The following is a 57,671-nucleotide window of genomic DNA, read 5'->3' as shown; positions in this document are numbered from 1 at the left end:
CGGGGAAATCGCGGCGGCGTCCGAGTCTCAGGGGCAGGGTATCGAGGAGGTAAATCTGGCCGTCAGCCAGATGGATCAGGTGACGCAACAGAACGCGGCGCTCGTGGAACAGGCGGCGGCAGCGGCGCATTCGCTCGAAGAACAGACGGCGAATCTTCGAAGCCTGGTCGCGGTGTTCAAACTTGAAGACCACCGCAATTTGGTGCTGCCCGGTTGAGGCACAACATTGAGGCGGCTACGCCGAGGCGTAGCCGCAGCGTTGCGTTTTAACGCATGACGAAGGGATCGTCGATCGGATCATCCGACGTGCGCAGCCACACGGTTCGCGTCGTCGTGTATTCCAGTGCGGCGCTCATTCCGCCTTCGCGGCCGTGTCCCGACAGGCCGAAGCCGCCGAACGGCGCGAGCGGCGAAACCACGCGATAGGTGTTGATCCACACGATGCCCGACTTGATTCGCTTCGACACGCGATGCGCGCGCGTCAGATTCGTCGTGAAGATGCCGGCAGCAAGACCATAAACCGTGCTGTTCGCCTTCTCGATCGCTTCTTCTTCGGAGGCGAACGTATCGACGGAAAGCACCGGCCCGAACAGTTCTTTGGTGATGCAGTCCGGCCGATCGAGGCCGCTGCAATCGAGAACCGTCGGCGCGTAATAGAAGCCTTCACGATCCAGCGCGCGGCCGCCCGTCAGCACCTTTGCGCCCTGACGCAACGAGGCATCGACGACCGTTTCGATATTCTTGCGCTGACGTTCCGTGCACAGCGGTCCGAACTCCGTGTCCATGTCGTTCGGCGAACCCACGCGAATGCGCTCGACGCGTTCCACCAGCAACGCAAGGAAGCGGTCTTTCACGGATTGCTCGACCAGCAGACGCGAACCCGCCACGCAGCTCTGGCCGCTCGCCGCGAAGATGGCCGCGACTTGCGCATTCACGGCGCTCTGGATGTCCGTATCGGCGAACACGATGAACGGCGATTTGCCGCCCAGCTCGAGCGACACCTTCGCGAGATTGTTCGACGTGTTCGAGACGATGTGCTTCGCCGTTTCCGGCCCGCCCGTGAAGGCGACTTTCGATACCTTCGGATGGCTGCTTAGCACCGCGCCGCATTCCGGCCCGAAGCCGGTGATGACGTTGACCACGCCCGCGGGAAAGCCCGCTTCGTGAATCAGCTTCGCGAATTCGAGCAACGGACCGGGCGCTTCTTCCGATGCCTTCAACACCACCGTGCAGCCCGCGGCGAGCGCCGGGCCGACCTTGACGGCGGATAGAAACAACTGGCTGTTCCACGGCACGATCGCCGCGACCACGCCTATGGGTTCGCGTTCGAGCCAGACCTGCATGTCCGGCTTGTCGACGGGAATGTGACTGCCTTCGAGCTTGTCGGCGATGCCCGCGTAATAGCGATAGAAATCGGCGACGTAAGCGATCTGGCTCGACGTCTCGCGGATGATCTTGCCGGTATCGTTTGTTTCGATTTCCGCCAGACGCGGCGCGGCTTTCTCGACGAGATCGGCGAGCTTGTGAAGCAGCTTGCCGCGCGCCGATGCGCTCAAGCCCGCCCATGCCCGGCCATTCAATGCGCGGCTCGCTGCATCGACGGAGCGGTTCACCTGTTCGGTGCGCGCTTCGGGCATGTCGGCCCAGACCGCGCCCGTCGCCGGGTTCACGCTGCCGAAACTCGCGGCGCCAGGCTCGAACTGGCCGTCGATATAAAGCTGGAATTGGGGATTCATGGAAACGTTACCTCACGCGAAGGCGGGCATCACGTCGCGGATCATGCGTTCGAGCGACGCCTTCTTGCGCTCGAAGCTCATGCCCGTGTCGATCCAGAACGAATACTCGTCGAAGCCGAGCGCTTCATAGGCCTTCAGACGCGCGATGACCTCTTCCGGCGTGCCGATGACGTTGTTCTTGCGCATCGCTTCCGGCGTATAGAACGGATGCGCGGCGATTTCTTCCGGGCTGAGCGTCTTGATCATGCCGCGGCTGACCGGGCGCTCGTTCTTGAACCACGCGCCGAAGTAGTTGTAGAAGACGTTCACTTCGTCGGCGGCGACTTGCGCGTCGTCTTCGCTGCTCGCGACGTAGGTGTGTCGGAGGAGCATGATCTGCGGGCGCCGCACATCGCTGAATTTTTCGCATGCGGCATTGAAGTGGCCGACGAGCTTTTCCACTTCTTCATCGCCCATATGCAGCGGCGTGACCTGCACGTTGCAGCCGTTCGACACGGCGAATTCGTGGCTGTTGGGATCGCGCGCGGCGACCCAGATCGGCGGATGAGGCTGTTGCAACGGCAGCGGCGACGAGGTGGTAGAAGGAAACGACCAGTACTCGCCTTTGTGCGCGTAGTCGCCTTCCCACAGCTTCCTGACCGCCGGAATCAACTCACGCATGCGCTGACCTGCGTTCCATGCGTCTAGGCCTGGCATGAGCCGTTCGTATTCGAACGAATACGCGCCGCGCGCGATGCCGAGTTCCAGCCGCCCGTCCGTGATGATGTCGGTCATGGCCGCTTCGCCCGCGAGCTTGATCGGATGCCAAAACGGCGCGATGACCGTGCCCGTGCCGAGCCTCACGTTCTTCGTCTTGTTGGCGAGATCGACGAGATTGAGGAATGGATTCGGCGCGATCGTGAAATCCATGCCGTGATGCTCGCCGGTCCAGACGGCGTGCATGCCGCCGCGATCGGCGATCTGGCACAACTCGACCATCTCATCGTAGAGCTGCTTCTGGGTGGTCTTGTCGGAGACGCGCTCCATGTGAACGAAAAGCGAAAAACGCATGGTGCAACCTTTTCAAGAGTGAAGCGGGCGTCCGACATATCGACGCCAAATCAGAACCAGCGGCTCGCCGGTTCTCTGCTCAAGGAGGTGAGCGCTGCGATCACTTCACAGCAGCAGGATTCGTGAGGTCATTGCCGAGTTCAGCGAGATCTTTATAACGATCGCCGATGCGGTGATGCGGACGGCCACCGGTCGCGCCGCCAATGGCGATCACGAGTTCGTCGGCGGCCGGCGCATCGGGGATGGCGAACTGGAGCGTCAGATAGTGCGAGCGACGGCCTTCGTCGTTCTTGTCCATCATCGGGATCAGGAGCGGTGAATTCGCCGGCCCGCGTGTGTTGTTAAACGCGAGATACGACTTCGCGCCGACCGCGCTGCGATACGTGTTGCCGAAGTGCAGCGTGTGGATCAGCGCGGACGCGTGTTCCAGTTCGCCGTCCACACCGACGATCGCGCTCTTGCCGAACGCTTCGACGGCTTCGCCGGAACCGGCTTCGTCGAGGATGAGCTTGGTCAGGTACGCGCTCAATTGCGGCGCGATTTCGCGAATCTCGGGCGAGAGATCCTCGACATACCCGCGGCCTGCCCACGGATTCTTGATGACGGCAGCGGCGCCGATCATTTTCAGCGGCTTGGAGGCGTCTTTGTCGCCGTCCACGTAAACGGTTTCGACGTGAAGAATCGATTTTCGGATGAGGCTCATGAGGATCTTCTCTAAAAGGTAAGAACGTGGTTGATTATGGGATTCCATACTATGGCAGGCCATGCGTGTATACCCTGCGCCGCGACAGTCCAGTTTTGACTGATCATTCGCCGGAGTGCCGTACTATGGAATACCATAATATATCTATCGTCGCGATATCCGTACTATCCATTCCATGCTCTTAACGCCGATGTCAGGCTTTTTTGGAGAACGAGATGAAATTGGAAGTGCGCAAGCTGGTGACGTTTAGCGAGGAAACGCGGATCGAGGGCGAGAAGGCCGCCGACCGTCCGTTGAAGATGTTCGGCGTCGCGGCGGTCCTGCGAAACCCTTGGGCGGGACGCGGCTTTGTCGAAGATCTCAAGCCCGAGATTCACGCGCTGGCTTCGCCTTTGGGCGAGATGCTGACGGCGGAAATCATCCGCGCCGCAGGTTCGGGCGAGGCCGTCGAAGGCTATGGCAAGGCGGCGATCGTCGGGACATCCGGCGAAGTCGAACATGCGTCCGCGCTGATCCACACACTCCGCTTCGGGAACCACTTCCGCAACGCGGTCGGCGCGAAAAGTTATCTGAGCTTCACCAATCTGCGCGGCGGCCCGAACTGCCCGATCACGATTCCGCTCATGCACAAGCACGACGAAGGCATGCGTTCGCACTACCTCACCATCCAGTTCTCGATCGTCGATGCCCCGGCGCCGGACGAACTCGTCATCGCACTGGGCGCGTCGATCGGCGGCCGGCCGCACCATCGCATCGGCGATCGCTATCAGGACCTCAAGGAGCTCGAATCTTGAAGCCGCAAGAAAGCCACCTTGTCTCGGGCGGGAATATCGCCGGCACGTGCTACAGCCTGTACGCCTCGCGCGCGGGCGCATCCAGTGAGACAGTCGTGCTGATTCATGGCGTCGGCATGAATCATCAGGTCTGGGCGCCGCAAATCGACTTTCTGACGCGGCATTTTCAGGTGTTGGCCTTTGACATGCTCGGTCACGGCGGCAGCGCGCTGCCGAGCGAGCAACCTGCGCTCGATGAATATGCGGCACAGGTCAAGGCACTGCTCGACGCGCTGAATATCGAACGCGCGCATATCGTCGGACACTCGATGGGCGCACTGGTCGCACTCGAATTCGCACTCTCGTATTCGGCGCGTACGCTCAGTGTCGCCGCGCTCAATGCGGTTTATGACCGCTCGCCCGAACAACGCGCCGCAATCGTTGGACGCGCGGATTCGCTCGATTCGGGCACGGCAATGGCAGGCGTCGATGACACGATCTCGCGCTGGTTCGGCGATCCGGTGCCGGCTTCGCTCGAGCAATCGGCGCATGATTTGCGTCACTTGCTTTTGACGGTTCAACCGGCGGGTTATGCGCGCACGTACCGGCTATTCGCCAATTCCGACGACGCGCATGTGCATCGTTTGCCTGAGCTGGCGGTTCCGGCGCTTTTCCTCACGGGAGAATGCGATCCCAATTCCAGCCCTGAAATGTCGCGGAAGATGGCGGCCGCAACGCCTGATGGACGAGCCGAGATCATCCCGGGCGCGCGACACATGATGTCCGTGACCGATCCCGACGAAGTGAACGAAAGGCTGGTCCGTTTTCTATTGAATTCGTCGGGAAAAGTCAAAGCCGACGCAGAAACCAAAGGAGCACGACATGAATGAGACGGTAGCCGAAAAGGCACTCGATCCGCTGGAGTTCCGTCGCGCGCTGGGCGCGTTCGTCACCGGCGTGACAGTCGTCACGACCATTCAGGAGGACGGTTCGCCGCGAGGCTTCACGGCTAACTCCTTCAGTTCGGTGTCGCTCGATCCCCCGCTCATTCTCGTCTGTATCGCGAAGACCGCATCGAGTCACGCAGTCTTTTCGAAGACGGATCACTTCGCCGTGAGCGTGCTCGCGGAAGATCAAAAGTCGGTATCGGGCGTGTTCGCTTCGAAGGCCGCCGACAAGTTCGCCCAGGTCGAATGGCATGCGCGAACGACCGGCGCACCGCTCATGACCGGGGCAGCAGCGAGCTTCGATTGCAGGACCCATCAAGTTGTCGACGCGGGCGATCACATCATCCTGATCGGTCGCGTGGTGGAGTTCACTCACACGTCGTCGTCGCCGCTTGGTTATTGCCGCGGCGCGTATGTCAACTTCGGCCTGACGCAGGAAGCACTCACCGCGGCCGGGTCGACCGCGAAAGTCGGTGCGATCCTCGAACACGACGAGCGCATTGCGCTTCTGGAAACACCTCGCGGACTGGAGTTGCCAGCGGGTGTGAAGCTCGAACCGGTCAGCAACGCGAATAGCCTGCGCGGTGTGCTTGCGAAGCTTGGGCTCGAAGCGAATCTGGATTTCCTTTTCGCCGTGTTCGAAGGACAAAGCGATCAACCTGGCGTGCATGTCTACTATCGCGGACGCGTGGCCGATAACAGCGGCGTCGCGGCAAACAGCTCGCTTCGCATGATTCCCTTGAACGAGATTCCCTGGGATCAAGTGCGCGACAGCGCCGTGAAATCGATGCTTCAACGTTACGTGCGCGAGCGAAGCGAAGACGCGTTCGGCATCTATGTAGGCGACGCGGAAACAGGAACGGTTCAATCGCTTGCGCGCCAGCATTGAACGACAAACAAAGCTATCGAGAAAAGAAAGTCGAGCGCGACACGAGATGAGTGATCGAGCACGACGCGAACAATCAGTGGAGAAGACGAGATGAAATTTTCTTTGTTTTTGCATATGGAGCGATACGACACCAAGACGTCGCATCGCGAATTGTTCGACCAGATGACCGAACTCGTGCAGCTCGCCGAGCGTGGCGGCTTTGAGACGGCCTGGATCGGCGAACACCACGCGATGGAATTCACGATCGCGCCGAATCCCTTCGTCAATCTGTCTTATCTCGCCGCGAAGACGGACAAGATCCGTCTTGGAACGGGCACGGTTATCGCGCCGTTCTGGCATCCGATCGCACTTGCCGGTGAAGCGGGAATGGTCGATGTCGCCAGCAATGGCCGGCTCGACATCGGCATTGCGCGGGGCGCTTACTCGTTCGAATACGAACGGCTCTTGCCGGGCCTCGACGCAATGAGCGCGGGCGCCCGCATGCGCGAACTCGTGCCGGCGCTGCGCAAGCTGTTCAAGGGCGACTACGCGCATCAGGGCGAATTCTGGTCGTGGCCTTCAACCACGCCGGTGCCGCGCCCGATTCAACAGCCGTATCCGCCGTTGTGGCTCGCCGCGCGCGATCCGAGTTCGCATGCCTTCGCGGTGGCCAACGGTTGCAATGTGCAAGTCACGTCGCTCGCCGCTGGCGACGCCGAAGTCGCGAGTCTCATGGAGCGATTTAACGCCGCTTGCGCCGCGCATCCCGACGTTCCGCGTCCGCAAGTGATGATGTTGATGCACACGTTCGTGGGCGAAGATGCGGCGGAAGTCGATGCAGGTGTGGAAGACCTTGCGCGGTTCTATCGCTACTTCAGCAAGTGGTTCAAGAACGAGCGTCCTGTCGAACAAGGTTTTATCGAGCCACTCACGGAAGCGGACATCGAGATGTTCCCGCAATACTCCGCCGAGTCGATTCGAAAGAATCTGGTGATTGGCGAAGCCGCCGATGTTATCGCGCGTTTGAAAAGCTATGAAGAACTTGGCTATGACCAGTACAGCTTCTGGCTCGACAGTCATATGAGTTTCGAGCGTAAGAAGAAGTCGCTGCAATTGTTCATCGACAAGGTTATGCCTGCCTTCCAGACGCGATAGGCGAACGCGAATCGTATTCTTCAAATCAGGAGCAGCCGACATGGTGCAGCGGTTTCAGCAATATATAGATGGTGCATTCGAAGACGCGAAGGAACAGTTCGATAGCATCGATCCGTCCACGGGCGAAGTCTGGGCGCACATGCCAACTGCAAGCGCGGACGATGTGGACCGTGCAGTGCAGGCGGCGCACCGAGCCTTCATCGACCCGGCGTGGGCAAATCTGACCGCGACCGCGCGCGGCAAGCTGTTATATAGGCTCGCAGATCTGGTGGCGCAACATGCGCCCCGGCTCGCGGAACTCGAAACGCGGGATACTGGCAAGCTAATCCGTGAGACGCAGGCGCAGATCGGCTACGTCGCGGAGTATTACCGCTATTACGCGGGCATTGCCGACAAGATGCAGGGCGCGTGGCTTCCCGTCGACAAGCCCGACATGGAAGTTACGGTGCGTCGTGAGCCGGTTGGCGTGGTGGCCGCGATCGTGCCGTGGAATTCGCAACTGTTTCTGTCCGCGGTGAAAGTGGGACCGGCGCTCGCCGCTGGCTGCACGATCGTCCTCAAGGCATCCGAAGACGGTCCCGCACCGTTGCTCGAATTCGCGCGGCTGGTCCACGAAGCGGGCTTCCCTAAAGGTGTCGTCAATGTCGTAACGGGCTTCGGCAACGAGTGCGGACGCACGCTGACAAGCCATCCGCTCGTGTCGAAGATTGCGTTCACTGGTGGCCCCGAAACGGCGCGTCATGTCGTGCGGAATTCGGCGGATAACCTTGCGGCAATGTCGCTCGAACTGGGTGGCAAATCGCCGGTACTGGTTTTCGACGATGCCGATATCGAAAGCGCGTGCAATGCCGTCGTCGCGGGTATTTTTGCGGCGACCGGGCAAAGCTGTGTCGCCGGATCGCGTCTTGTGATTCAACGCGGCATTCACGACGCTTTCGTCGCGAAGCTCGTCGAGAAGGCGGAAGCGATTCGAATCGGCGATCCTCAGGATATGGCCACGGAAATGGGTCCGTTGGCCACTCGCCGACAACTCGAACATATCCAGAAAGTTTTGAAGGATAGCGTCGAAGCGGGAGCTCGCGTGGCAACCGGCGGAAGCCAGCCTGCCGATAAAACTCGTGGCTTTTATTTCCAGCCCACGATCGTCGATTGCCCCAACACGCAAGTGCCGAGTGTTACGAACGAGTTGTTCGGGCCGGTGCTGAGTGTTGTGACATTCGATACCGAAGCGCAAGCCATCGCAATAGCCAACGACACGCGCTATGGACTTGCATCGGGCGTCTTCACGACGAATCTGACGCGTGCGCACCGACTCTCTCGTGCACTGCGCGCGGGCATCGTCTGGGTCAATACCTATCGCGTCGTTTCGCCCATCGTGCCGTTCGGCGGTTATGGATTGAGCGGGCTGGGACGTGAAGGCGGATTCGATGCGGCGATGGAATATACGCGAACGAAGTCCGTCTGGATTCGAACCTCCGATGAACCTATCGTCGATCCGTTCGTCATGCGATGAACGTGCTTGAGTCTCAGGCTCATCCATGCGCTCGTGACTATCTACTGGAACTAACAGAATGAAGATCAAAGCTGCTGTTTTGGAGGCTATGGGCGCGACGGCTCCCTATGCGGTTTCCCGTCCCTTGAAAATCGAAGACATCGATCTTGCTCCGCCGGGACCGGGTGAAGTGTCGATCAAGATCGCCGCGGCGGGGCTCTGCCACTCTGATCTATCGGTCATCAACGGCGACCGGCCGCGTCCGATGCCGATGGCGCTCGGTCATGAAGCGGCTGGCGTGGTGCAGGAACTCGGCGCGGGCGTCACCGACCTTCAGGTGGGCGATCATGTCGTTGTAGTGTTCGTGCCGAGTTGCGGTCACTGCGCGCCGTGCGCCGAAGGACGGCCCGCGCTGTGCGAGCCCGGTGCGGCTGCCAACGGTGCTGGCACCTTGCTTTCGGGTGCGCAGCGCCTTACCCGTGAAGGCGAAGTTGTCAATCATCATCTGGGATGCTCGGTGTTCGCCGAATTTGCGACCGTGTCGCGCCGCTCCGTGGTGAAGATCGATCCGAGCGTGCCGCTGGACGAAGCGGCGTTATTCGGCTGCGCGGTGCTGACGGGCGTAGGCGCCGTCGTGAACACGGCGCAGGTTCGAGTGGGCGCGTCTGTCGCGGTCATCGGGCTGGGCGGCGTGGGACTGGCGGCCCTGATTGGCGCGCATGCCGCGGGCGCGCGGCAGATCATCGCAGTCGACTTGTCGGACGAAAAACTGGAGCAGGCCAAGAGTCTCGGCGCTACGCACGTCGTTAATGCGGGCCGCGAAGATGCGCTCGCGCACATTCGCGAGTTGAGTTCGGGCGGTGTCGAATACGCCTTCGAGTTCGCCGGATCGATCCGCGCGCTGGACCTTGCCTACAACATCACGCGGCGTGGCGGATCTACCGTCACTGCGGGCTTGCCGCCTTCCACCGCGCGCTGGCCCATGCCCGCGGTGAGTCTCGTGGCTGAAGAGCGCACCGTGAAAGGCAGTTATATCGGCACGTGCGTTCCGTCGCGCGATATTCCGCATTTCATCGAGCTATACAAGCAAGGCCGTTTGCCCGTGGACAAACTGCTCACTGGCCGATTGAAGCTCGACGAGATCAATCACGGCTTTGACTTGCTGCACGAAGGCAAGGCGATCCGCCAAGTAGTGGTGTTCGAATGAGCGACGGCAACCCAAACTGGGCCGATGGATGGGTCGGGATGCAGCAGGCCTTCCTCAAGTCGATGAGTCCCCGTGGTGCGAAATCGGCGGCCACGGACACCGCGGAAGCCCAGGCAGACGCCGCAAAGCCGCCTCTGCAGGAGCAGTTCGCGGACCTGCAGGAAACGTGGAAGGAGTCGATCGAAAAATGGGCCTCTTTCGCTCAGAGCGGGGTCAGCGCGGATGCTTGGACGCCGAAGGCTCTGCGGGAGATGTTCTCGCCCGCGCGATGGAGCGGGCAGGGTGCGGGCGCCTTCGACGCCAATCTGCAACATGTGATCGAAGGCCCCAAGTACGCGACGCTCTATGACCTGGACCGGAAGGTCGCCGAGTTGCAGCAAAGCGCGATCGACCGGGACAAAGCCGTGCTGGCCTATCAGGCCATCGTGCAACGCGCGTGGAACACCACACTCGAGCGTTTTATGAAGTCGATGTCATCGGCCGCAGAAGGCGCGCCGACGACATGGCGTAGCCTGGCCGATCGTTGGCTGAAGGTCGCTAACGAAACGCTGATCGAAGCGCACCGGACGGAGGAATTTGTCGACGCTCAAACCCGGATGTTGCGCGCAGCATCGGACTATCGGTTAAAGGAGCGCGAAATCGCCGAGTCGTGGTGTGAGGCGTATCACATACCGACGCGTACCGAAGTCGATGAGATCCAGCGCACGGTCACCGACTTGCGCCGCCAGGTCCGCCTACTGCAGCGACAGAGCGCGGCTCAGCAGGAAGCGGCGACGAAGACGACTCCCACCCGACAGACGCGCGTGGCATCAAAAACCACTCGTTCGAACCCTTCCTGAGAGAACCGTATGGCTGCCGCCAAGAAATCGACCGCCGCACGGGCGCTCGCTGAATTCAGCGACTTCAACCTGAAGCTCGCCCGTGGGCAGCAGATGCTCGACCGGATCAAGGACGAGCACGTGGAGATCGCCACCGCCGACAAGGACGTGGTATTTCGCGAAGACAAAACGACGTTGTATCGCTACAAGCCGACAGCCGAGCGCGCGCTAGGCATACCGGTCCTTGTGGCGTATGGCCAGATCGGCCGCTACACGATGACTGATTTGCAGGAAGACCGCTCGATGCTGCGCAACCTCCTTGCGCTTGGCGTCGACGTCTATGCGGTGGACTGGGGTAGCCCAACGCGTAGCGATCGCTGGCTCACCTTCGAAGACTACATCGACGTGTATTTGAACGACTGCGTCGAGTTCATCTGTCGCGAACACGGCATCTCGGCGATCAATCTGCTCGGCATTTGCGAAGGCGGCGTCTTCTCGCTGTGTTATGCGGCGCTTTACCCGGAACGCATCAAGAACCTGATTCTGACGATCACACCGGTGGATTTTCATCAGGACCAGGCCGAGGGCCGTGTCAATCACGGATTACTCAACCTCTGGACGCGCGGTTTGGGCGAGGATGACATCGACCAGTTGATCGAGGCGAACGGTAACTTACCGGGCGAGTTGATGAGCCACGTCTTTTCCCAGATGACGCCGGGCGCGACCTTGTCGAAATACAACATGGGCTTGCTCGATACCTTCGACGACGAAAAGAAGCTGCTCAATTTCCTGCGCATGGAGAAGTGGCTGGCCGACCGGCCGCATCATCCAGGCGAGGCGGCCAAGCAGTTACTCGTCAATCTTTACAAGAACAATGAGCTGATACGCGGTGAATTCAAACTCGGCGGGCGCACTGTCGATCTCAAGGACATTCGCATGCCGGTTCTAAATATCTATGCAAAGGATGACCACATCATCCCGCCAAAGACGACTCAGGCGCTCGGCGGTGCAGTGGGCAGCGACGATTACCGCGAGATCGGGCTCGACGGCGGTCATGTCGGCGTGTTCGTGAGCGGCAAATCTCAGGGCGTCCTGGGCAAAGGCATCGTCGAGTGGTTGCGCGAGCGTGATGATGCGTGAGCTTGATGCACACCTACTTGCAATAAAACCGCAACTGAAGCACGTCGACGTCATTGGGCGAGGCGGCTTTCACAAGCTCGCCTATGCCGAATGGGGTCCGCCGAAGGCCGAGCGAACGGTTGTGTGTGTTCACGGGGTCTCGCGCAACGGACGCGACTTCGATGTGTTGGCCGCGTCGCTTGCGTCGCAGGGCGTGCGTGTCGTCGTGCCCGACCTTCCGGGACGTGGACGCAGCGAATGGCTCGCCTCACCTAACCACTATACCGACCGCGCGTACGTGCGGGCGATGTCGACGCTCATCGCGCGGCTCGAAGTGGAACAGCTGGATTGGGTGGGCACGTCGCTCGGCGGTCACATCGGCATGTTGGTGGCCTCAGAACGCGGCACGCCGGTGCGGCGGCTGGTGCTCAATGATTTCGGTGCGCGCGTGTCAGCTGCAGCGCTGCGCAGGATTGGCAGTTATCTGACGCGTTCGTGGCGTTTTGCCTCGGTCGACGAAGTCGAAGCGCATCTCCGTGAAGTGCACGCGCCGTTCGGCAAATTGAGCGACGCGCAGTGGCGTCATCTCGCGCGGCACAGCGCGGTCGAAGACGGCACGGGCAGGCTGCGCTTTCACTTCGATCCAGGCATCGGCATGCGCTTCGCCATACCGATTCTGCTCGACGTGATCCTGTGGCACATCTGGGACAAGATTGAATGCCCGGTGCTCGTTTTGCGCGGCGAAGACTCCGACTTGCTGGCGCGCAGCACGGTGGACGCGATGCTCAAACGCGGGCCGGCCGCCGCCGCGGGCTGGGTAGCCGCGGTCGAGTTTCCCGATTGCGGTCACGCACCGGCATTGATGGACGCCGCGCAGATCGATGTTATCCAGAACTACCTCTTAACCGACTAGCCGACGCCCGAGCGGCGCACCCGAGACTGCCATGATTCAAGACAAGGTCGTTACCGCCGATGAGGCTATCGCATTGATACGCGATGGTGATGTCGTGAGCTGCTCAGGGTTCGTCGGCATCGGCACGCCCGAAGAATTGATTGCGTCGCTTGAACGGCGTTTCATCGAAACCGAAGGACCGCGCGATCTCACGCTCGTCTTCGCAGCGGCGCCCGGCGACGGCAAAGAGCGCGGGCTCAATCGGCTCGCGCACGAGGGACTCGTGCAACGCGCGATCGGCGGTCACTGGTCGCTCGTGCCGAAGCTCGGGAAGCTCGCCACCGACAACCGCATCCAGGCATATAACCTTCCGCTCGGAACGATCTCCCATCTTTATCGGGATTCGGCCGCGCATCGTGCCGGTACGCTCACGAAGGTCGGACTCGGTACCTTCGTCGATCCGCGGCAGAACGGTGGGAAAATCAACGCACGCACCACCGAAGACCTGGTGCGTGTCATGGAGATCGACGGCGAGGAATGGCTCTTCTACAAGGCGTTTCCGATCAACGTCGCCTTGATCCGCGGCACGACGGCTGATGCCGAGGGCAACATTACGATGGAGCGCGAGGCGCTCATGCTCGACGCCCAGGCCGCCGCTATGGCCGCCCGAAATGCGAACGGACTCGTCATCGTGCAGGTGGAACGCATTGCATCGAGCGGTTCGCTCGATGCGCGCAGCGTGGTCGTTCCCGGCGTCTTGGTCGATTGCGTGGTACTGGCTCCGCCCTCGGCTCACAAGCAAACCTATGCCACCGATTACAACGCAGCATACTCGGGCGAGATCCGCGTTCCGGTGAACAAGATTCCGGCTTTGGCGCTCGATGAAAGAAAGCTGATCGCGCGACGCTGCGCCTTCGAGTTGCCACTGGGCGGCGTAATCAATCTGGGAATCGGCATGCCCGAGGCGGTGGCGGCCGTCGCTGCCGAAGAACGCGTGCTCGATCATCTGACCTTGACGGCCGAACCCGGCGTGATCGGCGGCATGCCGCAAGGCGGCCTCGACTTCGGAGCGGGCATCAATACGCAGGCGTTGCTGCATCAAAACCAGCAGTTCGATTTCTACGATGGAGGCGGACTCGATCTCGCGTGCCTCGGTATGGCGGAAATTGATCGCATGGGCAATGTGAATGTCAGCCGCTTCGGTTCGCGTCTTGCTGGCTCGGGCGGATTCATCAATATCAGTCAGAACGCTCGCCGGCTCGTATTTGCCGGGACATTTACCGCCGGCGGAATCGTCACCGCTGTCGAATCCGGTCAGATGCGAATCGTGACCGAAGGGCGGACCCGCAAGTTTGTCGAAGCGGTCGAGCAAGTCACGTTCAGCGGACCGCAGGCCGCCGCGAAGGGACAGTCGGTTTGTTACGTCACCGAGAGATGCGTATTCAAGCTTCGACCCGAAGGCTTGCAATTGATCGAAGTGGCGCCGGGCATCGATATCGAGCGTGACGTGCTGGCGCACATGGCGTTTCGGCCCATCATCGGCGACGTTGCGGTGATGGACCCCCGCATCTACAGCCCGAAACCGATGGGACTCGCCGCGGTTCTGCAGGATTTGCAACTGACGGACCGCTTGAGTTACGACGAGGAGCGCAACATCCTGTTCGCCAACTTCGAAGGCATGTCGATTCGCGCTGAGGGAGACATCGAATGCGTGCGTCGCGTCTTCGAAGGCATGTGCGCGCGCGTGGGGCGGCGAGTGGCGTTGATCGTCAACTACGATGGCTTCCGGCTCGAGGAGTCGCTCGCCGACGAGTACTTTGAAATGGTCGCCGGCTTACAGCGCAAATACTATTCGACGACTACGCGATACACCACGAGCACCTTCATGCGCATGAAATTAGGCGATGCACTGTCTTCTCGCCAGTCCGCCGCGCATATCTTCGAAACGCACGCCGAGGCCTCCGCGTACATCCATGCCAACTCGCACGTCGCGGGCGCAACGTAAGCGTCTGCGCGCCGATGAATTATTTAGGTATGCGGAATTAGCCGTGCAACGGCGGTTAGACGCTGACAATGCCGCGTTACCCGCTTTTAATCATAAGACAAAAAGTCAGCGGGTTAACGCCGATGGGACACCGTACTATGGTATGCCATCATACTTTCAACGTGCAGGGAGAAGCCTTTTTCGAATTTCGAGGCCTTTCCTGGCAAATTCTTATATGAATGGATGGAGACACCATGAAAGACTCATCGGATGACAACGCTGTTTTTTCGATCGAGAGCGACTCGATCGAGTATGTCGGCCCCGAACATCGACACGGTAAGCCGAGTGACCTGTTCACATTGTGGTTTTGCACGAATGTCGCGCCGTTGGCCGTGATTTCGGGCGCCACGTCCGTGCTGGTATTTCATTTGGATCTCAAGAGCGCGATTCTCGCGATCGTGCTCGGCCAGTTCTTCGGCGCGATTTTTCACGCGCTGACGTCCGCGCAAGGGCCGCTCGTCGGCGTCGCGCAGATGATTCAGAGCCGCGCGCAGTTCGGCCGATATGGGTCACTGCTGGTGGTCGGATTTACGACGCTGATTTATCTCGGGTTTTTTGTCTCGAACATTATTCTTTCGGGAAAAACGCTTCACGCCGCTATCCCCGTCGTGCCCGAATCGATTGCGCCGGTCGTTGGCGCGCTTCTCTCTACGCTGATCGGGGTCCTGGGCTATAACCTGATCCATCGCTTCAACAAGGTGGGCGCATGGTTTATGGGCGGCGCGCTCCTCATCGGCATGGCGCTGTTGATTCCGAACCTGACCGCTGCGGCCCTTCATCAAGGACACTTCGATCTTGCCAACTGGTTCGCAATGTTCGGACTGTGCGCGATCTGGCAGATCAGCTTTGCACCTTATACGTCGGATTACTCGCGCTACCTTCCGAAGTCGACCGGTTTCGGCAAAGTCTTCGCGTTCACTTACTTCGGCACCTCGCTCGGGACGATTTTCGCGTTCGTATTCGGCGCATTGGCGGTGAGCGCGGGGCAGGGCACGGACGCGATGCAGGCCATCCACACGCAAACCGGCGCGTTTGGTCATGTCCTCATCTTCCTGTTCCTGATTAACATCATCGGCCACAACGGGATGAATCTTTATGGCGCGGTGCTCTCCGTCATCACGGCCGCGCAAACATTCAGCCCGACATGGCTTCCGGGGCGCAACGTTCGAATCGTTGTATCGACGGTGCTGCTGATTGCTTCGACCGCGACGGCATTGTGGGCGTCGAGCAACTTCCTCTCGATCTTCCTGAACGCCATCTTTGCGCTACGTATCGTGCTGGCTCCCTGGATTGCGATCAACTTGGTCGACTTCTATTTGATTAACAAGAGAAGCTATCAAGTCGAAGAGATCATCAGCAGTACCGGCGGTGCTTATGGATCGTTCAACTTCAAGGCAATCGGCGTTTATGTCTTCGGAATCGCGATTCAGATTCCGTTCATGGAAGAGTATTTCCACGGCGTGTGGGCAAACATCGCGGGCGGAGCCGATGTCTCGTGGATGATCGGTCTGGCTGTCTCCGCGCTGGTCTATTACGCGCTCGCATCGAAACGAGGCGCTCACTTGCGACGTGGCGCTCCCTCGCATACTCGCGCCTGAAAGTGAACACGCTGCTTCAAACATCCAAATTCACGCTTCAAAGGAGCCAAAATGAGAGACGATGATGCGCTGTTCGAAAAGGGCATGCCGATCCGACGCGCGGTGTTGGGCGCCGAATATGTCGATGCATCGATGGCGAAAGCTGACGACTTTATGATGTCGTTCCAGCGAGCCACGACATCGTGGGCGTGGGGGTGGGCCTGGGGAGATCCCACGCTCGATAATCGGACGCGCAGCCTGATGAATCTGGCGATGCTGACCGTGACAGGACACACCGAAGAGCTGAAGCTGCATGTTAAAGGTGCGTTGAACAACGGTCTTACGGTCGATGAAATCAAGGCTGCTTTGCTTCATGCAACTGCCTACTCAGGCATTCCATGTGGACTTGGGGCATTCAAGGCAGCCCACGAAGTTCTCAAACGAGAAGGCGCTATTTAACGAACCGCAAGGGAGGCCGACCTTGCACGTCGAGCCGGTGCTCGGTCCGATTGCCGAGCTGCTCGGCAAGCCGAAGCGCAGCGAGATCGATGCGGAGCTGATGGGGTTGCCCGACGCCGAGCCGCGGATTGAATCCATTCCGCCTTTCGAAGACGACATTTCCTTCGCCGCGCCGACCGGTTCGCCGTACGCGAATCAGGAAGCGGTCGATCTGCGGGCTGCCGCAACGAAACGTTCGTTTCGCTCGGCGAGGAATTCGCGACGTATCACGGCGTCGTGGAAGCGTTTCGCGTCGCGGACTTCACGCCAGACGTCACGATGCGCACCGGTGACATTTTCTGGCTGATGAACCTCGTGGGCGGTGGCGTCGGCTACACGCTTTTGCCCGGACGCGTGCGCGGCGTGTTCGGCGACAAGGTTCAGTTATTCCGCTCAAGCCGCAATATCTGATGCGTCAGACGATCGGCGTCAGCTTTCTGCGGGCCCGCGAGCGCCATCCGAACCTGCTCGCGCTGATGGCCTTCTGCCGTCGCACGAGAAGCGCCGACTGACGCTGCACTACTCGCCGTGCGCTCGTTCCCTGTCGATAAGTGCGCCGATGTCCGCCAGCGAAGTCCCGCTGCAGCTCACCGCGATGCCTTCAGCGAAAATCGCGCTGCCGAGCCGTGTCAGGACTTTTCGCGGGCGGAATCTCGACCGCCACGCGCGTACCCCGCTCCCACGCGACGCGCCATGTTGCTGGCGAGATCGGCGGCGATGTACGCGCCGTCGAAGAGCGGCCGCGCGACGCTGCTGCTATAGATACACGATGCCCGGCGCACGCATCTTGACAACGCCGAAGGCTTCGGCAAGCGCGGCGCGGGCGCGTCAAGCAAGGCGCAGTGCGACGGGACAGCCACACCGAGACGCTCGCAGCGCTGTACGCCGTGTTTGCCCCCGATGGCCGCTAGACGATGCATCGCGGTATCGCTGCCAGCGACGATCATCTCCGTTTCCGCATTGATGTTTGCCAAGACGACGGGGTCGGCCTTGCTCGACAGTTGTGCGATCAGGTGAGGTGAACCCGAAGCATTCAACGACGATAGATTCCTCCGTCTCATAGGAAGACCCTGGATTTTGTGCCGCCTAGCATGGGGAATCCCATGACCCGCTGAAGCCTTAGGGCCAACACGCGAAACCAGGAGCTTTGATGAAAATGTTCAAGCGAGGCCTCGCGGCGGCAAGTGTTGCGATTATTGGCTTGATCGCGAGTGCGCACGCCCTCCCGGACACGATGCCCGGTAACGGAAAAGCGGTTCGGTACGTGCAGGCCGATAATCTCGGTGCGAATTACGTGTCCGACCAGATCGTCACCCGCGCAATGAAAGCACTTGGCTATGACGTGCGGGTCAGCACGATGAACATCACGCTCTTCTTCCCGGCGGTCGCGCAAGGCGACGTCGATATCTCGACCGGAATTAACCTTCCCCAACGTGAGCCACAATTCAAGGTTGTCGAGCAGCAGGCTGAGGTCATCGGCACTGGCATCATCGCCGGCGGCGGTGTGAATGGCTACTTGATCGACAAGAAGACGGCGCTCGCCCATAACATCACTCGGCTCGACCAACTGAAAGATCCGAAGATCGCCAGTCTGTTCGGGACGGATGGAAAGGCCGACCTGATCAGTTGTGGTCCGGGCTGGAGCTGCTCTGATGTCGTGAACTATCAGTTAAAGAAATTCGGCCTCACGCGGACGGTGCGCGTCGTCAACGGAAAATACGAAGCGCTGATGTCGGACGCCATCTCGCGCATCAGGTCTGGCGCCCCGGTGTTCTTTTATGCCTGGAGCCCGTCATGGGTCACCGCCGGTCTGGTGCCGGGCAGGGATGTCGTGTGGCTTCCCGCTTCCGAGGATGCCTTGCCGCCGGGTATGCCAAACACGGGATCGGCGCTTGTCAAAGGTGTCGTCGGTTGTGCGGGTAACGCCGATCCATGCCGTATGGCGATGGCATCGTGGAATGGCGGCACGGTCGCAAACAAGGGGTTCATTCGCGACAATCCGAGTATTCGAGCGCTGATTCAGCAGGTGAAATTTAGCCAGGCCGCATGGTCGGGCTGGGAACTGGCTATCAGCAAGGCTCCCGGATCGTCCGGGCTGTTCTCTCGCCTGGCCGATCAATGGATCGCCGATAATCAGGCGCAATTTGACCAATGGATTGCGACTGCACGCACGGCGCGATAAACGACGCCGTCATATCCAAGGAGGCTTTCGCCTCCTCTCTCGCATTCCCCTTAAAGGACCGGAGACATCATGACGGACGTGCTGCCGCGCATCCTCGATACAAACGCCGAGTTCGTGTCGATCCGCCGTCGAATTCACGCGCACCCCGAGCTCTCCCTCGAGGAGCATGACACCAGCGACCTTGTCGCCGAACGACTTCATAACTGGGGCTACGAGGTCTATCGGGGCCTCGCGAAAACTGGCGTGGTCGGGACGTTGAAAGTCGGCGACGGCACCGGGCGGCTGGGGCTGCGAGCCGACATGGACGCGCTGCCGATCTCGGAGACGACGGGGCTCCCATACGCCAGCCAGAACAGTGAGGTCATGCATGCATGTGGCCACGACGGACACACGGCCATCCTGCTCTGCGCCGCGCGTTACCTGTCCGAGACCCGCCATTTTTCAGGCACGCTGAACGTGATCTTTCAGCCGGCGGAAGAGCGGTATTGCGGTGCGAAGATCATGGTGAACGAGGGACTGTTCGAAAAATTTCCGTGCGACATGGTTTTCGCGCTTCACAATCGCCCCGGCGAGCCGATGGGAAAGTTCGGCTTTCTTGCTGGATCGTTCATGGCGTCGTCCGATACCGTATACATCACCATCCAGGGCAAGGGGGGACACGGCGCCACGCCTCACCTTGCCTCCGATCCGGTCATCGCCGCGGCACACATCGTCATCGCTTTGCAGACGATCGTTTCGCGGAACACGGACCCGCTGGACACCGCTGTGATCAGTATCGGTGAGATCAGCGGGGGCACCGTGTCGAACGTGATCCCCGAGTCGGTGCGGTTGACATTGTCCGTGCGCGCGCTTCGTCCCGAGATCCAGCGCTTCTTGCACGACCGGATCGTCGCTGTCGTCGAGGCTCAAGCGGCGACGCTGGGCTGCAAGGCGACGGTCGATTATCAGTGGGGATGTCCGGCGGTTGTCAACGATGTCGCGGCCACCGAATTCGCGCGGCAGGTGGCACTCGACTGGGTGGGATGCGACGGATTGATTCCGGACATGCGGCCGACGGCGGGCGCCGAGGACTTTTCGTTCATGCTCCAGGCGGTCCCGAGCTGTTACTTCATCGTAGGCAACGGTACGAGCGGGGGGCACGCCGATAGGCGTTCGAGGCGGGTCGAAGACGTAGATGCGAGTTCTTCGACCCGGGCACAACAAGCGATCAGCGATCAATACGGGGCAGGGCCCGCTCCACCAGTTCGACCCAGAACGTCGCGCCGATCGGCAGGCATTCGTCGTTGAAGTCGAAGCGCGGGTTATGCAGTTCGTGGACTTCACCGCAGCCGTGTCCGTCGCCCGTTCCCATAAATACATAGCATCCCGGCACGGCTTGCAGCATGAACGCAAAATCCTCCGCGCCACCGGTAGGTCGTGCGTCCTTGTAAAGCGCCTCATCCCCGAAACGTGAGCGGACGACAGCACGCACGAATTCCGCGGCATCGGCATCGTTGACCACCGCCGGGCATCCCCACTGATAGTCCACTTCCGCAGTGCACCCGAGGGCGCTCGCCTGCAACTGCACCAATTCGATAAGCCGGTCGTGCAGCGCTTGCTGGACGTCGGGGCTGAGGGCCCGGACGCTGAGCTCGAGCTCGACGAGCTCCGGTATAACGTTGCCGGCCGTGCCGCCAGCGATCTTGCCGACGGTGACCACCGCCATGTCGGCGGGATCCGTATTGCGCGAGACGATCGTCTGCAGTGCGGTGATGATATGCGCCGCCGCCACGATAGGATCGCGAGCGAGACTGGGGCGAGCGCCATGTCCGCCGGCCCCGTGAATCTTGATGTAGACCGTATCGGATGACGAAGTCAGCGGCCCGGTCAGCACGCCGAACTGCCCCTTCGGATAGCTCGGCATGTTGTGCATGGCGAAGACCCGATCGCACTGAAACTTCTCGAAAAGCCCGTCGTCCATCATGATCTTCGCGCCGTTATAGCGCTCTTCCGCCGGCTGGAAGATCAGATGCACCGTGCCGTCGAATGCGCGCGTCGCGGCAAGACACCTGGCTGCGGACAACAACATGGCGGTATGACCGTCGTGGCCGCATGCATGCATGATGCCGGGGCGCGTGCTCGCATAGGGAAGGCCGGTGCACTCGGTAATCGGCAACGCGTCCATGTCGGCGCGCAAGCCGACGGTTCGCTCGCTTGTGCCGACCTTCAACGTGGCGACGACGCCGGTTCCCGCGAGCCCACGATGCACCGCGAAGCCCCACCCGGTCAACAGGCCGGCGACGAGTTCGCTCGTCTCGGCCTCCTCGAGCGACAGTTCCGGCCGCGCGTGAATCTGCCGCCGGAGTTCGACCATCCCGGTGGCCGTATCGGCGATATACGGGTGCAGCTTGCTCATGATTTTTCGGTAACCTCGTCGATTTCGGAGAATGCGGCCTTGGCGATACGGAAGCTGTCGATGGCTGCGGGGACGCCTGCGTATATCGCGGCCTGAAGAAATACCTCAAAGATCTCGTCGCGCGTAACGCCGTTGGTCAGAGCACCTTTTACATGCAGCTTGAGTTCGTGGGGGCGATTCAGCGTAGTCAGCATGCCCAGGTTCAACAGACTGCGCGCGCGTCGATCGAGTCCCGGGCGGTTCCATATTTCACCCCAACAGTACTGGGTCACCAGCTCCTGCATGGGCAGGTTGAACGGGTCGGCATTGGCGACGGCGGCATCGACATAGCTGGCTCCCAGCACCTCGCGTCGAGTGGCGAGCCCCTTATCAAAAAGCGCCTTGTTCATGATGTCCTCGGTTAGTGAGCCTTCTTGGCGTTGGCGACCCATTGATCCAGGTCCGCCTTGTTTGCTGCAACCCACTCGTCCGAGAGTTTCGAAACGAGCGCCGGCGAGCCGCCGTCCTTGCTGATAATGGCTTCCCAGCGCGACCAGGTCGCGCCCGGGAATCGAACTTGTTCGATAAGCGTTTTGGCAGCAGGGTTGGCCGCGATGAACTCCTTGTTGGCGACCGATCCCCAGTTCCACGAAGCCATCGCCATGCGGCAAGGGTTGGCGCCGCCAGCGCACCCCTCGACGTTTTTGACCAAGGCCGATCCCTTGTTAGGAACGTTCGGCGGCAATGCGTCGGCCGGCGTTGGCAGCCAGACGACGTCTACACCGGGCACCAGCGCATTGGTCACCCACGACGGACTCCAGGCGTAGAAGAAGGCAGGCTTGCCGCTTTTCACTTTCGTCACGGCTTCGACCATCAGCGCCTCATATTTGCCGCGCACGGATTTGACGGTCTGCTTCAGACCGAACTTGTCCAGTTGATAGTCCACTACGTCGCCGCAACTCCAGCCCGGATCGCAGCTGATCAGCTCTGCCTTGCCATCCTTGCCGAAGAGTGAGGCGATCTTTGGATCCTTCAGTTGCTCGAGGCTGGTGATGTTGTAGGCCAGCGCGGTCTTTTTGTCGATGAGATAGCCGTTGATGCCGTCTCCGGCGATCAGGCCCGAGCCCACGACCATCGCCTGCTGGGCGACGGCACGGAACCCCGGTTCGCGCTGCGGGAAATTTACGTCTGTTGCCAGGTCGACGTCGCCTTGGGCGACCGCCTGAAAGAACAGGGTTGTATTCATCGTGCTGAGCTTGACGTCGTAGCCGAGCATCTTGAACGCCTTGCTGACGATCTGCGCCACGACGTAATTGCCGCCAAAGCTATCGCTCTGCGCGTAGCGGATCGTTTTCCCGCTGCCCGGCAACGTCTGTGCGTTCACGGTCATCGTCATCGTCATCGACACCGCCAGCATCGCGACAGACTTCAGAAATTGTTTCATTTCGTCCCTTCAGGGTATTCACGGTCCTGACGACCGTCGGGTGGACGGGGCGGCGCTCCGGGCGCCGTCGGCAAACATCGTCAAAAAGGTGGACGCGCGCGTCGACGCGTCGACCGGCATGTCACATGGGGAAGACGAGCGCTAACGTCAGAGCGCGCGTTCCGGGTCCCCGCTCGCTTGTGGCGCGTCGCGCCCCCCGCGGAAAAAGCGCGAAATCACGGCACGAAACGTATGCTGGTTGCGCGCTCGAGTGCGGGTGAGTTTCTGCGTGAAGCGATCCAGCATCATTGCCAGGAGCACAATGGCGATCCCGCCCACTGCTGCGCGACCGACATCGAGCCGTCCCAGCCCCTGGAGCACGACGAGCCCCAGCCCTTCGGCGCCGATCATGGCCACGACCACGGACATGACCATCGCCGTGAGGACGGTCTGATTCAGGCCACCTAGAATGGTCGGGATCGCCAGCGGCAGTTGCACTTCCCACAGCAGTTGCCGCTTGTCGGCGCCGAATGCGAGCCCGGCCTCGACGATCTCGTGCTCCACCATGCGAATGCCGAGATGCGTAAAGCGAATCAGCGGCGGCATGGCGGCCGTGACCACGGCGACTTCGCCAGGCACATTGCCCACACCGAACAGCATCACGACGGGCACGAGGTACACGAACGTCGGCGTCGTCTGCATGATGTCCAGCAGGGGACGCACGATCATCCAGACTCGCTCGCTACGCGCGCTCCACACTCCGATCGGAATTCCGATGAGGGCGCAGAACAGGATGGCGGTCATGATCAGCGAGAGCGTCGTCATGGCTTCGCTCCATACGCCGAGCATCGCGATCGCGACGAACACGACTACGCTGAACGCCGCGACACCCAGGCTGGCCAGCCGCCAGAAGATCAGGAAGGCGACGAGCACCATGACGGGGAAGGGCACGGCATGGAAGATGCCGTCGTTGAACGTGAGCAGCCGCTCCACGGGCCATTTGATCAACAGGAAGAGCGGCCGCATGTGCATGGCCATCCATCGCACGCCCTCCTGAATCCATTGATCGAAGGGGAAGACCGCCAGTTGGTCGGCATTAAACATGTTGAACTCCCGCGCCGACGCCGGCGCCAATTCGAGCGAGCACCTGCTTCGCATCCAGTACGCCGATCAGCGTGCCGTCATCGTCGGTGACGCCAACCGGATGTTCGCCACTGCACCGGCCCGCGACGTCGATGAGCCGCATGTTCGCGCTGACGCTGGTGAACTGTCCGTTTGCTTGTGGAACGATCTCGCCCCGGCACGCGCTCGCAACTTGGGCACCGTCCAGCGTGCCGAGAACACGGGCCTGGGCATCCAGCAGAAAGCCGGCCGCGCCGGCGTTCGACGCCATGACCACCTTCCCCTGGCCCTGCCACAAGGGCGAGAGCGCTGTCATCACCGAGCGCGCGTCGAACAGGCGGGCGCGATCGACGTCTCGCGTGAAAGCGGCCACGTAGTCGCTACCGGGTTCCATTACGATGTTCTGCGGCGTGCCTTCGCGAACGAGGCGGCCGTCGGCCATGATGGCGATGCGCGTACCGAGCCGCAGCGCTTCCTGGAAATCGTGTGTGATGAAGAGGATGGTCTTGTTGAACGTCTTTTGCAGACGCAGCAACTCGTCCTGCATTTCGGTGCGGATTAGCGGGTCGAGTGCGCTGAACGCCTCGTCCATGATCAGCACGTCGGCCTCTGTTGCCAGCGCTCGCGCGAGACCGACGCGCTGACGCATGCCGCCGCTCAATTCGTGGGGCATGTGATAAGCCCAGCGCGCAAGGCCGACGATTGACAGCACTTCTTCGGCGCGACGGCGTCGCTCGGGGGCCGGCATGCCGCGCAGTTTCAGGCCGAACTCGACGTTTTCAATGACACGCCGATTCGGCAACAAAGCGAAGTGCTGGAAGACCATCGAGATGCGATTGCGCCGCACGTCGCGAAGTCCCGGTTCGTCCAGCGCACAGATATCATCACCATCGAGCAGGATGCGCCCGGCGCTGGGTTCGTTCAATCGGTTGATGCAACGTGCAAGCGTCGATTTTCCCGAGCCCGACAGTCCCATGATCATGTAGATCGCCCCGGACGGCACCCCGAGCGAGACATCGTCGAGTCCCACCACCTGGCCGAGCGCTTCGAGCACGTCCGCCTTGCGCCGGCCGGCCTTGAGCATGGCCAGCGCAGGCGCCGGCTTGTCAGAGAAAACCTTGTACAAATTTTCAATGCGGAGACGTTCAGTCACGGCGAATCTCCTCATGCGCGCCGGACAGCGGCGCAAACGCGGTCATTGGGGAAAAATCGGTCGGCACGAGGATGCGGTTCTCCGCGTGCTCGATGAGTTCGGACAGTTGCGGAATGAACGCCTGCCAGCGGGAGTCCTGTGCCAGGCACTGCCGGCGACGAGCCCGCTCGTCCAGGCTTGGGTAGGCCCAAAGGTGCGTCACCTGACTCAGCACGCCGATCTCGGTGGTGAAGTAGCCGATCAGGTGTCCGAGAATGGGCTGCTGGATTCCCAGGCCCTTGTCCCGGACGAGTTTCAAATACCGCGCCATGCAACCGTTACGGATGCGATAGATGCGCTCTTCGAGAATCATGCGCTTGCCTCCGATACGTCGTTGGCGAGAAAGGCCTGCAGCAGCGATGCAACGCGCTCGGGCGCCTCTGTGAGGATCGAGTGACGCAGGCCGGGCAGAATCTCGAGTTGCGATCCGGTGATGCATTCGTTCATGAACTGCGCCATGCGCGGATTCGATCCTTGATCGTCTTCCCCCGTGACGATCAGCGTCGGCATCCGGATCTGATCGATGAATCCGCCGAAATCCGTCTCGGCGAGCACGCGGTACGCGGAGGTGTAGCAATCGGGATCGTTCTCGGCGTTGCGTTGACGCAGATAGGCGATCCGCTCCGGGTTACGGACCTGAAAATCCTCCGTGAGCCAGCGCGACAGCGAGGCGTCGTAGTGAGATCCGCGCTCGCCGCTTCGCAACGCAGCGAGGCGAGCGAGCACACGCTCGCGTTCGTCGCGGGTGCGCCCGGACACCGTGGCGAGCAGCGCGAGCCGCCGCAGCCGCCCGGAGTGAGACAGGGCCATGCGCTGCGCGATGAGTCCGCCGAGCGAGAAGCCGGCCAGGTGGAATCGGTCGAAACCGACGTGGTCGGCGAGCGCGAGGGCGTCTCCGACGAAATCGTCGATCTCGTACCGACCCCTCACGCGGGACGATGTCCCATGTCCGCGCAGGTCGAACGTCAGCACGCGAAAATCATCGGCAAGCCGGCTGACGACATCGTCCCAGGCCTCGAGGTATGAACCGACGCCGTGAATACAGACGAGCTGTCGAGATCCGCGGCCCCGCAGGCGGTAATGCAGTGAGACGTCACCGACTTGCAGCGTATCGTCGAGGAAATCCTTCATGTCGAGAGCCCCTGGAATTAGCGCCCTGCGACGGCGAGCGCCGCAGGTCGTTCCGCGCGTTCGCGGCCGGCAAAGTGCGGCATCACTTCGCCGATGAACAATCGAAGCGTCTTCGCCTGCAGTTCGAACGGCAGGTTGAACGACAGCCCCAGACAGAACTGATCGACGCCCTGCGCTTCGTAGACTTCCAGCTTGCGAATGATCTCGTCCGGGGTGCCGAACATGAGGTTTTCCCTGATGGCCGCGGGATCGTAGTTGCCGCGATTGACGACTGCCTCATACGGAACGGCTTCCGGGAAGCCGTTGTGCACGGTGCCGATGTTCTGCATCAGGTTCTCGAAGTAGCGGCCATAGTCGACGCTGTGCCGTACGGCCGTTTCCCAGTCCTGCGGGCGGTCGTACACACACGTGCGCCGTTGCATCATGAAGCGCGGACGCGGGCGCTCGGGATGGTCGGCAACCGCCTTGCGGAACTTTTCTCCGAGTACGGCGATTTCCGACGCGGGGGCCGACAACGGTGTAGACAGAATATTGGCGCCGATACCCACTGCCCAGTCGAAACTTCCCGGATCGCGCGTGGCGACCCAGATCGGCGGATGCGGTTGCTGGAGCGGCTTCGGCACGGACGTGGCGAGCGGAAACTTCCAGTAATGGCCGTCGTGCTCATAGTCGCCTTCCCAGAGCTTCTTGACCGCCGGCACCAGTTCTTTCATATAGGCCACGCCTTCCTGCTGGGGCATCCCGCCGGCCATGCGATCGAATTCGTATTGATACGCGCCGCGGGCGATGCCCAATTCGAGCCGGCCGCCGGTCAGGTGATCGCACATGGCGGATTCTCCTGCGAGCCGAATCGGCGACCAGTAGGGGGCGACCAACGTGGCCGTACCCAGGCGGATCCGCTCGGTGTGCTGGGACAGCCACGTGAGCGTCATGAACGGATTCGGCGATATCGTGCACTCGATGGTGTGGTGCTCTGCAGTCCAGAGCGTCTCGAATCCGCCTTCGTCGGCAAGGCGGGCCAGGTGAAGCAGGTTCTGCTTCGCCTGCGTCATCGAGTCGTGGGGCGAAAAGCGTTCCATGCTGAGCGAAACTGCGAACTTCATCGTTAATCTCCGGGATTCAGTGGGCGATGGTTCAACGCAGGCGGATCACGAACGGGTCCTGCATCGCACCCGAGTAATCGATGACGATGTTCTTGACGCGGGAGAACTCGCGCATGACTTCGAATCCACCGCGGCGTCCGTAGCCGCTGTGCTTCATGCCGCCATTGGCCGACATGTAGGCCGCCGAGCGATAGGTATTGATCCAGACGGTGCCCGCATCGACGTCCCGGGCGAAGCGCATCGCGCGATCGATGTCCCGCGTCCAGATGCCCGCCGCGAGGCCGTAGTGGGTGGCGTTGGCCAGTTCAATGAGCTCCTTCTCGTCGCTGAAGGGCATCACACCGACCACCGGGCCGAAAATTTCCTCCTGCATGAAGCGCATGTCGTTGCGTGCCTTCGACAGCACGGTAGGCTCGTAGTACCAGCCGCCGGCCAGGTCGCTGCGCGTGGGGCGTTGCCCGCCTGCGGCGACTTTGGCGCCTTCCCGGATTCCGGAGGCAACATAGGTCTCCACCTTGTCGAGCTGGGCAGCAAGCGCGAGCGGTCCGATGTCGGTGTCTTCGTGCGTGGGATGGCCGACGCGCACGCGATTCGTGCGCCCGACAAGGGCCTCGACAAACTGGTCGTGGACCGAGGCTTCGACAAAGCAGCGCGAGCCGGCAACGCAGGTTTGTCCCGCGGCTGCGAACACGCCCGACACCACACCGTTGACTGCGCGTTCGATGTCGACGTCGCCGAAGACGACGTGCGGCGACTTGCCGCCGAGTTCCATCTGGCACGGCACCAGGTTCTCGGCAGCGTTGCCGGCGATGCGACGGCCGGTGACGGTGCTCCCGGTGAAGACAAACTTGGCGATGCCCGGGTGCTGGGTCAACGTGTCGCCGGTTTTCCTGCCGTCACCGGTCACGACGTTGACGACCCCAGGCGGGATGCCTGCCTGGATGACCAGTTCGGCGAGCGCCAGCGTCGACGCCGTGGCGTGCTCGGACGGTTTGACCACGATGGTGTTGCCGATCGCGAGGCACGGCGCAAGCGTGCCGGTCAGCATCATGAGCGGGGAATTCCACGGGATGATCATCCCGACAACGCCGAGCGGCTCACGCGTGTTGAAGTTCAGGGTGTCGAGCTTGTTCACCGGAATCGTGTCGCCTTGCAGCTTGTCGGCCATGCCGGCGAAGTAGAAGTACGAATCCGGGATCGCGCGCATCTGGGCCCGCATTTCCTTGAGCAGCTTGCCGTTGTCGCGACATTCGATGGCGGCGAGCGCATCGGCGTTTTCGAGCACCAGCTCGCCAAGGCGACGCACCAGCTTGCCGCGCTCGGTCTGCGTCATGCGACGCCAGGCCGGGTTAGCGAAAGCCGCTTGTGCCGAGCGCACGGCGGTGTCTACGTCGACTGCATCGCCCAGCGCGAATTCGTACCAGGGCTTGCCTGTGGTGGGGTCGAAACTTTGCAGATACTCGCCGCTATGCGGCTCGGCAAACTTGCCGTTGATGAAAAGTGGTTGCCGTGAACCTTCCAGCGACTGCAGCGTTGTGCGCATCGAATTGCTCCAATTCAAACGTGAAGGGGTTGATCCCACGGCTGTGCGTCGCCGACCATCGCGATGCGACCACCGTCGTGCGAATCCATGTAGATCGTGAAATTTCCGCCACCCGTCTCGCGCACGTAGCGGCGCAGCATCGAGCGGATTTCCCGTGACGGGATGTCGTCGAAGGGCAGTTGATCGAACGGGAAGAAGTGGAACCGGGGCGGCAGCATCGCCGCGGCCGCTGGCTGCGCCAGCCGGGCTCGGTACACCAGGTAGCCGGGATCGTTCTCGGCTGTGTCGAACACGGAATACAGGAACGTGTCGTCCGGAAGCAGCGCCAGTTCGCCGCCGCCAGCCAGAGGCAAGCGTCCCTGGGTGACGCGGCGCGGCGCCGTAGGCAGTACCCAGCCGTTCTTGCCGTCCTGCGCAAGGAGCAGGCTGCCGTGCGCATCGATGAGATAGCCGACGATCATGTCGTGGGAGGACAGCCAACCCGGCGGCAGCGGATCCTTGACGTGTGCATAGCGTCCGCGACAGAAGCCTAGCGGTGCGGCTGGACTCGTGCCGAACGCATGGATGCGGCCGATCAGGATGGTGTGATCGCCGGCATCGACCTGATCGTGAACCGAGCAGTCGAACCACGTCAGGCAGTCGCTCAGCACCGGCGCACCGGTGTGCACTGTGTCGTGACCGACGTCGGAAAACTTGTCCGGCGATTTGGAGGCGAACAGATTCGACACGTCCGTCTGCCCGTCATGCAGCAGATTGACGGCGAAATGCCCGGCTTCCTGGAAGGTCGGGTAGCTCGCGGCACCTTTGCCGATGCAAACAAGCAGCAGCGGCGGGTCCAGAGACACCGACGTGAAAGAGTTCGCGGTCATGCCGCGGGGACGCCCGTCTGCGTCGCGTGTCGTCACCACCGTCACGCCAGTCACGAATGTGCCGAGCGCGCGGCGCAGTGCCACTGGGTCGATGGCGGTGAGTTCGCCTCGGGCCGAGAATTGCATATCGATCACCTCGAAACGTCGTTACGTTGAGGTCAACGATAGGCGACCGATTTTATGGCGGCTTCCTGCGATCCGTAGGAGAGGATCGACTCATTAATCTCGAATGCGAGGCAGGGTTTTCTTGGATGCGGCCGCCTTGACGCCAGCATTCGCGAGGGTGTGAAGCTGAATGGCGAGTTCGACCGCGAAGCGCCGTTCCGGCGACTCGACGTCGATGCCGAACAGCTCCTGAATGCGCGACAACCGATAGCGCAGGGTCGTGACGTGCAGGCCCATTGCATCCGCGCAGGGCTGGCTGCGGCAGCCGGAGCGCAGATAGGCGGCGAGCGTATCGAGATACGGCGTGCCTGACGAGCGGTCGTGGTCGACCAGACCACCAATGGTGCCGTCCACAAAGCCGTGGACGTCCGCCGAGTCAGCCGCTCCCATCAACATGGGCAAGGGGCCGAGCCCCTGAATATCCAGCGGCCCGCTTCGCCCGAATTTTCGCGCCACGCGGATCATTCGCCAGCAGCGCTCCCATTCGCTGGCCAGTGGCTCGATGCCGTTGCAAACCTCGCCAATCGCCACGATCGGTTCGCGACCGAGCGAACGGGCTAGCGTCTCGGCGATGCGCTTCGCCAGCCGCGGCAAAGCCGACACGTCGCGCAGTCCCTCTTGCGGGATCAGGCAAACGAGTCCGCTCCCCACCGTGACAATATGAATGGGGACGTGCAACTGACGCGCCAGCAACTCGACCGTGCCATGGCTTTCCACCGATAGATTGCTGGCCGCGCGCGCCGGATCTGCGGGAACGCGTTGATCGGGAAAGTCGACCACCAGCATCCGCAGTGGCGAGATCAACGACAGTCCGAGGCGGCGAGCGCGGTGCAGGATGTCTTCCTCATCGCGCCAGCGGCGCTCGACGATCTCGAAGAAGAGTTCGGTCAGCGTCCTCGTCTCGAAGCGGAACCGGACCACGCTGCGCATCATCTGTACGCTCAATGCAAATCGGGCGCTTTCGAGCATGAGCTGGTGCAAGTCTCCGGACTCGGTGACGCCGAATGTCAGCAGGGCGCCGACAAGCTCTTCGTCCACCTTGAGGGGCGCGATGGCGGCCTTCACGTCGAGTCCACGATGCAGCGAGATCTCGACGGAGGTCTGCTGGAAGCGCTGGATGCTCTCGCGCACCAACGTGACCGTCTCCCGCCCGAAAGCGCCGGCGAGGCAGCGTTGCCACTCTGCGTCATCCATGGTGGCCGGAGCAGGGGACCTGGCGCCCACGAGGTGGTTGGCAAAGAAATCGATGACCAGTACGGGGCCGCCGAGCAAATCGGCCAACGTCGAAGTGAGGTGCTCGATCGACCCGCCAGCGAGTACCTCCTGCAACAGACGTCGTTGGGCCTCGAGCGCGTTCTGCAGACGCAGATGAGATTCCAGCTGGGCGCGTTGCCGATGCGCACGCTCGATGGCGATCGAGCCCAGATGCACGACAGTGGCCATGAACGTCAGATCTTCCTCGCTCACGTCGCGCACCGATCGCGATGCCACCGTGAGGACCATGGGCCTGCCTTCCAGGTCTTTCGATGACATCGGCAGGACCAGCACGGTGCGGTAACCGCGTTCCTTCGCTTCACGCCGATAACCGGGAAACTGCGTCGATTCGAGTGCGTCGCGGATGTAGACGGGTTCGTTATTTTGCAGCGCGATCAACGACGGGCTGGTCGCCAGCTCCCAGCGATCCTCGGTGTGCTGGGGCAGGATGCTCGTCTCGAACCGCGTCATCACTAGACCGTATCCGTGCGCCAGGTCGATGCTCATCACCGATCCGAGATCCCAGTCATCTTGCTGCACTGCGGAACGCACGAGGTCACGTAGCAGGCCATTGAGGTCTTCGTCTGAGCTGATCTGACTGGCGACATGGCGTAACGCCATCAGCCGTTGTTGTCGTTCGGGCATTCGGTGTCTCCTGACTGCGGGCCAATCTACACCAAAGCAGCGGAAGAAAAAAAAGATCTTCCGCCGAACCGGAGGAAGACGCCTCGGCAAAGCATCCTTAGCATCGGTATCAATAGGCGTGCTCTGCGCGCCACGACCGGCCTGCCATTTGGAGACACCTATGCTTAAGGACGTACGCAAAATCGCCACTTTCGTCGAAACGACCTATTGCGAAGGCGGCAAGACCGCCGACACGCCTGTCACGACCGTCATCGTCGCCGCTGTCATTCGCAACCCATGGGCAGGGCAGGGCTTCGTCGAGAACCTGCGCCCCGAAATTCTGCGCGTGGCGCCCGAGCTGGGCGAGATCATGACGAGTCGCCTGGTGGAGGTGATGCCCGGTGAGCAGGTGCAGGCTTACGGCAAGGCTGCAGTTGTCGGCGTCAATGGCGAGATCGAACACGCGTCGGCGATCATCCACACGTTGCGGTTCGGCAATCTGTTTCGCAATGCCGTGAACGGCACGGCGTTCCTGAGTTTCACGAACACGCGCGTTGGCCCCGGCGCGATGGTCTCGGTGCCGATGATTCACAAGTCGGAGACGGGCAAGCGTTCGCACTTCATCACGGGCACGTTCCAGATGGCCGACGCACCGGCGGCAGACGAAATTCTGCTCGCGATCGGCGCTGCCGACGGTGGCCGCGTGCATCCGCGTATCGCCGATCGCTTCCAGGACATGCAGGAAATGGGCATCGACCAGGCATCCGCCTGATCGGCCATTCGAGCACCGCCACCCACGATTGCACGCACCATGTCGTCGACCATCGCCTTTTTGAGCCGCATGTCGGCCGAATACCAGACGCCGTATCTCGCATCGTTACGGTCGGCCTTGCCGGAAGAAACGATTCAGCCGCTGCACGCGCTCACGCCTGCGCAGCGCGCGGCGACAACGATTGCAATCGTCGCCGATCCGGCTCCCGAAGACGTCGCGGCACTGCCGAAACTGGCGTGGATACAGAGCCTGTGGGCCGGTGTGGAGCAGTTGGTGGCTGGGCTGCCGACGGGCAGTCCGCCCGTCGTTCGCCTCGTCGACCCGGAGATGTCGCGGACGATGGCGGAGGCCGTGCTCGCCTGGACGTATTACCTGCATCGCGATATGCCCCGGTACGCGCGACAGCCGTCGATGCGCGTATGGGAGCAGCACGCTTACCGGAAGCCGTCGCAATTCTCTGTCGGACTGCTGGGGCTCGGCGCACTCGGGACCGAGGCGGCCAGGACGCTTGTCAACGCGGGGTTCGTGGTCAGAGGCTGGAGTCGCTCGCCGAAGGCGGTGCCCAGTGTCGAAACGTTCGCAGGCGAGGAGGGGCTCGGTACGGTGCTAGCCAGCAGCGATGTCGTCGTGAGCCTGATGCCTCTGACGGCGCAGACAGTCGCTCTGCTCGACGCGAAGCGATTACACACGATGAAACCGGGCGCGGGGCTCATCAATTTCTCGAGGGGGCCGATCGTCGTGACGCAGGATCTTGTCGCGGCGCTCGATCGACAGCACCTGTCGCACGCGGTGCTCGACGTCTTCGACGCCGAACCGCTGCCGACGACCTCGGGCCTGTGGGACCAACCGAACGTGACGGTGTTGCCGCACATCTCCGCGCCCACGGATCAGCAGACGGCGGCGCAGATCATTGCCGCGAATATCCGGGAATTCAGATCGTCGGGACGCGTTCCGGGGAACGTCGATATCGTGCGAGGCTACTGAGCGTGCAGACAAACAGCGCAGCCCTGTCCCCATCGATGCCGCGGCGCGCGCCACCCACCGTCCATCGCGCCCTGCGCGACGGGCTGCACATGGTGCGTCACATTCCCGGCTTGATCGCGATGGGAGACATGCTTGCCGTCAGGGGTGTACGCCGCGGCGATTCGCATGCAGGCCGGTCATGCTGAAACTGGACCGATTCGACATTGCGATCCTGAAAGCGTTGGCCCGGGATGGTCGAATAACGAAATCCCGGCTGGCTACGGAGATCCATCTCTCGGTCTCGCCTGCATGGGAGCGGGTCAGGCGCCTCGAAGAAGCGGGCGTCATTCGCGGGTACTACGCGTCTCTGGACTGGACCCGCGTCGTTCAGGCGAGCCGGATCATCGTCGAAATTTCTCTCTCGCGACATACCGCCGCCGATATGCAGCGATTCGAGGATCGCGTGCGTCGCTCGCCGGAAGTCACGCAATGCGATGCCACCGGCGGTGGGCTGGACTACGTGATGCAGGTGGTGTCCCGCGACATCGATCATTATCAGCGCTTCATGGACTGTCTCCTCACCGAAGGCCTCGGGATCGAACGTTACTTCACGTACGTCGTGACGAAGGTCGTGAAGGATGGCGCTGAAGTCGTGCCCTCTTGGGCCGATTCCGCCTGACATCTCCTCGTTTGTGTAACCAACAACGGAAACTGGGCTAAGGTCGCCGCGAGGGTATTCAAAGGATCGCGCTCGAGGCTCGGCAGAGGATGTCTGCATCAGTGCCATTGCGTCAGCAAGGGATTGCCGAGCGAAGACGGACAAACGCGGGCTGCAGGCGACCAGGATGGAACCGCCGGGTTCGGCCCATCGAACCTGACGAAGAGTAGCGACGCCCACGGGAATCTGCGCGGCTCGTGGACATTGAAGGGGCGCATCACGAATTGATCACTGACGAACAATTTCTCGTCGTGACGCCGTCCACGCGTCGTAATTGGTGTTTGCCCTAGCTCAGCTGGAAAGGCGTTGACTTAATTAAATCAATTGATTTAATCTTGATCCATGGACTGACACGATCGTCTTACGGCGAGCGGACAGGGCTTGCACAGGGTGTGGAAGGAGGCGGGTTCGCCGAATGGCGGTGGCGATCGAAATGGAGCGTCTGACATGTCGAACAAGCAATCCCGGCATCAGCATGGATACAACGGCCCCCGCGTTCGCGACCTGAATCGGGCGCTGGTGTTGGAGGCCATCCGTCAGGAACCCGGAATTGGAAGGGCAGACATAGCCGCGGCCACCCGCCTGACTGCGGCGACGATCACCAACATCGTCACGGCACTCATCGCCGACGGCGCGGTTGAAGAGTCGATTGACCGCGAGGTGCGTACCACGGGGCAACCTGTCCGCAGTTTGCGCATCATCGCTGACTATGCAAGCACGATTGGTCTGCACTTTGACCATGAGTTCGCAACGGGTGTACTGGTCGACGTGGCCGGCAACGTCATTCATCACGCACGCCAACAGTTGTCCATTGAGGATCCTGTTCGTGCGGTCGGCGTGTTGACGAATATTTACCAATCGCTCGCCAATCATCCGCAGCGTGGCGGAAAACTGCTCGGTGTCGGTGTCTCGGTAATGGGGCCGATTGACAGTCAGGGTGGGCTGGTCTGCCAGTCTACCGAGTATCCAGCGTGGCGGGACTTCCCGTTCAGCGAAGTTCTCTCCCAGCACATCGATCATGAAATCCATATTGAAAACAACGGGACCGCCGCTGGACTCGGCGAATATTGGTTCGGCGACGGTCAGCGACTGGGCAGCTACATCCACGTTTTCGTCGGCAACGGGCTCGGTGGGGCGTTGCTGATGAATCGCCGCGCAGTCCGCGGCTTGACGGGCAATGGTTGCGAGATCGGGCATGTGAATGCCTATAAGGATGGAAAGCCATGCTTCTGCGGCGCACGCGGATGCCTGGAGACGGTCGTCTCTCTCCGTGGCTTAGCGCACGCATTGGGCCGCGACCACGCCGGCGAACTCGATCTATCGGCACTTGGTGCGAACCCCAGTGATGCCGTCACGGTGTGGATCGACCAGGCCGGTGCTGATTTGGGAAGGGTGCTGACCAGCGTCTCAAACGTGGTCGATGTGTCCGACATCATCATCAATGGACTGCTACCTCCGGCGATGCTCGAGCAACTCATTGAGAAAGCGTGCATATCAGCAGCGGACTATGAGATGAACGGTCGACCCAAGCGGCTTTCGTTTCATCAGGGTCGGGCAAACAGCGAAATCTCGGCCGCCCTTGGAGCGGCCACCATGCCGCTTTACAGCAACCTCTTTTGAAAGACCTTCCTTGGTTTCGATCGTTTCATATATCGAATAGTTATCCTAAACGATACTCTCGCGAAGAAGTGCCATGACTAACACTGAGCTGAACCTGGCCGGGAAAACCGGCTACATCCTAACGATGGGCGAAATCCTGGTCGAGATCATGGCTAGCGAGCGCGGACAGTCGTTTCGCAAACCAGGGACACTCCTTGGCCCCTTCCCGAGCGGCGCACCGGCCATTTTCATCGATCAAGCTGCCAAAGCGGGTGGCCGATGCGCAATGATTGGCTGCGTCGGCGACGACGACTTCGGGGCTCTCAACATCGAGCGCCTTCGGACAGATGGTGTCGAAATGTCAGGCATCGCGGTCGTCAAAACTGCGACCACGGGAAGTGCTTTCGTCACTTACCGGGACGATGGTGATCGGGATTTTGTTTACAACATCACTAACAGCGCCTCGGGCTTTCTCTCCGTCGAGTACGTCAACGACGACCTGCTCAAGCAGTGCAGCCATTTTCATGTGATGGGCTCGTCGCTCTTCTCGCCGTCGATCATCGCGGCGATGAAGAAGATCCTTGAGACCGTCAAGGCGAACGGGGGAACAGTGAGCTTCGATCCCAATATCAGAAAGGAAATGCTGCGAGTCCCCGAGATGAGAAGAGCGCTCGATTTTATTCTCAACTACACGGATGTATTCCTGCCCAGCGGTCACGAAGCGATGCTGCTCACCGGCGCGACCGACGAAAAGGGAGCCATCGCGGAATTGCTCGGTCGCGGCGTGCGCGAGATCGTGATCAAACGCGGCAAGGATGGATGCAGCTATCTCAACGGACAGATCGAGCTGAATGTTGCCGCCTTGCCCGTTCAGGAGATCGACCCGACTGGAGCGGGTGATTGTTTCGGTGGCGCCTACATCGCATGCCGCGCCCAGGGCTTCAGCGTTGAACAGTCTTTGCAGTATGCGATCGCGGCGGGTGCGCGGGCTGTCACGGTCAGTGGGCCGATGGAAGGAACGGCGACGCTGGCTCAGCTCGACGAATTCATTGCAAACCTCTCGGAGTAGCCTGATGGCTAACGTGGTATCTCGCCTCTCGGGTGGCGAAGGCGCAGCAAAGAAACTCAAAGGCATCTATTCGATTTGCTCGGCGCATCCATGGGTGTTGGCTGCAGCGATGAAGCAAGCGCTCGACGACGATACGCCGCTTCTGATCGAATCAACCTCGAACCAGGTGGACCAGTTCGGCGGCTACACCGGCATGAAGCCGGCCGACTTCGTGCGTTTCGTCTATCTCATCGCTGATCGGGTTGGCTTGCCTCACGAGAAGCTGATTCTCGGCGGGGACCACCTCGGGCCCAATGCGTGGCGCAGCCTGCCTGCGGAGGAGGCGATGCAACGGGCGGATACGCTCATCGATGCCTACGTATCGGCCGGCTTCACCAAGATTCATCTCGATGCCAGCATGAGCTGCGCAGATGATCCCGCCCGGCTATCGGACGATGTCGTTGCCGAACGGGCGTCACGGCTGTGTGCGATTGCTGAGGCGGCGGCCGAGCGCGAGGGAAAAAGCCAAAAACCGCTCTACATCATTGGGACTGAGGTTCCCGTTCCTGGCGGTGCGACGGAAGAACTGGAGACTGTCGAAGTTACCAGTTCGGAAGCTGCGTTGGATACGGTCGCCGTTCACCGCAACGCGTGGCGTGAACGCGGTCTCGACGAGGCCTGGAAGCGCGTCATCGCGCTTGTTGTCCAACCCGGCGTCGAGTTCGACCACACGAAGGTCGTCGACTACCAGCCGGAACTCGCAGCGACGCTCTCCGGCGTTCTTGATGAGCTGCCCGGTATGGTCTTTGAAGCTCACTCGACCGACTATCAGAAGCCGGAAGCTTTGGCGGCGCTCGTTCGAGACGGATTCGCGATCTTGAAAGTCGGCCCCGGCGTTACCTTTGCGTTGCGCGAAGCGCTCTTTGCGTTGGCGGATATTGAAATGGAGCTCGTCGCCCCGGAAGCAAGGTCCAATCTTCGCGATGTGGTGGAAAGGGTCATGCTGTTAAAGCCCGGTAACTGGGAGAAGTACTACCACGGCGACGACCGACAAAAGCGCTTGCTTAGAACTTACAGCTATAGCGATCGAGTTCGCTACTACTGGGCCGACCCTGAGATCGACGCGGCGGCACAGAAGCTAATTGGCAATTTGACAGGCATCCGCCTTCCGGAAAATCTGCTCAGCCGCTACCTGCCTGAGCAGTACTGGCAAGTCAGACGCGGGTTGATCGATGCGACGCCGATGAGCCTTATTCAGAGCAAGATTCGCGAAGTCATCGGCGTGTACGCCGAAGCATGCAACGTGTGATTCGGTTAAAGCTGGACGGCAATAGGTAGCGAGACATCAGCCTCAAAGAACTTGTCATCCACGCGAACCGATTAGTTATACAAACTACATGACGTCGTCATCGACGTTCAGCAAAAGGAGATGAAGGATGAAACTGCAAGACAAGATTGCCGTTGTTACCGGCGGCGCAACTGGAATCGGTGAGGCCGTCGTGCGGAGATACCTCAGCGAAGGCGCGAAAGTCGTCGTGGTCGACGTGAAGCCAAAAGCTGAGCTCGCAAAGACCTACGCCGGTGTAGATGAAGGTCAGATTCTCCTGGTTCAGGCGGACGTCACGAAGCGGGAGAGTATCGAGGCGATCGTCCAGTCTACAGTCGACCGCTTTGGACAAGTAGATATTTTGTTTAACAACGCAGCGATTTTCGACATGCGTCCGTTGCTCGACGAGTCCTGGGACATTTTCGATCGCGTCTTTGCCGTGAACGTGAAGGGGATGTTCTTCCTGATGCAGCGCGTTGCACAACACATGGTGGATCAAGGCGGCGGTGGAAAGATCATCAATATGGCGTCACAGGCCGGGCGGCGAGGTGAGGCGCTGGTGTCGCACTACTGCGCGAGCAAGGCTGCCGTCATCAGCTACACGCAGTCCGCCGCGCTCGCACTCGCGCCCCATCGCATCAATGTCAACGGCATCGCGCCGGGTGTCATCGACACACCGATGTGGAAGGACGTCGATGCGCTCTTCGCGCGCTATGAGAACCGTCCGATCGGCGAAAAGAAGCGCCTGGTGGGCGAGGCGGTCCCGTTAGGACGCATGGGACGTCCGGACGAGCTGACCGGCGCCGCAGTGTTTCTGGCCTCTGATGACGCGGACTACATAACCGCTCAGACGCTCAACGTGGACGGCGGGAACTGGATGAGTTGATTGTTTCTGGCGCCGGGGCGGGCGCACATAACCCCCCCCGCCCGGCTTAACGGCGTCGAGACAAGTGACGCGCAAACCGAAGTAAAAAACGAACGGAGACTCTCATGAAGATGAAAAACTCAACGCGTCGCGCGTTGATTCGCAAAGTTGCGCTCGCGGGCCTCTCGGTTTGCGCGGCACAAGTCGTCAGTGCGGCAAACGTGACCATCGCAACGCTGAACAATCCGGACATGCTGGAACTCAAAAAGCTTTCCACGAGTTTCGAGAAGGCGAACCCGGATATCAAACTGAACTGGGTGATTCTCGAGGAAAACGTGTTGCGCCAGCGTGCAACGACCGACATCACCACCAACAGCGGGCAGTTCGACGTGGTTGCAATCGGTACGTACGAAACGCCGCAGTGGGGCAAGCGCGGCTGGCTGGTGCCGATGAACAATCTGCCCGCTGATTACGATCTCGACGACGTCGTGAAAACCGCTCGTGATGGCCTTTCCTATAACGGCCAACTTTATGCGCTGCCGTTCTATGTCGAAAGCTCAATGACCTTCTACCGCAAGGATTTGTTCCAGGCAGCCGGTCTCAAGATGCCGGATCAACCGACTTACGACCAGATCAAGCAGTTCGCCGACAAGCTCACCGACAAGTCCAAAGGGCAGTATGGCATCTGTCTGCGCGGCAAGGCGGGCTGGGGCGAGAACATGGCGTACGTTTCGACGGTCGTGAACACCTACGGTGGGCGCTGGTTCGACGAGAACTGGAAAGCCCAGATCGACACGCCGGAGTGGCACAAGGCGATCACCTTCTACTCGGATCTGTTGAAGAACGACGGCCCCCCCGGAGCGAGTTCGAACGGCTTCAACGAGAACCTCACGTTGATGTCCTCCGGCAAGTGTGCAATGTGGATCGACGCGACCGTCGCTGCGGGCATGCTCTACAACAAGGCCCAATCGCAGGTGGCCGACAAGATTGGCTTCGCCGCGGCACCGACGGCCGTCACGCCGAAGGGCTCGCACTGGCTGTGGTCGTGGTCGCTCGCGATCCCCAAGACTTCGAAGTCGCAGGATGCTGCGAAGAAATTCGTGACGTGGGCAACGTCGAAGCAGTACATCGAGATGGTCGGAAAAGACGAGGGCTGGGCGTCGGTCCCCCCGGGCACCCGGAAGTCGACTTACGCACGTCCCGAGTACAAGCAGGCTGCACCGTTCGGCGAATTCGTGTTGAAGGCGATCGAAACGGCCGACCCGAACGACTCGTCGCTCAAGAAGGTGCCATACAGCGGCGTTCAATTCGTGGGCATCCCCGAGTTTCAGTCTTTCGGGGCAGTGGTGGGGCAGGCCATCGCGGGCGTCGTCGCTGGGCAAACCAGTGTGGACGCAGCGCTCAAGTCGGGCAACGCTGCCGCCGACCGCGCTGTGAAGCAGGCGGGTTATCAGAAGTAAGCCCCCGAAACCGTCTGTAGTAGCAAACGGGCAGCACCGCCTTCTGTCTACGGTGCTGCCCAACGCATCGAGAGGTGTCACGATGAGTCAACTGAATCCCCCTATCACCGATCATCACCTGGAGGACTCAGCCGCCGAGCGCGACAAGCGGCGCGCGAAGTCCGTGCGCTGGCTGATCACGCCATCGATCGGGCTGCTCTTCCTGTGGATGGCCATTCCGCTCGCGATGACGATATGGTTCTCGTTTTCGCGCTACAACCTGCTGAACCCCGATGTCAAAGGCTTCGCGGGTCTCGACAACTTCGAGTTCCTCGTTACCGACCCGGCGTTCGGGCCGTCCATCGGCCACACGCTGACGCTGATCATCTCGGTGCTCGTCATCACGGTGGTAGGCGGTGTGCTTCTCGCCGTGCTGTTCGACCGCAAGTTCCTGGGTCAAGGCATCGCGCGGCTGCTGGTGATCGCACCGTTCTTTGTGATGCCGACGGTCTCCGCGCTAATCTGGAAGAACATGATCCTGCATCCGGTGTACGGCCTGATCGCGGGGCTCATGCGCTCGATGGGTATGCAGCCGATCGACTGGTTCGCCGACTATCCGCTCTTTGCGGTGATCGTGATCGTCGCGTGGCAGTGGCTGCCGTTCGCGTTCCTGATTCTCTTCACGGCGATTCAGTCGCTCGACCAGGAGCAGAAGGAAGCGGCGCGCATCGATGGCGCGGGTCCGTTCGCGATGTTCTTCTTCATCACGCTGCCGCATTTGAAGCGGGCTATCGCCGTCGTCGTGATGATGGAAACCATCTTCCTGCTGTCGATCTTCGCGGAAATCTACACGACGACCGGCGGCGGTCCCGGCACTGCGACGACGAACTTGTCGTACCTGATCTACGCGCTCGGCCTGCAACAGTTCGATGTGGGTCTTGCCTCGGCGGGCGGCATTCTCGCGGTCATTCTCGCCAACATCGTCGCGTTTTTCCTCGTGAGAATGCTCGCGAGGAACCTCAAAGGGGAGTACGAGTCATGAGCAGCCATCATCCGGTAACCGGAACCACGTCGATGCCCGTGCTGGATCATGTGAAGCGCATCGTGCCGGGCATCGTCGCGTGGATCTTCTCCATCCTGTTGTTCTTCCCGATCTTCTGGATGACGATCACCGCGTTCAAGACCGAGCAGCAGGCGTATTCGTCGTCGCTGTTCTTCACGCCGACGCTAGAGAGCTTCCGCGAGGTGTTCGCGCGCAGCAATTACTTCGGCTTCGCGTGGAACTCGGTGCTGATCTCGGTGGGCGTCACGGTGCTCTGCATGATTCTCGCTGTGCCGTGCGCCTATGCGATGGCGTTCTTTCCGACCAAGAAGACGCAGTCGGTCCTGCTGTGGATGCTGTCCACGAAGATGATGCCGTCGGTCGGCGTGCTGGTGCCGATCTATCTGCTGTGGAAGAACACGGGCCTGCTCGATACCGTGACCGGCCTCGTGATCGTGTACACGCTCATCAATCTGCCGATCGCCGTGTGGATGGCCTTCACGTACTTCAACGAAGTGCCGAAGGACATCCTGGAGGCGGGCCGCATCGACGGTGCGACGACATGGCAGGAGATCGTCTATCTGCTGATGCCGATGGCGCTGCCCGGTCTCGCATCGACCGGCCTGCTGCTCATCATCCTGTCGTGGAACGAGGCGTTCTGGAGCATCAACCTGTCGAGCTCGAACGCGGCACCGCTGACGGTGTTCATCGCGTCGTATTCGAGTCCGGAAGGCTTGTTCTGGGCGAAGCTCTCGGCGGCTTCGCTGCTCGCGGTCGCACCCATTTTGATCGTAGGTTGGGTCTCGCAGAAGCAACTGGTGCGTGGCCTTACGTTTGGCGCGGTGAAGTGAGGAGCCGAGCGTGAATCTAGAACTGAGCGCTCATACCGACGAGCACGCCGACCTTTTGATGATCTGCGATTGCGACGGTGTGTTAATCGACAGCGAAGCCGTCGCGGCGAGGGTTTTGATCGAGCAACTGCATACGCTTTGGCCGAGTGAAGAACCCGAGCCGATCTTGATGCCGCTACTAGGGCTACGAATCGAGACAGTGCTCGCGCGGACGGCCGAGGCGCTTAACCGCTCGCTCGATGCGTTCCAAATAGAGCAGATCCGACGGGCCGTGGAGTCGGCGGCCGTGGAGGCCCCGGCGGTGCAGGGCGTGGCCCAGGCGCTAGGGAGCATTCCGCTTCGCAAAGCATGCGCGAGCAACAGCTCTTCGTCTTACGTCGAGGCGGCGCTCTTCCGCACAGGCCTCGTTCGCTTCTTCGGCGATCGGCGGTACACCGCGGATCTCGTTGCTCATCCGAAGCCCGCGCCAGACGTCTATCTCTTGGCCGCGCGCACGCTGCGAGTTCCGGTATCGCATTGCCTTGTTGTGGAGGACAGCGCTGCGGGGGTCGCCGCAGCGACGGCCGCAGGTATGTCCGTGCTCGGCTTCGTCGGTGGCGGGCACGCGACTGAGGGACAGGTCGCCGCGTTACAGGGCGCCGGGGCCAGTACCGTGTTTGACGACATGCGGATGTTGCCCGCGCTGGCTGCTGACTGGATCAACAACGCTGCTTTCGAAGTTCGCTAATGCCGGAGGCAAGGCCTACCGGCGATCGATGCATAGGAGACTTATCATGGCAAGCCTGACGCTGAGAAACATCAACAAACGATATGAAGAGATGGAGGTGATGCGTAGCGTCAACCTCGACATCAACGACGGGGAGTTCGTTGTTTTTGTCGGCCCGTCCGGTTGCGGCAAATCCACGCTGATGCGCATGATCGCGGGATTAGAGGACATCAGCGGTGGTGACCTGATGATCGACGGCGAGCGAGTGAACGAACTCCCGCCGGCTAAGCGTGGAATCGCGATGGTGTTTCAATCGTACGCGCTCTACCCGCATATGTCGCTCTACGACAACATGGCATTCGGCCTCAAGCTCGCAGGCGAGAAGAAGCCTGCAATTGACGCGGCCGTCAAGAACGCCGCGAAGATTCTGCACATTGACCACCTGTTGGATCGCAAGCCGAAGGCACTTTCGGGCGGGCAGCGCCAGCGCGTGGCGATCGGTCGCGCGATCACGCGCAAGCCAAAGGTATTTCTCTTCGATGAGCCGCTTTCGAACCTTGACGCCGCTCTGCGCGTAAAGATGCGCCTCGAATTTGCGCGCCTTCACGATGATTTGAAGACGACGATGATCTACGTGACGCACGATCAGGTGGAAGCGATGACGCTGGCCGACAAGATCGTAGTGTTGTCGGCCGGCAATATCGAACAGGTTGGAACGCCGAACGAGCTCTATCACATGCCGGCGAACAAGTTTGTAGCGGGCTTCATCGGCTCGCCCAAAATGAATTTCCTGTCGGGCACGATCGCTGAGGTGCAGAACGGAGGCGTACTCGTGAATTATGCGACCGGCGAGACTCAACGGGTTGCCGTGCTGCCCGGCAATGCCAAACCCGGTGACGCGGTGACGGTTGGTATTCGCCCGGAACACCTGCTGCCTAATGCACCGAGCGCTGATACATACGGCGTCTCGGCGACCACAATGACCGTCGAGTCGCTCGGTGACGCGGCTTACCTCTATGCCGAATCGGATGTGGCTTCAGATGGATTGATTGCGCGAATTCCGCCCCTCGAGAAGCACGCGCGCGGCCAACAAGTGAAGCTTGGGACGTCGCCTGACCATTGCCATTTGTTCAACGCAGAAGGGATAGCGTTCCAGAGAAATGTTCTTGACGCAATGGCGGCCTGAACCGATTCTTCCAGAGTAGGCTATTCCTTCCGAAGATCGGCGACCTAGAGAGCGGGGGCGGCGCGTAAGCAAACCCTATGTCAGCACGGCGCCGGGGTCTAGCCCCTTCCCCGAGGCACGACGGTTAGGCGCTGATCAGCTTTGCCCTGAAAGGACGTCGCGCTGATCATCCGTGCAATTCGCGCATCCTCTTCTTTGGGGCTCACTGGGACCACTGTGCTATGTGCAGCTGAGAAGGCCTCGCCAATTGCTGACGATTGGGGCGCAATCCAGCGACGTGTTCTAGGGAGCCGATTCTCCGAGGTGCTAAATGTTATGGAGGACTGCTACGATTGTGCCCAACGCTACAATTTGCCATGACAAAGAGAAGACTCAGGAGATGAAAGGTGCCCCGGTCAAAATCTCGAGCCACCGCGCGCTCCCGACAAGCGCGGCTTCCTAAACACATGCTCTTACCCCTCCGACACCTATGTCCGTGAGCAGTCGCTGGTATCTCATATGGCTCTGGTGGGATGGTGGGATGTAGTACCCCAGAAGGTTATCGTCATGGCCTTCATGAACTAATCCGTATCACGTATCCGGCGTTCGGTTTGGCGTGGAATACGCACTATACGAAGGAACTTCGCAACGAAGCGGTCACCGGAGCTTGACCAGTGACCCATTAAAACCCGCTTGTCAAAATGAGGGAGGTCCTTATAGGCGGTTCACCAGCACCTCCCCAAGCCAGTCCACCCGCATCTCTGGCACGGCATTGATGAGCTTCTGGGTGTAGGGGTGTTCGGGGTTGTCGAAGATCTTGTCGGTCTGGTCGAACGCCACGAACTTGCCCTGCAGCATCACGGCGGTGCGGTGGGCAATGCGATGCACCACGTCCAGATCGTGCGTGATCAGCAGATAGGACAGACCTAGTTCACGCTGCAGCTTGCGCAAGAGTGTGAGAATTTCCTCCGCCACCAGAGGGTCAAGCGCCGAGGTGGGTTCGTCCAGGATGATCATGTCGGGACGGGCTGCCAAGGCGCGCGCAATACACACGCGCTGCTTCTGTCCGCCCGAGAGTTGGCCGGGCCTGCGCGAGAGGAACTCGTGCGGCAGTTCCACCAAGTTGATCAGCTCCTTGGCGCGCGCTTCCGCTTCAGAGCGACTTGCGCCAAAGTAGAATTCCACCGGGCGGCCGATGATGTCCATAAGCGTCTGGCGTGGGTTGATGGCCACGTCAGGAATCTGGTACACGAGCTGGATGCGTTGCTTGAGCTCTTTGCTGCGCTCCTTGAGGCTGTGCGGCAAGGCCTTGCCTTGGAAGACGATCTCGCCACTGCTGGGGGGCAGCAGGCCCGTAATCACGCGCGCCAGCGTCGACTTGCCCGAGCCCGACTCGCCCACCACGGCCACAGTTTCCCCCTTCTTGAGATCCAGGCTCACGCCCTTGACCACGTGGAAGCTGCCGTAAGAGGCATGGCAATCCTTGATAGACAGCACCGTCTTGTCGACCTCAACCGTGCCTAGCGCAGCGCGCTCGCTGGCGGCCGCACCGCGCACCGCCACTAGGCGGGCGGTGTATTCCTGCTTGGCATCGTGCAGGATTTGAACCGTGGAGCCTTGCTCCACTTCCTTGCCATGGCGCAGCACCTTGATGCGGTCCGCCACCTGGGCCACCACGGCCAGGTCGTGGGTGATGTAGATAGCCGCCGTCTTGTACTCGTGAATGAGCGACTTGAGCAGGATCAGCACTTCAATCTGCGTGGTCACGTCTAGCGCGGTAGTGGGCTCATCCAGGATCAGCACGTCGGGGCGGCAGGACATTGCCATGGCAGCCATGGCGCGCTGCAACTGGCCACCAGACGCCTGGTGCGGATAGCGCCCACCAAAGTTGTCGGGGTCGGGCAGGTCCAGCGAGCGGAATAGCTGGCGCGCCCAAGTTTCGGCCTCGATCCGGGTCATCAGCTTGTGAATGGTGGGAGCCTCGCACACCTGGTCCATTAGCGTGTGGGCCGGGTTAAAAGCAGCAGTGGCGCTTTGGGCAATGTAGGCAATGCGCTTGCCGCGCATGCCGCGGCGGCCATCGGCGTTCAGGGCGCGGATGTTGGTGCCGCCTAGGATCACCTCGCCAGCGGCAATGTGCACGCCGGCGCGGGCGTAGCACATGCTCGACAAGCCAATCGAGGATTTACCTGCGCCGCTCTCACCAATCAGACCCAGCACCTCGCCCTTTTTGAGCGAGAGTCCAACGTTGTCCACGATGGTGCTGCCCGAAATGCTTTCTAGGCGCAGGTTCTTGATTTCCAGGATCATTTGATCGTTCATACCCAGAGCTTCCTTACAGTTCTGCTTGTGCGCCCGAGGGGCGTGCGTCGATGGACAGCATCCAGTCCACCACCTGATTTACCGACACGGTGAGCAAAGCAATAGCAGCAGCGGGGTAGATGGGGGCCATCATGCCGAAGTTGATGGCTGCGGCGTTCTCGCGCACCATGCCGCCCAAATCGGCGTATGGCGGCTGAATGCCCAAGCCCAGGAAGGACAGGCCAGCAATGAACAGGAAGTTGAAGCAAAAGCGCAGGCCAAACTCCGAGACCAGCGGCGCCCAGGCGTTGGGCAGGATCTCGCGACGGATGATCCACCACAGGCCTTCGCCGCGCAGGCGCGCAGCCTCCACGTACTCCAGCACCGCGAGGTTCATGCCAAGCGCACGCGCCAGACGGAACACGCGGGTGGAGTCGAGCACGGCAATGGTGAGAATCAGCACCGGAATGCTGGAACCGAACACGCCCAGGATGATCAGCGCGAAAATCAGATTGGGAATGGACAGCATCACGTCCACCAGGCGGGTGAAGAAAAGGTCCACCCAACCACCCCGCACGGCGCCGATAAAGCCCAGCACGATGCCGATGAAGAACGACAGTAGGGTAATGGCCAAGGCCACGCCAATGGTCATGCGCGAGCCATACATGATGCGGGTTAGCATGTCGCGACCAATCTGGTCGGCGCCCAGCAGCATGGTCATGGAGGGCTCATTCCAAGTGCTGCCCACGTTTTGCGACTGCCCGTAGGGAGCCAACAAGGGAGTCAAAACCGAAGCAAAAATGAAGATCGACATCACGGTCAGGCCGAACCAGGCCGACAGGGTGGGTTTGTGTCCGAAGATTTTCATGGGACTGTCCTTGGCATCAGCGCTTGTGGCGCAAACGGGGGTTGACCAGAATGACCAAAATGTCCGCCAAGGTGTTGAGCACCACGAACACGGCGGCAAACATCAAGCCACAGGCTTGCACCACGGGCACGTCTCGCTTGGCGACGGCATCGACCATGAGTTGCCCCATGCCCGGATAGACGAACACCGCCTCGATCACCACCACACCAACCACCAAATACGCCATGTTGAGCGCCACTACAGTGATGATGGGAGCGGCTGCGTTGGGCAGTGCGTGGCGTACGATTACGCGGCCGCGTCGGGCGCCCTTGAGAAAGGCCATTTCTATATAGGCTGTGGACATGACCGACAGCACAGAGCTGCGGGTCATGCGCAGCATGTGCGCGGCCACCACCACCGTAAGCGTTAAGGCCGGCAGCGTGGTTTGGTAGACGCGCTCGGTGAATGGCATGTCCTTGTAGACTGTAGACAGCGAGGGCAGCCAGTGCACGTCCACGGCCAGGAAGATGATGAGCAGGTAGGCCGCGAAGAATTCGGGCAGCGAAATAGCTGTCAGCGTGATGATGTTGGATAGCTTGTCGATGAGCTTGCCTTCGTTGATAGCCGAGAGAATACCCAGGCCCACCGCCAGGGGGATGGCAATCAGCGCGGCATAGCCTGCCAGAAACATGGTGTTGGCCAGGCGGGGGGCAATTTCATCCAGGATCACACGCTTGTTGGTCAGCGCAACACCTAGGTCACCATGCAGTGCGCCAGTGAACCAGTTGAAGTAACGCATGTAAGCGGGCAAATCCAGCCCCAGTTCCTTACGGAAGATCACCAATGCCTCGGGGGTGGCGTCCTGGCCGAGAACGGCGGAAGCCACGTCACCCGGCAGGATCTGGGTGCACACGAAGATCAGCACGGAAACTGCAAGGAGTGTCCCCGCTCCCAGCAGCAGTCTGCTTAATATCAATTTCGCCATGGTGTACTCATTCAAGTTGCCCAGCGAAAAAAAAATCTGGCGCCTTAGAGTGCGTTGGAGTATCTGCATACTGGATTTCCCCACTACAAAAAATTCTTGCAAGCGCGTTAAGAGATGTTGAAGTAATTGAATTACCCATCGGGCCCGATCGCGCTAAAAGATATTTACCGGAAGATAGCTAATATTAATACTGTCAATACTTGAAGCACCCTAGTTTATGCTTGAATAGTGCACCTGATCGCTCTTGTTTCTGAGATGTATCAGCGCGATTCTGGATTCCCTTACTGAGACTGAGCCACCGCGAATTTATGAGTTTCCTACGAGAGAGGATTAACGGAGAGCGGCTCAATTTACGCCAGCAGCTGTGCATCGAACGGATAGGATGTTAGCGGCACCGGGCCGTTCGCGGTGACCAAAACTATCTCCTCCAATTTAACGCCCTCTTTGCCAGTGTTATGACCGATGTAACTCTCCACACACAAGGTCATGTTCTCTTCTATGATCCCGTCGTAGCCCTTCGCATCAAAGTCTTCGGCATAGGGTACATAAGGGTACTCATTACTGAGTCCGGTGCCATGGATCAGCGACATGTAGCGATTCCCTGCGAACCGCGAAGGCATAAACCAACTCGCTGCGGAAAATTCTCGAAACGAGACACCAGGCTTCAGCAAAGCCATATTTGTCTGGATTTGCTCATACGCAAGGCTGTAGAGTTCACGCTGTTCGGCCGTAGGCTTTTTATCGCCACAGAGGAAGGTACGCGACATATCCGTGAAGAAGCCGCTTTCACCGATCATGTCGGTGTCTACGGCTAACAGATCGCCGTTGGCCACCGCATGGTCGCCGGATTCCTGGTACCAGGGGTTGGTACGAGGCCCCGCAGTGAGAAGGCGGGTTTCCAAATACTCTCCGCCTCCAGCGAGATTGCCTTCACTAAGGATTGCCAGCAACTGGTTCTCGGTGATGCCGGGCTGCAGCGCCTGCTGCACGCCGAGCAGGCTGCGTTCACACCCAACGATGGCAGCTCGCATGCTGGATATCTCGTCGGGGGACTTTATAGCCCGCGCTCTTTCGGCCACTTCCTGACCGTCCTGGATCTTGATACCCAAGGCCGTGAGGGCTGCATAGCCTTCGGGATTGGTACGGTCCACGGCCAAGTTTCGATTTCCTGCGCCGTATGTGTCAAGCAGATCCGACAGTTCACGGGCCCACCGCGCGACGCGCTCTGAAACCCGGGGACCTGCAGTGAAGTAGAACCAGCCCGTGGCAACGCGAGTTTCTTGAATAGTCTCCAAGCCGTGCGTCAGGTGTTCACAGCCGCTGAATTCGAACATTATCGTTGGACCGTCTGTCGCGACAAACACGTAGCGCGCAGGATTACGTTGGCACCACACTTGCATGTTCCGACTGCCGGTTGCGTAACGGATGTTGACGGGATCGCAAAACAGGCCCGCCGCGTAGTCACGCTTGCGCAGCTCGGCACGCAGTCGTTCTATGCGATGTTGCCGAATACGGACGGCCTCGGGCGAGGCGTCATTGGCCCGCAAGTGTTCAGAGCGCGGAGCATTCATTTCTGTCGAATGGGGGGAGTTCATTGGCAAATATCAAATATGACGGATACTCAGAGAAACCAGCCTTTTTCCGCTAGGCGGTTGTCGTTCATGTCGTAGCGTGGATGGGGCTCCAGGCCAGCTAGCCTGGTCGAGCAGCCGTCCAATTGGTCGCCAATGGCGAAACAGATCATTCCGGATTCTTCTGACACCAACGCTTGGCATTCTGCGTACATCTGTTGGCGTTTGGCCTCATTTATCTCCACCCGTGCATTCATCAAAAGTTGGTCAAGTTTTGGGTTGGCATATCGCGTGTCATTCCAGGTATTGCCAGTTTGAAATTCCTGGCTCAACTGCAAATCTGCCGTTGGCCGTGTTGACCAAAAAGCCGCACAGAAGGGCTCCTTCAACCAAACGTTGGACCAGTAGCCATCGCCGGAGACACGTTTGACTTCCAAGCTCATCCCCGCTTGCTTGAGAGACTCTTGAAACAACACTGCGGCATCTATGGCGCCATTGAAGGCACCTTCAGATGCCTTGAGTTGGATGGGGCCACTAAAGCCTGACTTCTTGAAGTGAAAGGTGGCTTTATCGGGATCGTAGGGGCGTTGAATTTGATGAGGGTTGTAGTATTTGTTGCGTGGACTGATTGGCTGATCGTTGCCTACCGTGGCGTAGCCGGAAAATACGTTTTGAACGATCTTGTTGCGATCGATTCCGTACTTCATGGCCAGCATCAAGTCCCTGTTCTTGAAAGGATCCCGGTCGGTCTGCGCCACAAACGCAAACCGCGGTCCTGCGGCTTTGCTTCGCACAATCTTGAGGCTGCTGTTCTTGGTCAGAAACCCGACCGTCTTGGGGTCCAGTCGGTTAACAGCATCCACCTGACCCGTCATGAAGGCTTGTGTCCGTGCTGCGCTATCTCCGATGTAACGGATTTCGACTGTGTCGAAATTGCCCCGGCCGGGCTTCCAGTAGTTGCCGGGCTTGCGTTTGGCCACCACGCGTGTGCCAGGACTGAACTCAACCAAGGTATAGGCGCCGGTACCATCGGGCTTGGAAAAATCGGTTGTCCCAGCCGGCACGATCATGAGGTGGTAGTCGGAGAAAACATACGGCAAGTCGGCGTTGCCGGACGATAAGGTGATATGGATCTGGTTGGATGACGTCTTTTTCATCTCCTTGATGGGCTCCAGAATGGTCTTGGCAGGAGATTTGGATTCACCGCGATGCAAATTCAGCGAGTAGATGACGTCATCTGCATCCAGCGTTTTCCCAGACGTGAAGGTGATGCCTTTGCGGATATTGAAGATCCACTCGGTCGCCCCCGGCTTGGACTCCCAACTCTCAGCCAATTCCGGCGTGGCGTTGCCTGCAGCATCAATTTCCACTAGGTTGTTCCAGAACATAAGGCAGTAAGCCACAGGAATCATCGACGTAATGGTGCGGGGATCCAAGGAGTCCGATACCGATCCGCCGTCCATTCCGAGGCGCAGGGTGCCACCTTTTTTGGGCGTGCCTTGAGCAAAGGCAAAACCGCTACCTGTCAGGGCGGAGATGCCCAGCGCGGCGGCGCCGATAATCACTTGGCGTCGGCCAATAAGGATTGGGGACTTTGAATCCTTTCCAGCTGTAGTCATTTGCAATACCTCCGATCAAGGTCAAAAGCTGTGCCAGTACCGGTATCGTTGCCTTGCACATTGGCTGCACATCTCGTGTCGCAAGCGAAGGTCAGCAGGCATACAGAGAGTATTCCCGCGACCTCGCGCGCCATGACGAAAATTCGCCAACTTGCATCAAAAATGCGACAAGCTCCAATAGGGCTTTCTCGCGTAGGCAGCCTATCGGCGTTTATGCGTCTAGGCGTCTGGAGATCAAAACATTCCCCGCAAATCCCGATGGTCGGCAGTAGCAGGTAGCGACGCCGGCAGTGGTGAACGCGTTCACCACTGCCGGTCTTCATGGGGCGGTTGCAGTGATCAAACCACGCTCAGAAGTCGTCGTAGGCACATTTTCTCTGTATGTCCTGCCTTACCGGGCTTGCATGGCTCCCGTAGCTCATCGCTTCGCGTGGCGGCCGATTTTGGCTTTAAGCTTGTTACCGTCCACAGCGATGGTGCCCAGCTTGATCAGGCCCACCTCGCGAGCCAGGCGCACGATCCAGGTGAAGAGTTCGGTGAATTCCTCTAGGTGTCGGGGCCGAAAGTCGTAGATGGTACGGTGGGCGGGGAAGTGGTGCGCCCCCGACATCCGAAAGGCTTCCTTGCGATCTTGCGCGAGATGAAGCACCCGGTGGCATAGGCGTAGACCAGGACTTTGACTATCAAGGCCAGGTGCAGGGGATGGTTGTGGGCGCCGCCGCTGGCGCAGCGCGCGCGGAAGGCACTCAGATTAAGGCTGTCGACAGTGTCGCTGATGAAATTAGGCTAGGTGGCTCGGCGGGAGCCAGTCTTGCAGGGCGGACGGTAGCAGTTGCTGTGGCTCGGGGTGGTAGGGGGATAGATGTTGCTCAGGCCAACATTCGGCAGACTTCGTGCCGGGATTCGTCACTAAGTTGGGCTTCGGTCGCCTACACTCATAGGTCTTTCGAGACCGGGACTGCGACCATATCGCTTTATGTAGGCGGCTCCCAAATGCGAGGCGGATGAGAATCCGCAACGCATTGCAATAGATGCTTTCGATTCGGTGCTTTCTCTCAGGAGTCGCCTGGCTTCGGCCAACCGAAGGTTGACGTAGAAGGTCTTTGGACTACATTCGAAGATCTGTCGCCAGAGCCTTTCCAACTGACGCACTGAAAGGCTGCACAGCGCCGCCATCTCGTCAAGTGAGATAGGGGACTCCAGGTTTTGCTCCATCAACTCGACGGCTTTTACGATCCGTGCGTCATGGATGTGGTATCTCAAATTGACAGCCATCCGCTGAAACTCGTCCGCGCCTCGGATGCGAGAATGCAGTAAGACGTCGGCAACCTCGGCAGCGAATACCACACCATGGTCTGCGGAAATTTGGTCAAGCATTAGATCGATGCCAGCCGTTCCTCCTGCGCATGTAAGTCGACTGCGATCGCGTACATACAACTCACGCTGGACCTCGATACCCGGAAATTCTTCGGAAAATTGGCGAAGTGCCTCCCAATGCAAGGTGCACCGGTATCCCCGCAGAAGGCCTGCACGGGCCAGCACAAAGCTGCCGGTGCTCATTGCGCCAATGCCAACACCCTTGCCCGCCGCGAGTTGCAGATACCGGTGGATTGCAGGATCCCGATGCGTCTCATGGCCAAAGCCAGCGATCACAAATATCCAGTCGAATTCCTTGGAAAGCTTATTCTGGATTGAAGCTGTCTCGAGCGCAAAGCCACTGCTCGAACTGATGGGACTCCCTGTTGCGGACAACAAATGCCAGCGATACAGCTGCTCACCGCTTAGTCGATTTGCCATTCTCAAAGGCTCCGTGGCCGAAGCCAGCGTCATCATCGAATATTCGGGCAAAAGCAGAAATCCGAAATTCAAGGGAATTGCCGCCATTCCAATCCTTTGTTGTTGACGTCGATCGTATCTCGACAATGCGTTCAACACAATTTTGACGGCTTTTTCCCGAGAAGGCCTGACCTTGATTCCCGTTCCTTTTTCCGGTTGAGGCTCCTATGCCTCGCACGGCTTTGCCTTGACTGCCGTAAAAACGCGTTACGTCAGTCGTTTTCGACCGGTTCCGTCGGGGGCGGATCTCATGCGGCGACGGGCGCTTTCGTGTCGATCAACAACGGTCTCATCACGCAGTCGCATTCGACCGGAACGGTGGGCGGATCGGGCGTCGGCGGCCTCGTCTACGCCAACAATAGCAACGGCGTAATCAACGAGTCGTTCGCTGCCGGACTTGCGTCCACAGGTGGGCTGGCGGACCCGCAATGAGGCATCGCCGCATACAACCACGGCAGCATTCACAACAACGTCTACTGGAACAAGGACACGACGACACAGACCAGTGCGGTTGGGATGAACACTGGCACGGCGCCGCCCAATTCAAACGGCCTCAGCACGGCGCAGATGAGCAACGCGTCGAACTTCCTGGACTGGAACATTTCCGCCGGCGGCGTATGGGCGATGCCCGCGGGCGCGACACATCCCGTGTTGCAGTGGCAGCGGACGCGGTTTTGAAGTGTTTTGGTTTGAGCACTCGCCGTCAAGCCTCATGTTACTTTTGACCGATGTGACAAGAACGGCCATGGAGCGGCGCGGATGATTGAGGGAAGAAAAGAGGCAGGCTGAGAGTCAACTCTCGCCTGTCTGGATGGATATCACTGTGAAGGAACAGGGCGTTAGGCGTTATTGCGGTGAGAAAAGGCCGATATGCGTTGTTGCTCATCGACCTCAGTGTGTCGCCAAACGGAAGAACGACACGGCGTCGGTCAAGCGGCGCCCTTGCTCATCGAGGGATTGCGATGCTGCTGCCGCTTCCTCGACGAGTGCCGCATTCTGCTGCGTGACCTTATCCATTTGCGAGATCGCCTGACTCAATTGCTCGATGCCGCGGCTCTGTTCGGTCGATGCCGCTGCGATCTCGTTCATGATGTCGCGCACTTTCGAGACGGCGTGCAAGACCTCGGACATCGTCGTGCCCGCTTCGCCGGCGAGGGTCGAGCCTTCCGTGATGCGGTTCACTGAGGCCCCGATCAGCTCCTTGATCTCCTTGGCCGCACTCGAGGATCGCTGCGCGAGACTGCGCACCTCTGAGGCCACCACCGCGAAGCCGCGTCCTTCCTCGCCCGCGCGCGCCGCTTCGACGGCCGCGTTCAGGGCAAGGATGTTGGTCTGGAACGCGATGCCTTCGATCATGCCGGTGATGTCCGCGATCATCGAAGAGCGCGCGCTGATGTCCGTCATCGTTTCGATCATGCGGCTCACGGCCGCGTTGCCGTGTTGCGCGACGGCCGATGCGTTCGCGGACAATACATTGGCGTGTTGTGCGTGCTCAGCGTTCTGGCGTACTGCGGAAGTCAGTTCTTCCACGCTGGACGCCGTTTCTTCGAGCGCCGCGGCCTGCTCTTCGGTGCGTGTCGACAGGTCGACGTTGCCCGTTGCGATCTGGCTTGAACCGGTCGCGATGCTGTCGGCGGAAGCACGCACATTGCCGATCAGTTCGACGAGGTTCTTCTGCATCGTGCTCATCGAGGCGAGCACGCTGTTGGCGGGCGCTTTCTGTGCACCCGCGACCGGACTCAAATCGCCGTCGGCAACGCGTTTCGCGACGTCGCTCAGCGTATCCGGCTCCGCGCCGAGCGCGCGCAGAATGCTGCGCGTGATGACAATGCCTGCGAGGATCGCCGAGAGCACAGCGAGCGCGCACACGCCGAGCAGCATCATGCGCGAGAGGGCGTAATGCGCCGCTGATTCCGCGACGAGCTGTGCTTCGCGCGCGTGCGTCATGTCCGAGTAGTCTTGCGTCGCCTTGACGAGCGCGGCGAGCAGGGGACGACATTCGTCGTTCATGTGGGCGATAGCCTCGTCGTGCTTCCCCTTGAGCGCGAGGTCGACGATGTTGAGCGCGACAGGTCCATACAGCGACTCCACTCGATTGATCTCTGCCACGCGAGCCCGCACATCGGGCGGCACATCCATCGCACGCTCGACCAACTCGTTAAATTTGCGCAGATCGCGCTGCACGTCCTCATGCGCCTGGACGACGGCGGCCTTCTCGAGTTCGAGATCGGCAGGCTTCGTGACGAGCACGAGGTTGCGCGCCGCAATGGCGCGGCGGTCGACGGCGGTGCGCACGCTTGCCGCGAGACCGGCGCGCGCATTGATGCCGTCGACGAATGATGAGAAACGTTGATTCGATTCATGCAGCGCGTCGATCGAGAGCGCCGCGACGATCAGCAGGGCGCCCGTGAGCATGCCGAAACCGATCGCCAGTCTGGTTTTTACTCGCATTCCGTGGCGTTTCACGTTCTTCCTTTCTTGGTCGCTTGAATGGGATTCATTCGCGCATCGTCCTTGCGCGAGTCATGGCCTGCTAAAAGCCTTGATATGGATTACGGCAAGGTCGCCGCGGACTTTTAGATTGACGAAACCTGAACGTCATGCGGCAAACGTTTGTTGTTGTCCTTAATTTGTAACAGAGAAGGTGGGGTCAGTGGACTGTGAAAGGCATTTGAATCTTCGGGCGGCCAACGCGGCCCCTCGACATCCAGATCGTTCACATAACACAAGTCGGATCGCATTCGCTGACAAGCCAGAGAGGCAAAAAAGCTAAGACTTCGGGTTTGGGGTCAGCGGCGTGGAACGCTCCGAGCCGCCCCCGCCGTTGACCGAATTCCGAGTCGTCGACTGCAAGCAGTCTTTGCGGCGGCTCATTCTGAATCGGCGCAATGGCAAGGTAGGCAGCCGATCGGTGATTGTGCCAATGACGCACGGCTTAAATGCAGCTATTAATTAACTGTCGCAATCCGGAGCGGGAGCCACGCGATGAACGATCACCGAGTCAAACGAGATCCCGAAGGAACGCGACGCCGTATTCTCGAAGCCGCCACCGAGCAGTTCGCGAAGTTCGGGCTCGCGGGCGCACGGGTCGACGCCATCGCCGCAGCGGCAGGCACGAACGAGCGCATGCTCTATTACTACTTCGAGAGTAAGGAGGGGCTGTACGTGGCGGTGCTCGAAGCGATGTATGCGCGGTTCGCAGCACAAGAGGGGAGTCTGGAGCTGTCGGGTCTCTCACCGCCGCGGCAATACGTGAATTGGCGCAGTCGATCTGGACGTACCTACGTGAGAATCCGCAGTGGCTGAGCCTCATCAACAACGAAAATTTGCACGAAGGCCGATATCTTGAGCGCTCAAGCAAATTGGGCAAGACCCTCTCTCCGGTAATCGACCTTGTGCGCGTCACGATCGAACGAGGTGTCGCAGCAGGAGAGTTTCGGCACGGCATCGACCCGCTGGACTTCTACGTGACGCTGGTGGGGATGGGCTACTACATCGTGTCCAATCGCTTTACGCTGCAAGCATTCACAGGCCGGAACTACGGTGAACACCACCGCCATGCGTCGATTTCAAACCTGCATGTGGACATGCTGCTTGCGTACCTGCGGCGGGCCTCGCATACGGTCGACTGAGCTCCCGTACGAGACGACCCAAGCGTTCGCGATGGGCAACCATCACGCGGTCGGCGCGAGTGAGACGGTGCTGTCGAGCGAGGCCGACCCTGAGTCGTCAACCCGGGCGGTGGCTTCTTGCTTCCAGATTATTATTCAGGGTCGCAATCTTATAGTTTCACGGGAAACGCGTAAAAAAACATACGGATGCGTTGCCGGGTGCAAGTGGGCTATCATGTTGATGATCATGCGCATGAACGCCAACATAAAGGAGGGCTCATGGGAAACTTAGCCGCACCGGGACCGAGAAAGGCGACGAATGTCACGCTACCGGTTGATGTCTATGAGCGCGCAAAAGATCTCGGCATCAACTTTTCGCGCACGTGTGAGCAGGCGTTGCGAGAAGCCATCAAGGCCGAAGAGGGCCGCCGGTGGGCAGAGGCGAATGCCGAATTCATCAAAAACACTAATGAATGGGTCGAAAAGAACGGATTGCCCCTTGCTGAATACCGGATGTTTTGATGGCGCGATTCGACGTCTATGCG

52 protein-coding genes and 3 pseudogenes (1 of these 55 running past the window's edge) are annotated in these 57,671 nt (G+C 60.2%); 32 read left to right on the top strand and 23 right to left on the bottom strand.

Annotated elements, in window-relative coordinates:
• A protein-coding gene (locus AWB74_RS47500) for a methyl-accepting chemotaxis protein (RefSeq protein WP_327362803.1) crosses the window boundary here: on the top strand, window positions 1-217 show its 3' portion. The gene continues 1,205 nt to the left of window position 1, outside the view; only the last 217 of its 1,422 coding nucleotides appear in the window; its start codon lies off the left edge, out of view; it ends in the stop codon at window positions 215-217.
• 49 nt (window positions 218-266) lie between these two features.
• On the opposite strand, the gene AWB74_RS33280 is transcribed toward AWB74_RS47500, so the two are convergent.
• The 3 genes from AWB74_RS33280 to AWB74_RS33270 form a co-directional block, all read right to left on the bottom strand.
• Window positions 267-1,736, bottom strand: coding sequence for an aldehyde dehydrogenase (locus AWB74_RS33280; protein ID WP_061150860.1), 1,470 nt, complete (start codon window positions 1,734-1,736; stop codon window positions 267-269).
• Window positions 1,737-1,748: 12 nt separating this feature from the next.
• Complete coding sequence (locus AWB74_RS33275; protein WP_061150859.1) at window positions 1,749-2,786, bottom strand: LLM class flavin-dependent oxidoreductase; 1,038 nt, start codon at window positions 2,784-2,786, stop codon at window positions 1,749-1,751.
• Between the two features lie 100 nt (window positions 2,787-2,886).
• A complete protein-coding gene (locus AWB74_RS33270; RefSeq protein WP_061150858.1) occupies window positions 2,887-3,489 on the bottom strand; it encodes an amino acid synthesis family protein in 603 nt (200 codons plus the stop codon).
• A 215-nt stretch (window positions 3,490-3,704) separates the two neighbouring features.
• Between AWB74_RS33270 and AWB74_RS33265 the strand changes: the two genes are divergently transcribed.
• The 13 genes and pseudogenes from AWB74_RS33265 to AWB74_RS33205 all read left to right on the top strand — a co-directional run.
• Window positions 3,705-4,283, top strand: a complete 579-nt coding sequence (locus AWB74_RS33265; RefSeq protein WP_061150876.1) for an amino acid synthesis family protein — start codon at window positions 3,705-3,707, stop codon at window positions 4,281-4,283.
• Window positions 4,280-5,152 (top strand): alpha/beta fold hydrolase, encoded by an 873-nt coding sequence (locus AWB74_RS33260; RefSeq protein ID WP_061150857.1) that lies wholly within the window; start codon window positions 4,280-4,282, stop codon window positions 5,150-5,152. Before AWB74_RS33265 ends, AWB74_RS33260 begins: the two co-directional genes overlap by 4 nt.
• A complete protein-coding gene (locus AWB74_RS33255) occupies window positions 5,145-6,098 on the top strand; it encodes a flavin reductase (protein ID WP_061150856.1) in 954 nt (317 codons plus the stop codon). The genes AWB74_RS33260 and AWB74_RS33255 overlap by 8 nt, the downstream gene beginning before the upstream one ends.
• 90 nt (window positions 6,099-6,188) lie before the next feature.
• Complete coding sequence (locus AWB74_RS33250; RefSeq protein ID WP_061150855.1) at window positions 6,189-7,232, top strand: LLM class flavin-dependent oxidoreductase; 1,044 nt, start codon at window positions 6,189-6,191, stop codon at window positions 7,230-7,232.
• Between the two features lie 40 nt (window positions 7,233-7,272).
• Window positions 7,273-8,745 (top strand): aldehyde dehydrogenase, encoded by a 1,473-nt coding sequence (locus tag AWB74_RS33245; RefSeq protein ID WP_061150854.1) that lies wholly within the window; start codon window positions 7,273-7,275, stop codon window positions 8,743-8,745.
• Between the two features lie 58 nt (window positions 8,746-8,803).
• Window positions 8,804-9,931, top strand: coding sequence for a zinc-dependent alcohol dehydrogenase family protein (locus AWB74_RS33240; protein ID WP_061150853.1), 1,128 nt, complete (start codon window positions 8,804-8,806; stop codon window positions 9,929-9,931).
• On the top strand, window positions 9,928-10,770 hold the full coding sequence (locus AWB74_RS33235; protein WP_061150852.1) for a poly(R)-hydroxyalkanoic acid synthase subunit PhaE: 843 nt from the start codon (window positions 9,928-9,930) through the stop codon (window positions 10,768-10,770). Before AWB74_RS33240 ends, AWB74_RS33235 begins: the two co-directional genes overlap by 4 nt.
• Window positions 10,771-10,779: 9 nt before the next feature.
• Window positions 10,780-11,889 (top strand): class III poly(R)-hydroxyalkanoic acid synthase subunit PhaC, encoded by a 1,110-nt coding sequence (gene phaC / locus AWB74_RS33230; protein WP_061150851.1) that lies wholly within the window; start codon window positions 10,780-10,782, stop codon window positions 11,887-11,889.
• Window positions 11,882-12,781: an alpha/beta fold hydrolase gene (locus tag AWB74_RS33225; RefSeq protein WP_087039342.1), complete on the top strand. Its 900-nt coding sequence runs from the start codon at window positions 11,882-11,884 to the stop codon at window positions 12,779-12,781. Before phaC ends, AWB74_RS33225 begins: the two co-directional genes overlap by 8 nt.
• A gap of 31 nt (window positions 12,782-12,812) precedes the next feature.
• On the top strand, window positions 12,813-14,765 hold the full coding sequence (locus AWB74_RS33220; protein ID WP_087039338.1) for an acyl CoA:acetate/3-ketoacid CoA transferase: 1,953 nt from the start codon (window positions 12,813-12,815) through the stop codon (window positions 14,763-14,765).
• 233 nt (window positions 14,766-14,998) lie between these two features.
• Window positions 14,999-16,402, top strand: coding sequence for a purine-cytosine permease family protein (locus AWB74_RS33215; RefSeq protein ID WP_061150873.1), 1,404 nt, complete (start codon window positions 14,999-15,001; stop codon window positions 16,400-16,402).
• A 51-nt stretch (window positions 16,403-16,453) separates the two neighbouring features.
• Window positions 16,454-16,840, top strand: a complete 387-nt coding sequence (locus AWB74_RS33210; RefSeq protein ID WP_061150850.1) for a carboxymuconolactone decarboxylase family protein — start codon at window positions 16,454-16,456, stop codon at window positions 16,838-16,840.
• A 13-nt stretch (window positions 16,841-16,853) separates the two neighbouring features.
• Window positions 16,854-17,391, top strand: a pseudogene (locus AWB74_RS33205) (LysR substrate-binding domain-containing protein); the annotation flags it as partial.
• Between the two features lie 117 nt (window positions 17,392-17,508).
• On the opposite strand, the gene AWB74_RS33200 reads toward AWB74_RS33205, so the two are convergent.
• The gene (locus AWB74_RS33200; protein ID WP_061150849.1) at window positions 17,509-17,916 is read right to left on the bottom strand and encodes an ACP S-malonyltransferase; all 408 of its coding nucleotides are present in this window, start codon (window positions 17,914-17,916) and stop codon (window positions 17,509-17,511) included.
• A 113-nt stretch (window positions 17,917-18,029) separates the two neighbouring features.
• Here AWB74_RS33200 and proX (AWB74_RS33195) point away from each other — a divergent pair, with 113 nt between their 5' ends.
• Window positions 18,030-19,061 (top strand): glycine betaine/L-proline ABC transporter substrate-binding protein ProX, encoded by a 1,032-nt coding sequence (gene proX / locus AWB74_RS33195; RefSeq protein WP_061150848.1) that lies wholly within the window; start codon window positions 18,030-18,032, stop codon window positions 19,059-19,061.
• Window positions 19,062-19,130: 69 nt separating this feature from the next.
• Entirely contained in the window at window positions 19,131-20,348 is a 1,218-nt protein-coding gene (locus AWB74_RS33190) for a M20 aminoacylase family protein (RefSeq protein WP_061150847.1), read from the top strand.
• Here the strand turns inward: AWB74_RS33190 and AWB74_RS33185 are convergent.
• From AWB74_RS33185 to AWB74_RS33135, 11 genes are all read right to left on the bottom strand, one after another.
• Window positions 20,269-21,456, bottom strand: a complete 1,188-nt coding sequence (locus tag AWB74_RS33185) for a M20 aminoacylase family protein (protein ID WP_061150846.1) — start codon at window positions 21,454-21,456, stop codon at window positions 20,269-20,271. The genes AWB74_RS33190 and AWB74_RS33185 overlap by 80 nt on opposite strands.
• The gene (locus AWB74_RS33180) at window positions 21,453-21,845 is read right to left on the bottom strand and encodes a carboxymuconolactone decarboxylase family protein (protein WP_061150872.1); all 393 of its coding nucleotides are present in this window, start codon (window positions 21,843-21,845) and stop codon (window positions 21,453-21,455) included. Before AWB74_RS33180 ends, AWB74_RS33185 begins: the two co-directional genes overlap by 4 nt.
• An 11-nt stretch (window positions 21,846-21,856) precedes the next feature.
• Complete coding sequence (proX, locus tag AWB74_RS33175) at window positions 21,857-22,879, bottom strand: glycine betaine/L-proline ABC transporter substrate-binding protein ProX (RefSeq protein WP_061150845.1); 1,023 nt, start codon at window positions 22,877-22,879, stop codon at window positions 21,857-21,859.
• A 147-nt stretch (window positions 22,880-23,026) separates the two neighbouring features.
• Window positions 23,027-23,962, bottom strand: a complete 936-nt coding sequence (locus AWB74_RS33170) for an ABC transporter permease (protein ID WP_061150871.1) — start codon at window positions 23,960-23,962, stop codon at window positions 23,027-23,029.
• The gene (locus AWB74_RS33165; RefSeq protein WP_061150844.1) at window positions 23,955-25,133 is read right to left on the bottom strand and encodes a quaternary amine ABC transporter ATP-binding protein; all 1,179 of its coding nucleotides are present in this window, start codon (window positions 25,131-25,133) and stop codon (window positions 23,955-23,957) included. Before AWB74_RS33165 ends, AWB74_RS33170 begins: the two co-directional genes overlap by 8 nt.
• Complete coding sequence (locus AWB74_RS33160) at window positions 25,126-25,485, bottom strand: NIPSNAP family protein (RefSeq protein WP_061150843.1); 360 nt, start codon at window positions 25,483-25,485, stop codon at window positions 25,126-25,128. Before AWB74_RS33160 ends, AWB74_RS33165 begins: the two co-directional genes overlap by 8 nt.
• Entirely contained in the window at window positions 25,482-26,303 is an 822-nt protein-coding gene (locus AWB74_RS33155; protein ID WP_061150842.1) for an alpha/beta fold hydrolase, read from the bottom strand. Before AWB74_RS33155 ends, AWB74_RS33160 begins: the two co-directional genes overlap by 4 nt.
• Window positions 26,304-26,320: 17 nt before the next feature.
• Window positions 26,321-27,406, bottom strand: coding sequence for an LLM class flavin-dependent oxidoreductase (locus tag AWB74_RS33150; protein WP_061150841.1), 1,086 nt, complete (start codon window positions 27,404-27,406; stop codon window positions 26,321-26,323).
• 31 nt (window positions 27,407-27,437) lie between these two features.
• Window positions 27,438-28,949 (bottom strand): aldehyde dehydrogenase, encoded by a 1,512-nt coding sequence (locus AWB74_RS33145; RefSeq protein ID WP_061150840.1) that lies wholly within the window; start codon window positions 28,947-28,949, stop codon window positions 27,438-27,440.
• Between the two features lie 14 nt (window positions 28,950-28,963).
• The gene (locus AWB74_RS33140) at window positions 28,964-29,944 is read right to left on the bottom strand and encodes a flavin reductase family protein (protein ID WP_061150870.1); all 981 of its coding nucleotides are present in this window, start codon (window positions 29,942-29,944) and stop codon (window positions 28,964-28,966) included.
• 93 nt (window positions 29,945-30,037) lie between these two features.
• Entirely contained in the window at window positions 30,038-31,882 is a 1,845-nt protein-coding gene (locus tag AWB74_RS33135; RefSeq protein WP_061150839.1) for a helix-turn-helix domain-containing protein, read from the bottom strand.
• Window positions 31,883-32,042: 160 nt separating this feature from the next.
• Between AWB74_RS33135 and AWB74_RS33130 the strand changes: the two genes are divergently transcribed.
• From AWB74_RS33130 to AWB74_RS33075, 12 genes are all read left to right on the top strand, one after another.
• The gene (locus AWB74_RS33130) at window positions 32,043-32,633 is read left to right on the top strand and encodes an amino acid synthesis family protein (RefSeq protein WP_061150838.1); all 591 of its coding nucleotides are present in this window, start codon (window positions 32,043-32,045) and stop codon (window positions 32,631-32,633) included.
• 39 nt (window positions 32,634-32,672) lie between these two features.
• On the top strand, window positions 32,673-33,617 hold the full coding sequence (locus tag AWB74_RS33125) for a 2-hydroxyacid dehydrogenase (RefSeq protein WP_061150837.1): 945 nt from the start codon (window positions 32,673-32,675) through the stop codon (window positions 33,615-33,617).
• A gap of 181 nt (window positions 33,618-33,798) precedes the next feature.
• Window positions 33,799-34,275, top strand: a complete 477-nt coding sequence (locus AWB74_RS33120) for an Lrp/AsnC family transcriptional regulator (protein ID WP_061150869.1) — start codon at window positions 33,799-33,801, stop codon at window positions 34,273-34,275.
• Window positions 34,276-34,761: 486 nt separating this feature from the next.
• A complete protein-coding gene (locus AWB74_RS33115) occupies window positions 34,762-35,934 on the top strand; it encodes an ROK family protein (RefSeq protein ID WP_061150836.1) in 1,173 nt (390 codons plus the stop codon).
• 73 nt (window positions 35,935-36,007) lie between these two features.
• A complete protein-coding gene (locus tag AWB74_RS33110; protein ID WP_061150835.1) occupies window positions 36,008-36,982 on the top strand; it encodes a tagatose kinase in 975 nt (324 codons plus the stop codon).
• A 4-nt stretch (window positions 36,983-36,986) separates the two neighbouring features.
• A complete protein-coding gene (locus AWB74_RS33105) occupies window positions 36,987-38,270 on the top strand; it encodes a D-tagatose-bisphosphate aldolase, class II, non-catalytic subunit (protein ID WP_061150834.1) in 1,284 nt (427 codons plus the stop codon).
• A 127-nt stretch (window positions 38,271-38,397) separates the two neighbouring features.
• A complete protein-coding gene (locus AWB74_RS33100; RefSeq protein WP_061150833.1) occupies window positions 38,398-39,174 on the top strand; it encodes an L-iditol 2-dehydrogenase in 777 nt (258 codons plus the stop codon).
• Window positions 39,175-39,284: 110 nt separating this feature from the next.
• Window positions 39,285-40,613, top strand: coding sequence for an ABC transporter substrate-binding protein (locus AWB74_RS33095; RefSeq protein ID WP_061150868.1), 1,329 nt, complete (start codon window positions 39,285-39,287; stop codon window positions 40,611-40,613).
• 82 nt (window positions 40,614-40,695) lie between these two features.
• A complete protein-coding gene (locus AWB74_RS33090; RefSeq protein ID WP_061150832.1) occupies window positions 40,696-41,634 on the top strand; it encodes a carbohydrate ABC transporter permease in 939 nt (312 codons plus the stop codon).
• A complete protein-coding gene (locus tag AWB74_RS33085; protein ID WP_061150831.1) occupies window positions 41,631-42,485 on the top strand; it encodes a carbohydrate ABC transporter permease in 855 nt (284 codons plus the stop codon). Before AWB74_RS33090 ends, AWB74_RS33085 begins: the two co-directional genes overlap by 4 nt.
• Before the next feature lie 58 nt (window positions 42,486-42,543).
• Window positions 42,544-43,212 carry an HAD family hydrolase gene (locus AWB74_RS33080; RefSeq protein WP_061150867.1) on the top strand — a complete coding sequence of 223 codons (669 nt, stop codon included), beginning with the start codon at window positions 42,544-42,546 and terminating at the stop codon, window positions 43,210-43,212.
• Window positions 43,213-43,258: 46 nt separating this feature from the next.
• Window positions 43,259-44,377 carry an ABC transporter ATP-binding protein gene (locus tag AWB74_RS33075; RefSeq protein ID WP_061150830.1) on the top strand — a complete coding sequence of 373 codons (1,119 nt, stop codon included), beginning with the start codon at window positions 43,259-43,261 and terminating at the stop codon, window positions 44,375-44,377.
• Between the two features lie 693 nt (window positions 44,378-45,070).
• Here the strand turns inward: AWB74_RS33075 and AWB74_RS33070 are convergent.
• The 7 genes and pseudogenes from AWB74_RS33070 to AWB74_RS33040 form a co-directional block, all read right to left on the bottom strand.
• On the bottom strand, window positions 45,071-46,678 hold the full coding sequence (locus AWB74_RS33070) for an ABC transporter ATP-binding protein (RefSeq protein WP_061150829.1): 1,608 nt from the start codon (window positions 46,676-46,678) through the stop codon (window positions 45,071-45,073).
• A gap of 13 nt (window positions 46,679-46,691) precedes the next feature.
• Entirely contained in the window at window positions 46,692-47,525 is an 834-nt protein-coding gene (locus tag AWB74_RS33065; RefSeq protein WP_061150828.1) for an ABC transporter permease, read from the bottom strand.
• 16 nt (window positions 47,526-47,541) lie between these two features.
• Window positions 47,542-48,558 (bottom strand): ABC transporter permease, encoded by a 1,017-nt coding sequence (locus AWB74_RS33060; protein ID WP_235024773.1) that lies wholly within the window; start codon window positions 48,556-48,558, stop codon window positions 47,542-47,544.
• Between the two features lie 281 nt (window positions 48,559-48,839).
• Window positions 48,840-50,084: a M24 family metallopeptidase gene (locus AWB74_RS33055; RefSeq protein ID WP_200822068.1), complete on the bottom strand. Its 1,245-nt coding sequence runs from the start codon at window positions 50,082-50,084 to the stop codon at window positions 48,840-48,842.
• 26 nt (window positions 50,085-50,110) lie between these two features.
• Complete coding sequence (locus tag AWB74_RS33050) at window positions 50,111-51,679, bottom strand: ABC transporter substrate-binding protein (protein ID WP_087039335.1); 1,569 nt, start codon at window positions 51,677-51,679, stop codon at window positions 50,111-50,113.
• A 430-nt stretch (window positions 51,680-52,109) separates the two neighbouring features.
• Window positions 52,110-52,589, bottom strand: a pseudogene (locus tag AWB74_RS47495) (hypothetical protein); the annotation flags it as partial.
• Window positions 52,589-53,563: a GlxA family transcriptional regulator gene (locus AWB74_RS33040; protein WP_061150825.1), complete on the bottom strand. Its 975-nt coding sequence runs from the start codon at window positions 53,561-53,563 to the stop codon at window positions 52,589-52,591. The gene AWB74_RS33040 and the pseudogene AWB74_RS47495, both read right to left, overlap by 1 nt.
• Window positions 53,564-53,785: 222 nt before the next feature.
• Here AWB74_RS33040 and AWB74_RS46550 point away from each other — a divergent pair, with 222 nt between their 5' ends.
• Window positions 53,786-53,947 carry a hypothetical protein gene (locus tag AWB74_RS46550; protein ID WP_160110342.1) on the top strand — a complete coding sequence of 54 codons (162 nt, stop codon included), beginning with the start codon at window positions 53,786-53,788 and terminating at the stop codon, window positions 53,945-53,947.
• An 84-nt stretch (window positions 53,948-54,031) separates the two neighbouring features.
• The gene (locus AWB74_RS46545; RefSeq protein ID WP_160110341.1) at window positions 54,032-54,193 is read left to right on the top strand and encodes a hypothetical protein; all 162 of its coding nucleotides are present in this window, start codon (window positions 54,032-54,034) and stop codon (window positions 54,191-54,193) included.
• A 213-nt stretch (window positions 54,194-54,406) separates the two neighbouring features.
• Here the strand turns inward: AWB74_RS46545 and AWB74_RS33035 are convergent, their stop codons facing one another.
• Window positions 54,407-55,981 carry a methyl-accepting chemotaxis protein gene (locus AWB74_RS33035; RefSeq protein ID WP_407642499.1) on the bottom strand — a complete coding sequence of 525 codons (1,575 nt, stop codon included), beginning with the start codon at window positions 55,979-55,981 and terminating at the stop codon, window positions 54,407-54,409.
• 519 nt (window positions 55,982-56,500) lie between these two features.
• Here AWB74_RS33035 and AWB74_RS33030 point away from each other — a divergent pair.
• Window positions 56,501-57,147: pseudogene (locus AWB74_RS33030) on the top strand (TetR family transcriptional regulator).
• A gap of 258 nt (window positions 57,148-57,405) precedes the next feature.
• The gene (locus AWB74_RS33020; RefSeq protein ID WP_061150822.1) at window positions 57,406-57,648 is read left to right on the top strand and encodes a type II toxin-antitoxin system CcdA family antitoxin; all 243 of its coding nucleotides are present in this window, start codon (window positions 57,406-57,408) and stop codon (window positions 57,646-57,648) included.
• Window positions 57,649-57,671 lie beyond the last annotated feature (23 nt).

The sequence above is a fragment of the Caballeronia arvi genome, assembly GCF_001544695.2.
GTDB classification, from domain to species: domain Bacteria; phylum Pseudomonadota; class Gammaproteobacteria; order Burkholderiales; family Burkholderiaceae; genus Caballeronia; species Caballeronia arvi.
Note: the sequence above shows the minus strand (reverse complement) of the source record. Positions and strands in the feature narration are given on the sequence as shown.

Bases quoted from the DNA above. Each gene is read 5' to 3' on its own strand.
- AWB74_RS33280 (WP_061150860.1), bottom strand. From the start codon at position 1,736: ATGAATCCCCAATTCCAGCTTTATATCGACGGCCAGTTCGAGCCTGGC.
- AWB74_RS33275 (WP_061150859.1), bottom strand. From the start codon at position 2,786: ATGCGTTTTTCGCTTTTCGTTCACATGGAGCGCGTCTCCGACAAGACC.
- AWB74_RS33270 (WP_061150858.1), bottom strand. From the start codon at position 3,489: ATGAGCCTCATCCGAAAATCGATTCTTCACGTCGAAACCGTTTACGTG.
- AWB74_RS33265 (WP_061150876.1), top strand. From the start codon at position 3,705: ATGAAATTGGAAGTGCGCAAGCTGGTGACGTTTAGCGAGGAAACGCGG.
- AWB74_RS33255 (WP_061150856.1), top strand. From the start codon at position 5,145: ATGAATGAGACGGTAGCCGAAAAGGCACTCGATCCGCTGGAGTTCCGT.
- AWB74_RS33250 (WP_061150855.1), top strand. From the start codon at position 6,189: ATGAAATTTTCTTTGTTTTTGCATATGGAGCGATACGACACCAAGACG.
- AWB74_RS33245 (WP_061150854.1), top strand. From the start codon at position 7,273: ATGGTGCAGCGGTTTCAGCAATATATAGATGGTGCATTCGAAGACGCG.
- AWB74_RS33240 (WP_061150853.1), top strand. From the start codon at position 8,804: ATGAAGATCAAAGCTGCTGTTTTGGAGGCTATGGGCGCGACGGCTCCC.
- AWB74_RS33235 (WP_061150852.1), top strand. From the start codon at position 9,928: ATGAGCGACGGCAACCCAAACTGGGCCGATGGATGGGTCGGGATGCAG.
- phaC (WP_061150851.1), top strand. From the start codon at position 10,780: ATGGCTGCCGCCAAGAAATCGACCGCCGCACGGGCGCTCGCTGAATTC.
- AWB74_RS33225 (WP_087039342.1), top strand. From the start codon at position 11,882: ATGCGTGAGCTTGATGCACACCTACTTGCAATAAAACCGCAACTGAAG.
- AWB74_RS33220 (WP_087039338.1), top strand. From the start codon at position 12,813: ATGATTCAAGACAAGGTCGTTACCGCCGATGAGGCTATCGCATTGATA.
- AWB74_RS33215 (WP_061150873.1), top strand. From the start codon at position 14,999: ATGAAAGACTCATCGGATGACAACGCTGTTTTTTCGATCGAGAGCGAC.
- AWB74_RS33210 (WP_061150850.1), top strand. From the start codon at position 16,454: ATGAGAGACGATGATGCGCTGTTCGAAAAGGGCATGCCGATCCGACGC.
- proX (WP_061150848.1), top strand. From the start codon at position 18,030: ATGAAAATGTTCAAGCGAGGCCTCGCGGCGGCAAGTGTTGCGATTATT.
- AWB74_RS33190 (WP_061150847.1), top strand. From the start codon at position 19,131: ATGACGGACGTGCTGCCGCGCATCCTCGATACAAACGCCGAGTTCGTG.
- AWB74_RS33185 (WP_061150846.1), bottom strand. From the start codon at position 21,456: ATGAGCAAGCTGCACCCGTATATCGCCGATACGGCCACCGGGATGGTC.
- AWB74_RS33180 (WP_061150872.1), bottom strand. From the start codon at position 21,845: ATGAACAAGGCGCTTTTTGATAAGGGGCTCGCCACTCGACGCGAGGTG.
- proX (WP_061150845.1), bottom strand. From the start codon at position 22,879: ATGAAACAATTTCTGAAGTCTGTCGCGATGCTGGCGGTGTCGATGACG.
- AWB74_RS33170 (WP_061150871.1), bottom strand. From the start codon at position 23,962: ATGTTTAATGCCGACCAACTGGCGGTCTTCCCCTTCGATCAATGGATT.
- AWB74_RS33160 (WP_061150843.1), bottom strand. From the start codon at position 25,485: ATGATTCTCGAAGAGCGCATCTATCGCATCCGTAACGGTTGCATGGCG.
- AWB74_RS33155 (WP_061150842.1), bottom strand. From the start codon at position 26,303: ATGAAGGATTTCCTCGACGATACGCTGCAAGTCGGTGACGTCTCACTG.
- AWB74_RS33150 (WP_061150841.1), bottom strand. From the start codon at position 27,406: ATGAAGTTCGCAGTTTCGCTCAGCATGGAACGCTTTTCGCCCCACGAC.
- AWB74_RS33145 (WP_061150840.1), bottom strand. From the start codon at position 28,949: ATGCGCACAACGCTGCAGTCGCTGGAAGGTTCACGGCAACCACTTTTC.
- AWB74_RS33140 (WP_061150870.1), bottom strand. From the start codon at position 29,944: ATGCAATTCTCGGCCCGAGGCGAACTCACCGCCATCGACCCAGTGGCA.
- AWB74_RS33135 (WP_061150839.1), bottom strand. From the start codon at position 31,882: ATGCCCGAACGACAACAACGGCTGATGGCGTTACGCCATGTCGCCAGT.
- AWB74_RS33130 (WP_061150838.1), top strand. From the start codon at position 32,043: ATGCTTAAGGACGTACGCAAAATCGCCACTTTCGTCGAAACGACCTAT.
- AWB74_RS33125 (WP_061150837.1), top strand. From the start codon at position 32,673: ATGTCGTCGACCATCGCCTTTTTGAGCCGCATGTCGGCCGAATACCAG.
- AWB74_RS33115 (WP_061150836.1), top strand. From the start codon at position 34,762: ATGTCGAACAAGCAATCCCGGCATCAGCATGGATACAACGGCCCCCGC.
- AWB74_RS33110 (WP_061150835.1), top strand. From the start codon at position 36,008: ATGACTAACACTGAGCTGAACCTGGCCGGGAAAACCGGCTACATCCTA.
- AWB74_RS33105 (WP_061150834.1), top strand. From the start codon at position 36,987: ATGGCTAACGTGGTATCTCGCCTCTCGGGTGGCGAAGGCGCAGCAAAG.
- AWB74_RS33100 (WP_061150833.1), top strand. From the start codon at position 38,398: ATGAAACTGCAAGACAAGATTGCCGTTGTTACCGGCGGCGCAACTGGA.
- AWB74_RS33095 (WP_061150868.1), top strand. From the start codon at position 39,285: ATGAAAAACTCAACGCGTCGCGCGTTGATTCGCAAAGTTGCGCTCGCG.
- AWB74_RS33090 (WP_061150832.1), top strand. From the start codon at position 40,696: ATGAGTCAACTGAATCCCCCTATCACCGATCATCACCTGGAGGACTCA.
- AWB74_RS33085 (WP_061150831.1), top strand. From the start codon at position 41,631: ATGAGCAGCCATCATCCGGTAACCGGAACCACGTCGATGCCCGTGCTG.
- AWB74_RS33080 (WP_061150867.1), top strand. From the start codon at position 42,544: ATGATCTGCGATTGCGACGGTGTGTTAATCGACAGCGAAGCCGTCGCG.
- AWB74_RS33075 (WP_061150830.1), top strand. From the start codon at position 43,259: ATGGCAAGCCTGACGCTGAGAAACATCAACAAACGATATGAAGAGATG.
- AWB74_RS33070 (WP_061150829.1), bottom strand. From the start codon at position 46,678: ATGAACGATCAAATGATCCTGGAAATCAAGAACCTGCGCCTAGAAAGC.
- AWB74_RS33065 (WP_061150828.1), bottom strand. From the start codon at position 47,525: ATGAAAATCTTCGGACACAAACCCACCCTGTCGGCCTGGTTCGGCCTG.
- AWB74_RS33060 (WP_235024773.1), bottom strand. From the start codon at position 48,558: ATGCAGATACTCCAACGCACTCTAAGGCGCCAGATTTTTTTTTCGCTG.
- AWB74_RS33055 (WP_200822068.1), bottom strand. From the start codon at position 50,084: ATGAACTCCCCCCATTCGACAGAAATGAATGCTCCGCGCTCTGAACAC.
- AWB74_RS33050 (WP_087039335.1), bottom strand. From the start codon at position 51,679: ATGACTACAGCTGGAAAGGATTCAAAGTCCCCAATCCTTATTGGCCGA.
- AWB74_RS33040 (WP_061150825.1), bottom strand. From the start codon at position 53,563: ATGGCGGCAATTCCCTTGAATTTCGGATTTCTGCTTTTGCCCGAATAT.
- AWB74_RS46545 (WP_160110341.1), top strand. From the start codon at position 54,032: ATGAACACTGGCACGGCGCCGCCCAATTCAAACGGCCTCAGCACGGCG.
- AWB74_RS33020 (WP_061150822.1), top strand. From the start codon at position 57,406: ATGGGAAACTTAGCCGCACCGGGACCGAGAAAGGCGACGAATGTCACG.